Here is a 57,487-nt window from a genome sequence, read left to right as displayed (position 1 = left end):
TCGATGCCGTGCACGTCCGCCAGATGCCCCAGCAACGCCGCGCCAATCCCGCCGAAACCGAACATCAGCCCGAAGAACACCCCGGCAATCATCCCGACATTACCCGGAACCAATTCCTGTGCATAAACCACAATGGCCGAGAATGCCGAGGCCAGGATGAAGCCAATCACCACGCTCAGAATGCTGGTCCAGAACAAATCAACATGCGGCAGGATCAGGGTGAACGGCGCAACCCCAAGGATCGAAAACCAGATCACCGCCTTACGCCCGATCTTGTCGCCAATCGGCCCGCCGAAGAACGTCCCCGCCGCCACCGCCCCCAGAAACAGGAACAAATGCAGCTGCGAACTGGCCACCGAGAGGTCGAACTTCTCGATCAGGTAGAAGGTGAAGTAACTGGTCAGACTGGCCATGTAGAAATACTTGGAGAACACCAGCAGCCCCAGCACCACCAGCGCACTGGTGACCCTGCCCTTCGACAAGCCATGAGTGGCCGCCTGACCTTGCTTGAGCTTGAACAGGTTCAAGTGATTGGCGTACCAACGGCTGATCCGGTAGAGCACGAACAGCGCAAACAACGCGAACAAGCCGAACCACGCCACATGGCCCTGGCCGAACGGAATGATGATCGCCGCCGCCAGCAATGGACCGAAGGCCGAACCCGCGTTACCGCCCACCTGGAACGTCGATTGCGCCAGACCGAAGCGCCCGCCCGAAGCCAGTCGAGCCACACGGGAAGCTTCCGGGTGAAAGGTCGAGGAACCAATGCCGATCAGCCCTGCCGCCAGCAGGATCATCGGAAAGCTGCCGACCACCGACATCATCAAAATACCAATCAACGTACACACCGTACCGGCCGGAAGCAGCCAGGGTTTGGGATGACGATCGGTGTGGTAACCAACCCACGGTTGCAACAGCGAGGCCGTCAGTTGAAAGGTCAGGGTGATCAGGCCGACCTGGGTGAAGGTCAGGCCGTAGTTGGCCTTGAGCATCGGGTAGATCGACGGCAGCACCGACTGAATCAGGTCGTTGATCAAATGCGCCAGCGCCACGGCGCCGATGATGCGCATGACCAGAGGGCTGCTTTGTGACGTCGCGGATGCCGGCGTCGCGCCGGTCTGGGCATTGCTGATAGCCATGGGAGTTTCCGTACAACAGATGGGTGCACACGGGCAGGTGCGTCAATGTGCCATTTTTCAGTGCAGCAGCGCCATCCCCTTAGCCAGCTAACGAACTAAAATCCCAAGTAATAGCGCAACGCCATGGTCTGAATCTTGCCTTGTTAATCCCCTTCAACGCGGCGCCCTTACAAAGGGTGCCGAGAATGGGAAGTTTCGCTACAGAGTCAGCCTACAGAGCTGACGAGGGTGAACTTTCGAGGCCTTTAAAAAGGGCACAAGTCGCGGTCGCAACGACCTCGACGCACGCGATTAGTGCGTGGTGTCCAGAGGAGTCATGGGGCATGCAGGCTTTTTTATCTCCGGGGATCGGGTTGCTGGGGCGTTTCGGCTTCGCCCGTAAATTTCAGTTGTTGTTTCTGCTGTTTATCCTGCCACTGGCGGGTAGCCTGCTGATGATCGGCCAGGACTATCGCGCCAAACTGAACCTGATTTCCGGCGAGCGTGCCGGGGTCCGGCAGTTGCTCGCACTGGATGCGCTGGATAACCTGCTCGCCGCCCAGCGTGACCGCGCCGCGCGCTGGCGTGCCACCGAGACCAATCGCCAACCGACACCGGCCACCCTCGCCGCGATGGCGGCGTTCGATGCCGTTCAGCCGGCGGTCGCGCAAGCCACCACGGACCTTGGCAACGCGTTGCAAACCGAAGGCGCCGAGGGCGAAACCCTCACTCGCTACCAAGCGCTGCAAACCGCGCTCAACGGCCTCGATTCGAAAAGCCTGAGCAGCGTCGGCTGGTGGCCGGACGGTTACGACCGTTTCACCAACGCCTTGAGTGCTCTGCAGGCCCTGCGCGAGCAGATCGCCATGGACAATCGCCTGACCCTCGCGCCGTGGCTGGAAACCTACCTGCTGACGCAGATCTCGACGCAACACGCGCCGGACCTGATCGAGCGCGTCGGCCGTCTGGCCAGCGTCGGCCAGGCGTCGGTGGTGTCCGGGCAATTCACCCTGCAAAGCCGCCTGCAATTGCGCGACCTGCGCAGCCGCATCGGCGACGCCCGTGAGCAGCTTGTCAAAACCGCAGGCCTGCTGGAAGCGCGCCTGCCCAGTGCCTTGCAGACGTGGGCCGGGCAGTACCATGACAACCTCAAACACCTCGACGCCGAGCTGAAAGTCCTCGATGACGGCGTGTTTGGCGGCAGCATCAAACTCAAACCCGAGGAGTTCGAACGCAGCCTGGACAGTCTGCTCACCGACCTCGCTTCGCTGCGTCAGCAGTCGTTGGTCTCGCTGGATCAGCGTCTGGATTACTACCATGGCTCGGCGATCCGCCAGTTCATTCTGGTGGCCGTGATCTTTGGCTGCCTGCTGCTGGCCGCGCTGTACCTGTTCATCTGCTTGCAGGCCTCGATTCGCCGCAGCGCCAGCGGCATCACGCTGCTGGCCGAAGCCCTGCGCGACGGCAATCTGAGCCTGCAAGTACCGGTTGAAGGCCGCGACGAACTGGCAGCGATCAGCACCGCGCTCAACGTTGCGGTGGTGCAACTGCGCAACAGTCTGTTGGGGGTCGATCACGAAACCTTGCAGCTGAGTAACGCGGTGCGCACGCTCAATCACCATTCCAGTGGCGCCTTGGGCGAGGTAGAGGCGCAGCAATTGCAGATCAGCCAGATCGCGGCAGCGGCAACGCAATTGGCCGCCACCTCCCAAGGGGTTGCCCAGAGTTGCGAACAGGCCTCTGGCAGCGCTCAGCATACCCAGCGCATCGCCGCCGACAGCAGCCGTGACAGCCAGCGCACAACGGCGAGCATCCAGCAGCTCAACCAGCGTTTGAACGACACGGCGGCTGCACTCGGACGGGTCAGCGAACAAGGGCAGCAGATTCAGTTGGTTGTGGACACCATTCGCGGCGTCGCCGAGCAGACCAACCTGTTGGCGCTCAACGCAGCGATCGAAGCCGCTCGCGCCGGTGAACAGGGCCGTGGTTTTGCGGTGGTGGCCGATGAAGTGCGCAGCCTGTCGCAACGCACCCAATCGTCGACCGCGCAGATTGCCGGCACCGTCGACAGTTTGCGTAACACAGTGAATGAAGCCGTGAGCCTGATGGAAGCCGCCTGTGGCCAGGCACAATCCGATGCACAAGCGGTCACTGGCCTCGGCGAAAGACTGGGGGAAATCGCCAGCGCCGTGCAGAGTGTCACCGATACATTGGCGCAAATTGCCACGGCGGTCGACGAGCAAGCGACCACCGCCGACGAAGTCAGCGGCAACATCCAGCAGGTCGATCAGGCGGCTGTCCGCTTGCTCGAAGGTGCGCGGGCAGTGAACCTGGCGGCGGACACCTTGAGCCAGGGCAGCAAGGCCCTGAGTGCCAATACCGGGAGATTCCAGCTCGGTTGACGCCCTCCTCCGGTCCGTTTTTTCGGCTCAGGTGGATAAGCGGTTGAAAGCGTAGAGAAATATTTTAGATTTACGCTTGACGCATCTGCATTACCGGTGAATAATGCGCGCCACTTGGCTACATAGCTCAGTTGGTTAGAGCATAGCATTCATAATGCTGGGGTCCGGGGTTCAAGTCCCTGTGTAGCCACCAAGTACTAAAAACGGCTTACCGAAAGGTAGGCCGTTTTTTTATGCCCGGAGAAAAGTGCACGAATTCTTTGGCCGACACATACACGGGCATGTGTCGTACGCAAACTCTTCGATCAACGCAAAACCTGTAGGAGCCGGCTTGCTGGCGATGGCGGCCTGACAGGCACCACAAAACCTCAGCCGGACCACAACGCCTGTCAGGAACGCATTGCCGCCAACGCCGACAACGCCCGCTCCCATATCTGCCACGTACGCAACCAGACCATCGCCTGCCAGTCGCTGTCGGCAGGATAGAACTGTTCCAGCAGATTCAGTTTGATCTCGCGCCCCACGGCATCGCCAGGATTGCCGTGCAGATGCAACCAATGATCGTCACGCAGATGACGATGAACCTCTGCCCCCGGATACGTCCCGCACTCAATCACGAAGGGCATCAGGCGCACCTGCGGCAACGCATCGATCAGCGCCTGCGAGGTGTAGCCGGTTGCCGTCGCGGCCACACCGGTTTCGCTCAGCGTATCGGCACCGGTCAGCAGCGTGTAGAGCCATGGCCCGTAGATCGCCTGCGCATCCTGCAACGCTGGATAAGCGGACTCGGTGATGGTCAGCAACATCGGATGGCCGTACTCCCCGGCGCCGGTGTGCAAGTCAAAGCACATGGCGACCTCGGCGTGGGCGACATGCTTTTGCAGGATCTGGTGCAACGTGCGGTTCGACCAACTCGGCGCCCGCCCGCCATAAAACAGACCATCGGGATGACTGTGCTGGCCGCCCTCGACAATCGACATCACCGCCGGCCAGCCGTGATCGTGGATCTGCTGGTTAAGCAGCGCATCGGCGCGATCACGCTCGGGGCCTGTCAACTCAGTGCAGGCATAGATTTCATGCAGCGCGGCGTAGGCCCGGTTGTCCGGCAGTGGATGTTCAAAGTTCAGGTGATTGCGGTTCAGGTCGATGTTGTCTTCGTTGACCCGGCGCAACCACGCCGCCCCCCAGGGATTGATCAGATGAACGAACACCACGGCGACATCGGCCGGCAGAGAACGCTTGCCCAACTCCTGCATCCATTTGATCTGACAGCCCGAGCCATAGAAACCTTCGACCCCGTGAGTGCCACTCAACGCGATCAGCAAGCGTTTGGCGCCCGGATCACCGAGCACCGCCACATCGGTGCTCAACGGCTCACCGAACGGCCCTTTGAGCGGGTGCGGGTACTCAGTCAGCGTCGCGCCGGCCATGGTCGCTGCTGCCAGAAATTGTTCACGCTGGGTGCGATAGCCGGGCTGGGTGGGAAAGTCGGTCTGCATGTCTGCCTCTTGTTTGTTTTCTGGCCTGCCTGTTGCCCTCGACCCTACAGAAAATCCGTCACTGGATGAAGGACAAAACGCCCTGTGGTTTGCGTCGCTTCCTGTCGGCCGATAAAGTCCCCTGAACTTTTCCCACGGACGGAGTGCCCCGCGTGTTCTCAACCCTTCATTTGAGCCGCTATCGCCTGTCAGCCCTTTCGCTGATTGCCAGTGCATTAATCCTCGCGGCGTGCAGTGCCCCGCCCTCCTCGACCTTACCGGTCGCACCGGAAACCGCCTCGGGCTATCGCACCGACCTGCAAACCCGCCACGCCTCGAAACACATGGCAGCAGCAGCCAACCCACTCGCCGCCGAAGCCGGACGGGCGATGCTGCGCCAGGGCGGTTCGGCGATTGATGCCGCCATCGCCATGCAAGCAGTGCTGACGCTGGTCGAGCCGCAATCGTCGGGGATCGGTGGTGGCGCGTTGATTGTGTTGTGGGATGGCAAAGCCGTGCGCACGTACGACGGTCGTGAAACCGCGCCGGCCGGCGCCACCGAGAAGCTGTTCTTGCAGGCCGATGGCAAACCGATGCCGTTCACTCAGGCGCAGATTGGCGGTCGCTCGGTCGGCACGCCGGGCGTGTTACGGGCGCTGGAACTGGCTCATCAGAAACACGGGCGCCTGCCCTGGGCGCAGCTGTTCGAGCCAGCGATCAAACTCGCGGAACAAGGCTTCGCCATCTCGCCGCGCCTGTATCAGCTGATTGCTTCGGATTCGTCCATGCAGCGCTCGCCGGACATGATGGCGTACTTCCTGAACGCGGATGGCAGCCCGAAAGCCGTCGGCACCTCACTGAAAAATCCGGCACTGGCCGCCGTGTTCAAACGCATCGCCAAGGAAGGTCCCGATGCGCTGTACAAAGGCCCCATCGCGCAGGAAATCGTCGCCAAGGTTCAGGGCCACGCCAACCCCGGCACCCTGTCACTGAACGACCTCAACGGTTACACCGCCAAGGAACGCGCGCCGTTGTGTACCGATTACAAACGCTGGCAGGTCTGCGGCATGCCGCCACCGTCGTCGGGCGGGATCGCCGTGGCGCAGATTCTCGGCACCTTGCAGGCGCTGGAAGCCCGCGACCCGCGTTATGCCCTGGCGCCACTGAAGCCAGTCAAAAGCGCCCAACCCGCTGGCATCGAACCGCCCCCTGAAGCCGTGCACCTGATCTCCGAAGCCGAGCGCCTCGCCTACGCCGACCGTGCACAGTACGTCGCCGACAGCGACTTCGTGCCCGTCCCGGTCAAAGGTCTGGTGGACCCGACCTATCTGGCCAGCCGCGCCGCTCTGATCGGTGATCGCAGCATGGGCACGGCCAAACCCGGCACGCCGCCAGGCATTCAGGTCGCCTACGCGCCGGACCGCTCGCCACTGCGCATTTCCACCTCTCAGGTGGTGGCGGTCGATGACCAGAGTGGTGCAGTGTCGATGACCACCACGGTCGAATCCGCGTTCGGCTCGCACCTGATGGTCCAGGGCTTTCTGCTCAACAATCAGATGACCGACTTCTCGTTCATCCCCGAAGAAAACGGGCAAAAGGTCGCCAACCGCGTAGAACCCGGCAAACGCCCGCGCTCCTCCATGGCGCCGACCCTGATCTTCGACCGCCAGAGCGGCGAATTCCTCGCCACCATCGGCTCTCCCGGCGGCTCGCAAATCATCGAGTACGTGGCCAAATCCACCCTCGGCCTGCTCGACTGGAACCTCGACCCGCAAACCGCCATCAACCTGCCCAACTTCGGCAGCCGCAACGGCCCGACCGAACTGGAACGCGGGCAGTTCAGCGCCGAGCTGATTCAGGCGCTGAAGGACAAAGGGCACAACGTGAGCGAGATCGACATGACCAGCGGGACGCAGGCGATTGTCCGGGTCAGGGATGCGCTGGGGAAAGCGTCGCTGGCGGGTGGAGCGGATCCAAGGCGTGAGGGGGAAGCGTTGGGGGATTGAGTCCTACATGGCAGGGAAAAGGCTTACCGGGAGGTAAGCCTTTTTAATGGAGAACCCATCCTGATCGTCCAGCTTGCGCAGCCTTTTCCTACCCGCAGATGAATGCTTCCAAGATAGAGTTTGAAGACCGATTTTCCCGTAGCCGACCAGGCCTGTCCCATCGACGCCAACACTGTCGAGATGGAGTAACCCATGAATATTCGTCCGATTCACACCGACGAGGACTACCGTGCAGCCCTCAAGAGCGTGTCAGCAATGTTCGACAATGAACCAGAGCCTGGCACCCCTGAGGGTGACTACTTCGACATCATGATCACGCTTATTGAAGCGTATGAATCGAAGCAGTTTCCTGTCGATTTGCCCAATCCGATCGATGCAATCAAATTTCGCATGGAGCAATCTGGTCTGTCCGCCGCAGACCTTGCGCCCGCCATAGGCCGGACAAACCGAGTCTACGAAGTGCTCAACGGCAAGCGTGCATTAACGCTTCCTATGATCTGGAAACTTCATGATCTATTCGGCATACCTGCCGAGAGCTTGATCAAGCCTGTGAAGCAGGCTTGACCTTCATCCTGTCTGCAGTTGAAACCTCAAATCACGCCGGCACACCCAAAATAATATGCGACGCCTTGATCACCGCCGTCGCACTCACACCCGGCGCCAGGCCCAGTTCTGCAACAGCCTGGCGTGTCACGATCGAGTAAACCTCGTCACCGCCATCGAGCTGGATCACTACTTCGGCGTTCACCGCGCCGTCGATGACGCTGGTGACTCTGCCTTCGAGGCAGTTGCGCGCCGACAGGCGAATGTCACTGGATTCGGTCATCAACATGACCCACGGCGCTTTGACCAGCGCGATGGCGTCCTTGCCGACCGCCAGGCCGAGGCTTTTCACGCTTTCCATGGTAACCACCGCCACCAACTGATTGCCGCCCGCCAGTTTCAGCGATACCTCGGCATTGACCGCGCCTGGTTGCAATTGACTGATGGTGCCTTTGAATACATTACGTGCGCTGACTTTCACGATGTTGTCTCCACAAATAGTTAGTTTTACTTAGCGAGAGATTTTCAAAGCCTGCCGTGCCTTGTGCTTTTCAAGCGCCAGCTCGATCAGACGACTGACCAGCTCGCTGTACGTCATGCCCGTGGCCTGCCACAACTTGGGGTACATGCTGATGCGGGTGAAACCGGGCAGCGAGTTGATCTCGTTGATCAACACTTCACCGCTGTCCGTCAGGAACACATCGACCCGCGCCAGCCCGGAGCAGCCGAGCACCTGAAACGCCTCGACGGCCAGGGCCCGAATGCGTTCGCTGGCTTCGGTGCTGATGTCAGCCGGAACCACCACTTGCGCGGCCTGTGCGTCGATGTACTTGCTGTCGTAGGAATAAAACCCACTGCGCACGACGATTTCGCCACAGCCACTGGCGATAGCGTCTTCGTTGCCGAGCACCGCGCATTCGATCTCGCGGCCGCTGACGGCGGATTCGACCAGCACTTTTTCATCGAAACCGAGGGCCAGTTCGACCGCTGCTGTGTACTCGGCTTCATCGTTGACCTTGCTCACGCCCACCGAAGAGCCCTGATTCGCCGGTTTGACGAACAGCGGCAGCCCGAGTTTGCCCCGGACCTCGGCGAACCCGGTGCGCTTGGCGGTTGCGCGGGTCAGGGTCACGAACGGCGTCACCGCCAACCCGGCATCGCGCAGCAGGCGCTTGCTGATGTCCTTGTCCATGCACACCGCCGAGCCCAGTACATCGGAGCCGACAAACGGCAGATCGGCCATGCGCAGCAACCCTTGCAGGCAACCGTCTTCACCCAGCGTGCCGTGGACGATCGGGAAAATCACATCAACGTGGCCCAACAGCTCCTGACTGGAAGTCTCCACCAGTTGCTGACGGGTTTTGCCCGGCACCACGGCCAGTTCACGGTTGGACTGGTTGAGGGCGATCAGCGCCGGGTTTTCCTGGTTCAACAGGAAGTTCGACGGATCGTTCAAGTGCCAATGACCCTGCTTGTCGATACCGATCAACACCGGATCGAAGCGCGAACGATCCAGCGCGTCGACGATGTTTTTCGCCGATTGCAGCGACACTTCGTGCTCCGCCGAACGGCCACCAAAAATAATGCCTACCCGCAGTTTGCTCATTCAGAACTCCTCAGCGACTGGCCACCAGATGCGCACCGAACAACAGGTAGCAACTGCCGGCAAAGCGATCCAGCCATTGGCGCGAACGGTCGTACACCCGCGCCATCCGACGGCTGGAGAAAACCAGTGCCACGCTGCAATACCAACTGAACGACAACGTCGCCATGGTCAATACGGCCAGCGCCAGCAATGTCGGGGGCACCGTCGCGGGCATGGCGGTCGCGAAGATCGTCGCCACGAACAGTGCGGATTTTGGGTTGGTCATGTTGCCCAGAAAACCCTGGCCATACACCGACCACAATGTGCGCCCCGCGCCGTCAAGCAAGCGGCTGTCGCCCGCAGCAACCGGCGGTTTGCGCTTGAACTGCTTCAAGCCGAGATAGATCAGGTAACAACCACCGGCAATCTTGAAACTCAGGTAAAGCGTCGGCGCCGCGCTGAACAGCGACTTGATGCCCAACCCACCCGCCAGCCCCCAGAGCACCGTGCCGGTGGCCACGCCCAGCGCAGCCACCACGCCGTGACGTTTGGATTGACTGGCTGCCAACTGCGCGATGTTGAAGAAGTTCGGCCCCGGCGTCACCACCGCAACCGTCCACAACAGCGCCAGCGACAACAACGGAGCGGCGTAGCTCAGGTGGGATATTTCCATTATGTGGGTCGCCTTCTTGGCTGCAGAGGATGCGCAACACATTGCAACATTTGCACTCGGTTTTCTACTCGTGCGAGACCTTCCATCCGCCAGCAGACAGACGACCGGTCACTGGGCTAACGTGTTCTGCATAAAACTCAAGGCAACGATCACCATGGCCCCTCACCCGCCTCGCAATGACTGGTTCCACCGCGCGCCCGACGTTTCTGGCCTGCAGCGTTTCGAAGCTTTTTTTGCCGGTCATGGCTACGACTTGCACCGCCACGACACCTACGCCATCGGTCACACCCTGGCCGGCGTGCAGAGTTATCAGTACCGCGGCGCCTGGCGCCACAGCCTGCCCGGCGGAACGATGGTGCTGCACCCGGACGAAATCCATGATGGTGAGGCCGGGACCGAGACCGGGTTCCACTACCGGATGATGTACATCGAACCGGCGCTGATCCAGCAGATGCTCGGCGGTCAACCGCTGCCGTTCATCAAGAACGGGCTGTCGACCGACCCACGCCTGTTCGCCGCCACCGAAGTGCTGCTGCGCAGTCTCGATTGCCCGCTCGAACCGCTGGAAGAACAGGACGCGCTGTTCGATCTGGCTCAAGCCTTGAACAGCGTAGGCGGAGTGACCGACACGCGCCCAAGCTTCGACTATGTGGCAGCGGAACGCGCGCGGGAGTACATGCACAGCGCCCTGGATCGCACCGTGACCCTGGAAGAGCTGGCGCACCACAGCGGGCGAGATCGCTGGAGCCTGTCACGGGATTTTCGCCTGTTGTTCGGCACCAGCCCTTATCGATACCTGACCATGCGTCGCCTGGACCTGGTCCGCTCGCTGCTGATTCAGGGCCAGTCGCTGGTCAGTGCCGCGTTGATCGCCGGCTTCACCGACCAGAGCCACATGACCCGCCAGTTCAGCAAAACCTACGGCTTGTCACCGGCGCGCTGGATGAAAATGCACCGGCGCTGAGCCACGCACAATCGTACAAGAAGTGCGCCGTTGCGCTGGTTACCGTGGTTCTACGATCAACCACGAGAGCTTCTTCATGAAAGCTTACGAAAGCCTGAACTTCGCCGAAAAAATCGCCCGGATCGACTCGCACTGGACACCGCGCGTCATTGCCGAAATGAACGACTACCAGTTCAAGGTCGTGAAGCTGCTGGGGGATTTCATCTGGCACGACCACCTCGATACCGACGAAGCCTTCATCGTGCTCGAAGGCCAGTTGCGCATCGATTTTCGTGATGGCCACGTGCTGGTGAACGCCGGCGAAATGTTCGTGGTGTCCAAGGGCGTCGAGCACAAGCCGTTCGCCGAGCAGGAGGTGAAACTCCTGCTGATCGAACCCCGGGGCGTGTTGAACACCGGCGACAAGGGTGGCGAGCGCACGGCGGAGAATGACCTCTGGGTCTGAAGTCTTACGGCTGCAAGGCTTTGCCGTCCACCGGATCACCGATGGTCAGGAAATGCCCGCCCGCCACGTGGTGCAAGGTGCGCAACGCATCGTGCCCCTCGAAATGCCAACGTCCGTCGCTGAACACGCGCTCGTCCGCCTGGGCCGCAATCACTTCGGCCAGGAACAGATCGTATTGTTGGTGGTTGTTCGGTTCCGGCAGCAACCGGCATTCGAGCCAGGCCACGCAGCCTTCGAGCATCGGCGCGTCGATCAACTCGCCGTTGAAGGTCTGCAAGCCATAGGTCTGGAACTTGTCCCGGCCCTGGCCTTGAGTCAGCTCCAGGCCCGAGGTCGAGCCGACGGTTTGCGCGATATCGGCCTGGGCAGCGCAGGGTACGTTCAGCACGAACGTGCCCGACGCTTCCAGCAGTTGCCGGGTCCAGGTGGACTTGTCGAGCACCACGGCAATTTTCGGTGGTTCAAAATCCAGCGGCATGGCCCAGGCCGCCGCCATGATGTTGCGCTGCCCGTCATGGGCCGCGCTGACCAGCACGGTCGGCCCATGGTTGAGCAGGCGATAAGCCTTGGACAAGGGAACCGGACGGCGGTGGGAAGCGCTCATGGGATCTGCTCCTGGGGAAAAGAGCCGATTGTAGCGATATCCGCCCGGTTCGCAGGCATCAAGTCGTTAGCTGGTTGGCAAACTGCCCGACCGCGTTCACCACTTTCTGCGCGCCGTCCTGAATCTCGACAATCACCGTGCCCGCCTCTGCCGCCAGCGCCAGCCCTTGCTCCGCTTGAGTTTTGCCGTCGGTCATCAGAGACACCGCGTTACGCGCCATTTCCTGGTTCTGACGCACCACCACGACAATTTCATCGGTGGCCTGACTGGTGCGCGAAGCCAATTGCCGGACCTCGTCCGCGACCACGGCAAAACCACGACCTTGTTCACCGGCACGGGCCGCTTCGATCGCCGCGTTGAGTGCCAGCAGGTTGGTCTGCTCGGCGATGCCGCTGATGGTTTTGACGATGGTGCCGATCACCAGCGACTGCTCGTTCAAGGCCTCGATGCCCTCGCCGGCCGTTTGCATATGCTTGGCCAGGTCGCGCATCACGTTCACCGCTTGTGTCACTACCGCCGTGCCGCGCTGGGCGCTTTGATCGGTTTGCTGCGAGGTGCCGTAGGCAATGTTCGCCGCTTCAGCGACAGCCTGTTCCTGATTGACCTGATCGGTAATCACCGTGGCGAACTTCACCACTTTGTAGAGTTTGTTATTGGCGTCGACCACCGGGTTGTAGGACGCCTCCAGCCAGACCGTACGCCCGTGGTTATCCACGCGCTTGAAGCGGCCGGCGACAAACTCGCCGGCATTCAGGCGACGCCAGAAGTCCTGATACTCGGCGCTGTTGTACTCCTGCGCATCACAGAAGGTACGGTGATGTTTGCCCTTGATCTGCGCCAGGCTGTAACCCATGCCGTTGAGGAAGCGGTCGTTGGCCGACAACACGTTGCCAGCGAGGTCGAACTCGATCACCGCCGTCGAGCGTACCAGCGCGCCGATCAGGTTCTCGTGTTCACGGGATGCCTCGATGGTGCGGGTCAGGTCACTGGAGTAAATCGAAATATGCTTGATCCGTCCGTCCGAGGATCGCACCGGCTGCACGATCGAGCGCAACCAGGCTTCCTGGCCATCGCCACGCAGTAGGCGCACCGCACCGGCGAAGTGCTCGCCACGGGTCAGCGCAGCCTTGAAACGGTGATGGAATTCATCGGACTTCACGTGGGGCGGCACGATGTCTTCGATCGGACGATCGATCAGGTCGTGGCTCTTATAGAGCATCTCGCTGAGGAAGTTCTGGTTGGCCGATTGAATCCGGCCATCGGGGTGGAGCGTCAGGGCCAGCATTTCGCTTTCCAGACTTTCCTTCACTTGCTGAAGGCAGGAGAGTTCTTCGCGAAGAGCCGACAACTCTTGCTTCAAGCGTTTGTTGAACATGGGAAAGCACCGATGGCAGGGAGAAAAAAGCGGCATGCAGCCTAGCCATCGGCCTTGGGGATATTTTCTGAAGAGTGTTTCAGGGTTGTCCTACAAAAATAGTTGTCATGGGCGCAGCGCCACCTTCAATCAGATGGCGCCAGCCGCCGGGCAATTACCTGTGTTCGGCGTACGAGCGCCGAAATACAGCGCGCTGCTCACGCCCACCGCGCCCATCACCGCGCAGAAAATCACGCAGATCCATGGGCTCCACGGCATCAGACCGATCAGCAACAGCGGTGTGACACTCGCCCACGCGGCGTAGGCAATGTTGTACGTGAAGGAAATCCCCGAGACGCGAATCCGCGCCGGGAACAGGCTGACCATCACCGACGGCACCGCGCCGACCACGCCACAACTCAGGCCGGCAATCGCATACGCCAGACCGATCCAGTTGCCACCGATGATCAGGCAGGTATAAAGCACGCCGATGCCCAGCGGCAGCAGCAGGCTGTACAGCATCACGGTGCGCCAGGCGCCGATACGGTCGACGAGCAAACCGGCGAGTACGCAGCCGATGTTCAGGAACACGATGCCCAATGCGCTCAGGCCGAAGGTGTGGCTGGCGGTCATGCCGAAGGTTTTCTGCATCATGGTCGGGGTGATGACCACAAACACCACCACGGCTGAAGTCAGCACGCAGGTGAGGATCATCGCCGGCAAAATGGCCAGGCGATGTTCACGCAGGACCGTGCGCAGTGGCAGTTCGACGGCGGCATCACGCTTCGCCTGCATCGCCATGAACACCGGAGTTTCATTGAGCCAGCGGCGCAGCCAGACGCCTATCACGCCAAATACGCCGCCCAGCAGAAACGGGTAACGCCATGCGAAATCGAGGATCTCCGCCGGGGTGAACGCCTGCGCCAGAAAGGTCGCTGTCAGCGCTCCGATCAAGTAGCCAAAGGTCAGCCCGGCTTGAAGGAAACCCAGTGCATAACCGCGATGCCCGGCCGGCGCGTGCTCGGCGACGAACACCCAGGCGCTCGGCACTTCACCGCCGACCGCCGCGCCTTGCAGCACCCGCAGGACCAACAACAGCAAGGGTGCGAAGTAACCGATCTGGGCGTAGGTCGGCATGATGCCGATCAGCAGGCACGGCAGCGCCATCATCAGAATGCTCAGGCTGAAGACTTTCTTGCGCCCCAGCCGGTCGGCGAAATGCGCCATCAGAATCCCGCCCAACGGCCGCGCCAGGTAACCGGTGACAAAAATCCCGAAACTTTGCAGCAGGCGCAGCCATTCGGGCATTTCCGGCGGGAAGAACAGCTGACTGAGGGTCAGGGCGAAAAACACGAAAATGATGAAATCGTAGATTTCCAGCGCGCCGCCGAGGGCCGCTAGGCCGAGGGTCTTGTAGTCCGAGCGGCTGAACGGTGCCGGGCGCGAATCGTTAAGGGCAGTCATCAAAAGAACTCTGGCATGGGCAAAAAACCAAGGCGCACATGGTCTACGCAAACGCGCCAGCGGACAACCCGTTAGACCATAGTCCCGTATGGGTAAAACTTCGTCACAAATCGTGACCGATTGATTTACTGTTGGCACCTGTCCAGACGGGCCTTTGCAGCCCTGAAGACCATAACAAACATAAAAATTCGAGGTACTCCCGTGGCTGCTGATATCGAAGATACCCGCTCCGCCCGTTTTGCCCTGCGCTGTTCAAGTTTTGCCGAACGCTGGTTTCCTGATTCCTGGGTGTTTGCTGCGCTGGCGGTGATCATCGTCGCCGTGGCCACCCTGTTCATGGGCGCGAAACCCACCGATGCCGCGATGGCCTTCGGTGACGGGTTCTGGAGCCTGATTCCGTTCACCATGCAGATGGCGTTCGTGGTGATCGGCGGTTATGTAGTCGCCAGCTCGCCGCCCGCCGTCAAGCTGATCGACCGTCTGGCGCGCATCCCCAAGAACGGCCGCTCCGCCGTGGCGTGGGTGGCGCTGATTTCCATGGTCGCATCGCTGTTGAACTGGGGGTTGTCGCTGGTGTTCGGCGGCTTGCTGGTGCGCGCCCTCGCCCGCCGCACCGATCTGAAAATGGATTATCGCGCCGCCGGTGCTGCCGCATACCTGGGCCTTGGCGCGGTGTGGGCCCTGGGCCTGTCGTCGTCGGCTGCGCAGTTGCAGGCCAACCCGGCCAGTTTGCCGCCGTCGATCCTGTCGATCACCGGGGTGATTCCGTTCACGCAAACCATCTTTCTCTGGCAGTCCGGCGTCATGTTGCTGGCGCTGATCGTGATCTCGCTGATCATTGCCTACGCCACCGCCCCAGGCCCCAACTCGGCCCGCGATGCCAAAGCCTGCGGCATCGACCCGAGCTTCAACCTGCCACCGCTGCAACCGCGTACTCGCCCCGGCGAATGGCTGGAACACAGCCCGCTGCTGACGATTCTGCTGGTGCTGCTGGCGGCCGGGTGGCTGTTCCACGAGTTCTCGACCAAACCGGCAATCAGTGCGATTTCCGGGCTGAACACCTACAACTTCCTGTTCATCATGCTCGGTGCCCTGCTGCACTGGCGCCCGCGCAGTTTCCTCGATGCGGTGTCCCGCGCGGTGCCGACCACCACCGGCGTGCTGATCCAGTTCCCGTTGTACGGCTCGATCGCCGCACTGATGACCACGGTCAAAGGCACTGACGCGCAGACTCTGGCGCACCACATCTCGACCTTTTTCGTACAAATCGCGTCCCACGACACCTACGCGCTGCTGATGGGCGTGTACTCGGCGATCCTCGGCTTCTTCATCCCGTCGGGCGGCGGCAAGTGGATCATCGAAGCGCCGTATGTGATGCAAGTGGCCACCGACCTGAACTACCACCTGGGCTGGGCCGTGCAGATCTACAACGCCGCCGAAGCCTTGCCGAACCTGATCAACCCGTTCTACATGCTGCCGCTGCTGGGCGTGCTGGGTTTGAAGGCTAGGGACTTGATCGGGTTTTCGTTCGTACAACTGCTGGTGCATACGCCGCTGGTGCTGTTTCTGCTGTGGGCGTTGGGGACGACGCTGACGTATACGGCGCCGGTGATGCCGTAATGCAAAAAGGGGCCGATATTTCTATCGGCCCCTACTTCTCGTTCGGTCTCTTCTGTTTCAGTATGTCTTCGCCCGTTCTCGAGGGCCCACACGCTGAAAAGGATCTGAGCATGTTCAAACTCGCAGCACTCACCCTCGCCGCCCTCACCCTGAGCACCGCCGCCCAGGCGGATGCCGATCTGAAACTGGGCAGCACCGAGCGCGTCACCCGGCTGTTCGCTTACCCCAACAACTGCAACGTGATCTGCTTTCGCAACTGGACGCTGGAGCAAACCGTCGAGCATTACCTGACGCAAAGCGTGCAGCGTGATGGTTACAGCGATGCGAAGGTGCAGGTCAAAACCGATAACGATCAGCTCTATGCCGCAATCACCGGTGTGCCCAGGGGCTATGAAAAGCCGTTGGCAGCGCTGCTCGATGCCGGCGATCTGGCTTATACCGGCGCCAGCAAGCTGAATGCCGACGGCAAGTGGGCTTATAGCTGGTACTTGTTCCTGCCGCTGGGCATGGCCCTGGAGAACCGCAGAAGTGTCGAGTTGCTGCACTTCCCGCCGGATTACTCGCTGACACAGGCCCAGGACTATCTGGAGTCCAAGACCACCGATCGTTGGGCCACGCTGCTGACGATCAATGGCATCCCTGCCGATCATACGCCGGCTTTCCAGACCATCATCGACATCGCCCCGATCGCCGCGCCCTCCAACGCAGGCAAGGATCTCGAAGGCGTCTACGACTACTTCAAGGACTACCAGACCACCATGGTCAAGGAAGTCAGCCAGAACGCCAGCGGTGCTGCGTTGCCGATGGTCGCGTTCGGTGCGCCGGTGCGTAACTGGATCAAGCAGCAATACGGGCCGACCGTGAACGTACTGGGCCTGGCAACCATCAGTCCGAAGGAAGGGGTGAAAGTGCCAGTACTGGGTTCCAACCACCCGAGCTACATCTGGTACGCCGCCGACCCGGCCAGCTACACCGGTAAAGATGCCCAGGCCCAGGCCGACGCGGCGGGCCTTAAAGTCATGGGCCAGGACTTGAGTGCCGCATGCTGGCAGGCCACAATGGGCCGCGACCTCGACAGCAATCCAGACATCGAACTAAGAAGCTGCACCCAGACCTGGCAGGTGGCTCAGGCAGATAAAACCTGCGAACTGTTCTACACCTCGATCCGCAACCTGACGCCTGGGCAAGCCACGGCCAAATGCGCGACGACGCCGATCAAGGCTCAACTCAAACAGCTCAAGGTCCCCACGCCTGCGACCGCAGTGCCTGCTACGCATCTGTAAAAAACTGAACGGCGTTCCTGCGTGAGCCTTGGCTGACGTGGGAGCGCGCGCTTTTCCTCTGTCAGTTATGACAGTAGACCGGTGGTTTTTTTTGCGAGAGTCTTGAGGCGTACCCATGTGCTGCAGGGCTGACAGGATGTCAGCTGACGGAGGTCGCAGCGCCCCGCCGACAAGGATTGTGATGAAACCCCACGCTGAGCAAGGAATCACCTCACCGCCATTCAATGGCATCTATCCGTTTATGGAATTGCCCCCTCGACTGGGATTCCCTACCACGGAAGACTTTCAAATCATCAACAATGCTCAGGGAGAGCCAATCGCTGTCGCCGCTTTGCGCGAATTCCCGCGGCTGAGCCGAATCTGCCGTATTTCCGGGCATTTGCTGCCCTATCGCTGCCGACGCACTCGGCAAATGGCGCCGGGCATTCATGTCTATGACCCGCGCTTCTGCGGATTGCTTAACCACGCCTGCGACCCCAACGCCTTTCTCGACATGAGTGAACTGTGGTTATGGGCGCTCAAAGACATCAAAAAAGGCGATCGACTGACGATGGATTTCGCCACGACGGAAGACAGGCTGCAGCGGCAGTTTGCCTGCCGCTGTGGTTGTCCTTGCTGCCGTGGCTGGATCACCGGCTACGACGAATCGCCGAATGCCGCTGGCCAGTTGTTCTTCCAGAATTGGCGCCGATGACGCCGGGGGCTTTTACAGCGGCTCGAATGGACGCAGGCGGTACTGCGGCGGCAACTGCTCGAAACCACTGATGGTGGCATTCAGGCTCTTCCACCGACCGTCCTTGATGCCGTAGATGCAGCCGTGAATCGACAGTTTCTGTCCGCGGTGCCAGGCGTTTTGCACAATGCTGGTATGCCCGACGTTGGCCACTTGCTGGATCACGTTGAGTTCGCAAAGGCGATCAACCTGCTCCTCTTCGGTAGGCAGTTTGGAGAGTTCTTCGCGCTTTTCGTAGTAAAGGTCACGAATCGACCGCAGCCAGCCATCGATCAAGCCGAACTGGCGATCCTGCATCGAAGCACGCACACCGCCGCAGCCATAGTGGCCGGTAACGAGGATGTGTTTGACCTTGAGCACGTCCACCGCGTACTGAATCACCGACAGGCAGTTGAGGTCTGTGTGCAGCACCACGTTAGCCACGTTGCGGTGGACGAACAGGTCGCCAGGCAGCATGCCGACAATCTCGTTCGCCGGTACACGGGCGTCGGAGCAGCCGATCCAGAGGAATTCCGGCGTTTGCTGACGCGCCAGTTTGGCGAAGAAATCAGGATCTTCTTTGGTGATCGCGTCAGCCCAGCGCTCGTTGTTATCAATCAGATCTTGTAAGTCGTTCATGCAATGAAGCCTCGAGAATGATGCGCTGCTTTGACAGACAACCGCCCGTCGGGGTCACGCGCAAGATGCAGATTGCCGATGAGGCATATTACCGGTGTTCCCTGCCGGCGGAATTCCCGGCCGCCCAGTGGGTCTACCGTAGTAAGGCTCACAGTATGAGGAATTACCATGAATGATTCACGACGTCCGTACGATGCGGTGCAACCCGAGCCCATCGACGACAACGAAGACCGCATGGGTTCGCTGCAGGAGCTGGATTTCGACGAGGAAGAACCCAGCGCGAAAATCGGCGACGAACTGACGCAAACGGAACGCGAGCGACTGATGCCGCGAAACCGCGTGCGTGAAGCCGGCATGACCGGCGCCTCTACCGCTGACCATGAGTCCACCGATGATGACATGAGCCCGGAAACGTTGATCCGTGAAGACGGTGTGCGGGACGCCCACGAGGCGGGTGAAGATCGCCGGGCCGATTGGGATTTGAGCATCGTCGATGAAGATGACATCGGCGGGGGCAATGGGCTGGATGAAGAAGAACTGGCGCGGCTGGATCCGCTGGATGGGAATCGGTGATCGTGGGAGTCAATGAGGACGCCTTCGCGGGCAAGTCGGATCGCCGCCCGCTCGCTCCTACGGGGAATTGCATTGCAGACGTAGGAGCGAGGCTTGCCCGCGAAGCTTTTAAGGCTCAATCCACCAGGGTGCAGGCCATGACCACGGCATCTTCGCGCCCACCCACCGCCGGATAATAATCCCGACGCCGGCCAATCTCGTTGAACCCGTACCGCTCATACAACCGAAACGCCGAGCGATTGCTGTCGCGCACTTCCAGAAAACATTCCCGCGCCTCAGCTTTGTAGGCAATCGACATCAGGTGTTCCAGCAGCGTCAAACCCAGGCCACGGCCCTGATTTTCCGGTTTGACGGTGATGTTCAGCAGGTGCGCTTCATCCAGAATGATCTGCACCACGCCGTGCCCGACCTGCTGTGAACCTTCGAACATCAGCCAGATCTGGTACTTGCCCAGCCCATCGAGAAAAATCCCGCGGGTCCAGGGATGGCTGTACGCCGCGAATTCAATTTTCAGGACAGCGTCCAGGTCCGCCTCGGTCATCGGGCGAAACGATACAGCGTCACTCATTCGATTCTTTCCAGCGCGCCATCAGCCGACGCATGGCTTGCCAGACATCAGCCTTACGCTGTGGCTCTTCCATTAATAATTCCAGGCCCGGCAGGGCCCAGACCGCGCCCAGGCCTTCGACCTGAAGTTCACGATTGAAGGATTCGGCGTTGGCCTCGCCGGCAAAACGCACCGCCGGCAGGCCGATCAGCCACACGCAGACGCACGGTGCGTCTTCCAGCCGGGCCGAGAGAAAACCTTGTACGAAATCACGAGCCGCTTCCGGGCCTTGATCCATGGTGCCGCGAACCAACAATGGCCAGCGCACCGGTTCGCCGACAATTTGCGGGCTGTCCGGCAGACCGGCGGCGCGCAGCATGTCTTTGAGCAGCAGATAGGCGGGATCGCGGGTCTGGAAGGTTTCGCCTGTGGGTAACTCCACCAGCAGCAGGCAACGACCGGCACGCAGCAATTGCAGGGCGAAACGCGGTGGCGGCACGATCGGCGCCTTGACCGCGACCGGTGCCTCCTCTTCTTCGACCTTGGCGTTGGTGCGCGTGCTGGCCAACGATGGCCGCGGCACCTCGATTTTTACCCGTTCGGCCGGTTTGACCACAGGTTCCGCAGGCGCATCGGCCACTGGCACCGGCACCACCGGGGCGACGACCAACGGCTCGGGCATCTCCAGCAGCTCGGGCCGTGAAGGCGCGGCGAAGGGCAATTCGGTGCGCGGCAGCCAGTTGACCACCTGCATGGCGGTCAAATAAGCGCGGCGACGGGACTCGATTAGCAAAGGTCGGCCACTTGTGGATAACTAAAGTGCGCTGATTCTACCGCCCTTCGCTCAAGATCGCCCGCGCTTGATCGATACTCTTTCCCTTAGAAACAGCTACAGCCCGTCCCGAGAGTGAATCGCATCGGTCCCGATGCAGTACAATCGCGGCTTTTAATCGCCAACCAGCCGGCCATTCCGATGATCGAACCCAAGCGCGTCTTGCGCGCCCTCGCTGAACACTGGGCACTTCTGGAGCCACTGTGCGAGCACTTCGACCAAGGCACACTGAGCCTCAACGAACTGCGCACGCAACTGGCCGCCCAGCAACTCGACAGTACGCCGCAGGACATCACCAGCCTGCTGGACGTGTGGATCCGCCTCGACATTCTGGTTCCCGTGGCGAAAAGCCCGAACCGTTTCGAGCTCAACGCGCAGATCCACGACTTCCTCGCTTACCTGCGCCGTGAGCACCGCCTGGGCCTGTGCCTGGAAATCGAAGCCTATCTGCGCCACCTCGAACGTCTGGCCGGTTACATCCAGGACGCCTTCGACATCCGCGACGGCCACGACCTGGCGCGCCAATTGCGCCTGCTCGACATGCGTGTGCGCGATGTACTGAAGAAACTCGCCAACGACGAACAGGCGCTGGTGGCCGTCGCCGAACGTGCCAAGACCAGCGACCGGCAGATCCCGCTGCGTCAGCGTTACGCCGAAGTACTGGCGACCTGGGACGAATACGTCGAGCCAATGATTCAGTTGGTGAACGCCGACGGCGCCTTCGAACAAGGCGTACGCAAGGTCGAAAACGTCCTGTTGAAGATGCTCACCGAGCAGCAACGCCTCGGCCACCTGGTCGACGACGACATGCTGCTGCGCACCCACGCACGCATCCTCGAAATGCAGACCAGCGCTCAATTGACGCTGCGTCATGCCCGCGAACTGCTGCTGCCGCTGCGTGAAGAAGCCCGCCGGCACAACGCCGTGACCCGTGGCGCAGCGCTGGCCTTGTCGGCCATCCGTCGCAAAGGTATCGACGCGGTGCCACAAGCAGCGATGCCGATGTTCACCCGGCCGCAAAGCACCTTTCTCGGCAGCGCCAGTCAGGTCGAAGCCTACGTCTACGCGCTGGCCCGTTTCGAGCCGAAACCGGCGCGTTTCCCCAAGGCCCACAAGACCCAGAAAGGCGAAGCGCCGCGCGCACCACGCACCGTTCGCGAAATGCTTGAACGCTGCGAAGACGCGCTGCCGATGCCAGACCTGATGACCTGGCTGCTGGAGCAGGAACCGGACGGCGCCACCGACGAATTGTTGTACTGGTTCTCGCGCCTGTCGCGGGAAAAACGCTTCAAACGCGAGCGTCTGGAACGCCGCGATTACCACACTCACGAGCACCAGGTCAGCCTGCGCTCCTTCGCCCTGCTCTCGGCCCGCGACACCGCCGCCGAGGATTCTGCGAGCACTCCACATGCATCTTGATCTATCCGAACTGTCCCAGCTGGCGCCGATCTTTCGCGAGCTGTTCAAGGGCTACCACGTCAGCCGCCGCGACCCGGAGCTGTACGCGCAACTGTCGAACTTCCAGGACCAGTACCGCACGCTGTTCAAGGCGCTGGGTTTTGAACTGGTCTGCGACACCCGCGGTTTCTACTACTTTGTGCCGGACCTCGCCGCCGCTGCCGTGAACAAGACCGCGCAGCGTCTGGCGCTGTTCACCTTCATCCTCGTCGAGCATCTGGCCGATCAGGGCCGTGACCCGATTGCCGTGCTCGACGGCGGCAGCCTCGGTCGCGATGAACTGCCGTCGCTGCTGGAAAAGTACCGCGACCTGTTCATCCAGGCCGAAGTGCAGACCGTCGAAGAACTCGAAGAAAAAATCATGCGCCGCATGACGCAGCTTGGGTTCGCCGGTGAAGAAAACGGCGTCTACCGCTTCCTGCCGCCGATGCACCGTTTCCTCGACGTGTGCCTGTCGGTTCAGCAAGACCGCGACCTGGCTGCCAGCCTGCACAGCGTGCTGCCGCTGCCGGTTCCGGTACTGATCGACGACGACAGCGACGAGAAACTGCTGCAAACCGATGACCCGCTGGACTTGAGCGACTTCGAAGAAGAAAGCGAAGAAGACGCCCTGGCCCGCGCCATTGCTGAAGAACAGGAGACCGATGCATGAGCAAGGAACGCTACGGCATCCGCCGCTTTGCCCTTTTGAACACCGCCGGTTACAGCCTCGGCCTGTTTCCGCTGGAAGAACCGTTGTCGGTCTACGGCGCGAACAACCTCGGTAAATCCGCGTCGATCAACGCCTTGCAGTTCCCGATTCTGGCGCGCATGTCGGACATGAGTTTCGGCAAGTACAGCCTGGAACAATCCCGGCGTTTCTACTTCGCTTCGGACACCAGTTACATCCTGGTTGAAGTCTCGCTGCCCCACGGCCCGCACGTGATCGGCGTGGTCGGTCGCGGCCCGGGAGGTGGTTTCGGCCACCAGTTCTTTGCCTACGCCGGCAAACTCGACCTGGCCCACTACCAGAAAAACGACACCTGCCTGCGTCAGAAAGAACTGTTCACCAATCTTGAGCGCGAAGGCCTGAAAGCCTACGAACTCAAGCCGGATGAACTGCGTCGTTTGCTGGTCGGTGGTCACACCTCAATTCCGCTGGACCTGACCCTGATTCCGCTGCGCTCCACCAGCGAGCAGAGCCTGAAGACCTTCCGCGCGCTGTTCATCAACCTGCTGCACATGCGCGAAATCACCGCGGCCAAGCTCAAGCAGTTGTTCCTCGATGCTTTCGAACACAGCCTGCGTTCCGGCAGTGTCGATTACATCGCTGCGTGCGAAGAAGCCTTCCGCGATGTACGACGCATGGAGCAGGACTACAACTCGCTGGTCACCGCCGGCCCGCTGGTTGAAGCGCTGGCCTCAGGCGTTGCCCAGCGCAATATCCTGCGCGGCAAACTGCACCGGATCTCGCCGCTGCTCGATTCATTGCTCGGCACCTGGTCGGACTACGCCAGTGCGCGCAAGGAAGAACTGACGATTCAGGCCGAACATTACCGCAACGAGCAGGACGCGCTGCAGAATGATCAGCGTGGCGGCACGCAGGAGCTGATGCGTCTGGAGCGGGAAATCACTGGTATCCAGCGCTGGCTCGGCGAGTTGTCGGTGCTCAAGCATCGCTTCGCGTTGGTGACTGACGTCAAGGTCCTTGAGCAGCAATTGCTCGCGGCCAAGGACGCGCACGATGAACTGGCCGGTGCGCTGGCACAGTCGCGGCAGTTCTCTGCCGAAGACCTGGAAGAGCGTCTGCGCGATCTGGAAAAACGTTTGAAGTCGGTGAAACAGCAACTCGATCACGCCGACAACAACAGCTACGCCCGTCTGCGTGAAGAGTTCTCGCAACAGGACGTCGAGCGTCTGATGCGCTTGTTCAACAGCGCGTTGTTCAGCCTGCCGTTGGGCGAGCATGGCATCACGCTGGACGAGGACGGTCAGTGGGTCAAATCCATGGAGCTGATCCTCGACGGCTTCAAAGGCGAGCGCTTCGAAGTACCGGGCTTGTCCATCGACATCTCGCACATTGAGCCTCCGGCATTGCAGGCCCTGGCGGACCGTGCCGCGTTGCGCGATCAGAAAGACCGTCTGGAAAAAGAACTCAAGCAACTGAAAACTCAGGCTGCCGTGGTCGCCGACCGCGCAGCGAGCAAGACCCAGACCGAAGCGCTGTACCAGCAAGTGCTGGACGCGCAGAAAGCCCTGGAAGATTTCCGTCGCGCGCAAACCCTGAGCGCCGAGGAAGACGACAAACTTGAGCAACTGGCGCAGATGGAAGCGGCGCAGGAAGAACTGAAACGTTCCAGCGACGCCTTCACCGAACGTGTCCAACAACTGTCGGCCAAGCTGCAACTGGTCGGCCGGCAGATCGGCGACATGGAAGCCAAGCAACGCACCCTCGACGACGCCCTGCGCCGCCGTCAGCTGTTGCCGGCAGACCTGCCGTTCGGCACGCCGTTCATGGACCCGATCGACGATTCCATGGACAACCTGTTGCCGCTGCTCAACGACTATCAGGACAGCTGGCAGGGCTTGCTGCGCAGCGATGGCCAGATCGACGCGTTGTACGCTCAGGTACGCCTCAAGGGCGTGGCCAAGTTCGACAGCGAAGACGATATGGAGCGTCGCCTGCAACTGCTGATCAACGCGTATGCGCACCGCACCGACGAAGCCCTGACCCTCGGCAAGGCACGCCGTGCCGCGGTTACCGACATCGCCCGGACCCTGCGCAACATCCGCAGCGACTACGACAGCCTCGAGCACCAACTGGCGCTGTTCAACCGCGAGATCAACAAGCGCCAGGTCTCCAACCTGCAGAGCTTCCGCATCGTGCTTGCGCCGAACAAGGAAGCGCTCAAGCACATCGACCAGATCATCCACAGCGCCGGTCAGTACGAAGAAGGCGAAACCCTCTCCGTGTTCGACCTGAGCCAAAGCGCCGATCAGGACAACAAGAACGAAGAAGCCAAGGAATACCTGGCGCGCCTGGTAGCGGCGAACCACAACCAGCTTGGTCTCAAGGACTTGTTCGAACTGGCATTCGAGATCACCAAGGTCAACGGTCAACCGGTGATCCACACCGACATCGACGGCGCCGCGTCCAACGGCACGACGATGACCATCAAGGCGTTGACCAACATGTACTTGTTGCTGCACTTGATGGACCGCGACCAGGCCGGTCGCGTGCGCCTGCCGTACTACCTCGACGAGGCGGCGGACATCGATGAGAAGAACCAGGCAGCGTTGCTGGAAACCAGTCTGCAACTGGGCTTCGTGCCGATTCTGGCGAGTGTGAAGCCGCAGGTCTGCGCCAGTGTGGCGATTGACCTGGAAGGGGGTAGCGGGCCGAACGGGATCTATATCGATGAGGCGGACTGGAAGTACATCCGTCGTCACGATGAGGTGAAGGCGGTGGTTAATGTTGAAGCGGATGAACCGGAGCTGGATGCGGTTTGATCTGAGTTAAATCCGAAGCAATAAAAAAGGCCGCGATCCAAATGGATCGCGGCCTTTTTTGTGCACATGTCTTTTAGGTTTTTCAGTGCATTTGAGTGCCTCTTCGCGGGCAAGCCTCGCTCCTACAGATCAACACCGAACCTGTAGGAGCGAGCGGGCGGCGATCCGACTTGCCCGCGAATGCGTCGTCCCAGACACCAATGAATTACTTGCCGAGCGATATCTTCGGCGCCCAAGTCAGCCATTCATCTTCAAACTTGTCGAACAACGGGAACGTCTGCTCCGCTCGCGCCGGGTTACCCATGCGATCCCCATCCGGCGTGGCGAAAGCGATGCCGCCCTGAATCAGCGTCTCCAGCGATTCGGTACGAACCGTCGCGCCTTTGAACAAACCGTAATCGAAACCGAAACCGCTGGTGTTCCAGAATCGTGTGCCGCTGCGCACCAACGGCGCGTACTTCGGCTCGATCAGGATGTGTATCAACACACGGTCAGCCGTCTGGCCCAGTTCATACCCCGTCACCTTGCCCACGGTGACTTCGCGATACGTCACTGGCACGCCGGTTTTCAACGAACCGCGGCGAGCGGCGCTGAGAACCAGACTTAACCCGGCTTCCTGTTTGGCGGTTTCAGGAGGATTGGCCAGCGCTACGAAGTTATTCTGCGGCCCGAGGTTTTTCGCGGCCGGCTGCACTTCGATGTATTGGCCGGTCACCAGGGTTTCCAGGTTCGACGTTTTGAGCAGACCCAGCTCGGGTTTGACCACCCAGAACTGACTGCCGACCCGAGCGATACGCTCCGGCACTTCGGTGATCCGCGCGGTGAGCATCACCGATTGCAGGTCATCGGTGAGGTCGACGTCTTCAATCTTGCCAACGTCCAGACCTTTGAATCTCACCGGGGTGCCGCTGCGCAAGCCATCGGCGCGATCGACCTTGATCGTGATCACGGCGCCTTTCTGGTTGGCTTCGTCATGGCTGGCGAACAGACGGAAACGCGGAATTTTCTTTTGCAGCGGGGCTTTGGCCAGTGGGGTTTCGAAGGCGATACCGCCAGCCATCAGGCTTTGCAACGATTCACTTTTGACCTGGATTCCGCCAGTCAATCCGCCCGTGAGCGTAATGCCACTGGCATTCCAGAATCGGGTCGAGGCGTTAACCAACCCTTCGTATTCCTTTTCGATGTGTACACCGATCACCAACTGTTTTTTCTTGTGCGAGAACTGATAGCTCTGGACCGAACCGACCTTGACCTGCTTGTAGAGAATCGGACTACCAACTTCCAGCGAACCAAGATTTTCGGTGAACAACACCAGGTGCAGGCCCGGCGAACGCAAATCCAGCGGCGGCGCCTTGGCCCGTGCCACGAACTCACGTTGTGGCGCTGCGCCTTTATCGCCGGGACGCACAGCGATGTAGTTACCTTTGACCAGCGCTTCAAGCCCGGTGATACCGGCCAGGGAGATCGACGGTTTGACCACCCAGAATTGAGTGCCTTCGACCAGGTAATCTTCAGCCAGTGGATCAAGGGTCAGTTCAGCGGTAGCACCGGACAGATCGGGATCGATCTTCAACGCTTTCAGATTGCCGACCTGAATGCCTTTGTACATTACCGGCGTACGACCGGCCTGCAGGCCTTCGAAATCGGTGAGTTTGACCTTGACCCGTATACCGGCCGCCGCCGCATCGAAGTCCTCATAGAGACGGAACGGCAGGCTCGGATCGGTGGGCGGGCTGTCCCTGCGGTTTTCCGGCGTGGCAAACGCAATACCGCCGGCGACGATGCTGGCCAGGGACTCACTGCGCACTTTCACACCGGACAGGTTAGCGTCGATGCTGATGCCGCTGGCATTCCAGAAACGTGTGTGTTTGCGTACGAGCTTGGCGTAGGTGGGCTCGATGAACACTTTGAGCTCAACTGTGCTTTGGTCTTCGGACAGCAAGTAACTTTTGATCTGACCTACTTTGATCTGCTTGTAGAACACCGGGCTGCCACGGTTCAGCGAACCGAGGCGGTCAGCCTTGATGGTCAGGTGCAGACCGGGCTGGGCATCCGACAGCGGCGGTTCTTCAGCCAGGGCCTTGAACCTGCGTGTGGGCTCGCCTTCCCCCGGACTGATCGCGACGTAGTTACCGGAGACCAGGGTTTCCAGGCCCGTGATACCCGCCAGGGTCACGCTCGGCTTGACGAGCCAGAAGCGCGTGCTGGTCCGCAGGTATTGCTCCACTTCCTTGTTCATCTCAACGGTGGCGATCACCCCTTTGGAGGCGCCTTCGTCATCAAGCGTGAGGGTTTTCACCTTGCCGACTGACATGCCTTTGTAGACCACTTCGGTCTTGTTGGCCTGAATGCCTTCACCGCTTTCGAAACGCACCTGAATCTCGATGCCAGTCTCGTTGTAGGCGCGCCAGCCGAGCCAGCCGCCGATGATCAAGGCGATCAGGGGCAACACCCAAATGGCTGACCAGTTCGAGGCCGGTCGGGTTTTCGCTGTGGGCAAATCAGTCATGGTCGTCGTCCGACTCCGTGTTATCCCAAATCAGTCGGGGATCGAAAGTTACTGCGGCAAGCATCGTCAGAATCACCACACTGGCGAAAGCGATGGCGCCAAGATTGGCTTCGACACTGGCAAGCCGTCCAAAATTCACGACCGCCACCAGGATGGCAATCACAAAGATATCGAGCATTGACCAGCGACCGATGAATTCGATAAAGCGGTACATCCAGATCCGTTGACGAGCCGAAAGCGGCTGGTGGCGCTGCACCGAAAACAGCAGCAACGCGATGCCCACCAATTTGAACGTAGGCACCAGGATACTGGCGATAAAAACCACGGCGGCGATGGGAATCATGCCGTGCTGAACCAGTTGGATTACACCGGACATGATGGTGCTGGGATCGCCCTGACCGAGGGAACTGACCGTCATGATCGGCAGTACGTTGGCCGGAATGTAGAGAATCGCCGCCGTGATCAACAACGCCCAGGTACGTACGAGGCTGTTGGGGCGGCGGGCGTGAACCAACGCACCGCAGCGGGTGCAAACCTGCTCGTCGGTGTCAGCTTCCTGCTTGTTCAATTCATGGCATTCGGCGCAAATCAGAATGCCTGCATCAATCGCCCGCATGGGCATCCTCTCCTGATAAAGCCTGCCAGATCTGATGGGGCGACATCACGACCTCCAACCAGACCTGGACCAACAACAAACCGATAAAGCACGCCAGGCCGAGACCGACGGTGATTGCTGCCATATCTGCCAGTTTGACGATCGCCACCAGCACGCCCATGAGGTAGACCTCGAGCATCCCCCAATCGCGTAGATGGTGATAAATCCGATAGAGCAACAAACCGTAACTACGGCCGATATCAAAACGAATGCTCAGCAGCACGACCAGTTGGCAAAGCAGTTTGAGCAACGGGATCCCCATGCTGCACAGGAACACAATCACTGAGACGCCTTGCATACCGGTATCAAACAGGCCGACAACGCCGCTCCAGACAGTATCTTGCGACGACTGCCCGAGTAGATTGAGCTGCATGATGGGTAAAAAGTTCGCCGGGATGTACAACAACAGCGCGGCGATGACCAAGGCGAGACTGCGTTGCACAACGTTGTGCCGATGAGCGTAGAGCTCGTAGCCGCAGCGTGGACACAGGGCTTTCTCGCCATTGGCGAGCTTGGGCTTGCGCATCAGCAAGTCGCACTCATGGCACGCCACCAAGTCGTCCAGCGGTAATTCTGACAGCCCGGGGGCGTCAACCGGATCTGGCATAAAGGCACTGACTCCGAAAAAGTTGGACCTATTCTAGTGTCCTGAGTCGAAAATAACTGTGCAAATTTGTGCTTGTCCGGGGTGTGCTTTTTTGCGGGCAAAACAAAACCCCAACTGCTTTCGCAATTGGGGTTTCGGAATTTAATCTTGACGATGACCTACTCTCACATGGGGAAACCCCACACTACCATCGGCGATGCATCGTTTCACTGCTGAGTTCGGGATGGGATCAGGTGGTTCCAATGCTCTATGGTCGTCAAGAAATTCTTGAGCTGACGCGTCTTGCGACGTTCCAGCGAATTGGGTATGCGATAGTTTGTGTGTTGCTCTCGAACTTTCGGTTCATTGCGTCTTCACACACCGCAATCTGATGCTCTTTCGAGTAGTCAAATTGCTTGGGTGTTATATGGTCAAGCCTCACGGGCAATTAGTATTGGTTAGCTCAACGCCTCACAGCGCTTACACACCCAACCTATCAACGTCGTAGTCTTCGACGGCCCTTCAGGGGACTCAAGGTCCCAGTGAGATCTCATCTTGAGGCTAGTTTCCCGCTTAGATGCTTTCAGCGGTTATCTATTCCGAACATAGCTACCCGGCAATGCCACTGGCGTGACAACCGGAACACCAGAGGTTCGTCCACTCCGGTCCTCTCGTACTAGGAGCAGCCCCTCTCAAATCTCAAACGTCCACGGCAGATAGGGACCGAACTGTCTCACGACGTTCTAAACCCAGCTCGCGTACCACTTTAAATGGCGAACAGCCATACCCTTGGGACCGGCTTCAGCCCCAGGATGTGATGAGCCGACATCGAGGTGCCAAACACCGCCGTCGATATGAACTCTTGGGCGGTATCAGCCTGTTATCCCCGGAGTACCTTTTATCCGTTGAGCGATGGCCCTTCCATACAGAACCACCGGATCACTAAGACCTACTTTCGTACCTGCTCGACGTGTCTGTCTCGCAGTCAAGCGCGCTTTTGCCTTTATACTCTACGACCGATTTCCGACCGGTCTGAGCGCACCTTCGTACTCCTCCGTTACTCTTTAGGAGGAGACCGCCCCAGTCAAACTACCCACCATACACTGTCCTCGATCCGGATAACGGACCTGAGTTAGAACCTCAAAGTTGCCAGGGTGGTATTTCAAGGTTGGCTCCACGCGAACTGGCGTCCACGCTTCAAAGCCTCCCACCTATCCTACACAAGCAAATTCAAAGTCCAGTGCAAAGCTATAGTAAAGGTTCACGGGGTCTTTCCGTCTAGCCGCGGATACACTGCATCTTCACAGCGATTTCAATTTCACTGAGTCTCGGGTGGAGACAGCGCCGCCATCGTTACGCCATTCGTGCAGGTCGGAACTTACCCGACAAGGAATTTCGCTACCTTAGGACCGTTATAGTTACGGCCGCCGTTTACCGGGGCTTCGATCAAGAGCTTCGCGTTAGCTAACCCCATCAATTAACCTTCCGGCACCGGGCAGGCGTCACACCCTATACGTCCACTTTCGTGTTTGCAGAGTGCTGTGTTTTTAATAAACAGTCGCAGCGGCCTGGTATCTTCGACCGGCATGAGCTTACGGAGCAAGTCCTTCACCCTCACCGGCGCACCTTCTCCCGAAGTTACGGTGCCATTTTGCCTAGTTCCTTCACCCGAGTTCTCTCAAGCGCCTTGGTATTCTCTACCCAACCACCTGTGTCGGTTTGGGGTACGGTTCCTGGTTACCTGAAGCTTAGAAGCTTTTCTTGGAAGCATGGCATCAACCACTTCGTGTTCTAAAAGAACACTCGTCATCAGCTCTCGGCCTTAGAATCCCGGATTTACCTAAGATTCCAGCCTACCACCTTAAACTTGGACAACCAACGCCAAGCTGGCCTAGCCTTCTCCGTCCCTCCATCGCAATAACCAGAAGTACAGGAATATTAACCTGTTTTCCATCGACTACGCTTTTCAGCCTCGCCTTAGGGACCGACTAACCCTGCGTCGATTAACGTTGCGCAGGAAACCTTGGTCTTTCGGCGTGGGTGTTTTTCACACCCATTGTCGTTACTCATGTCAGCATTCGCACTTCTGATACCTCCAGCAAGCTTCTCAACTCACCTTCACAGGCTTACAGAACGCTCCTCTACCGCATCACCTAAGTGATACCCGTAGCTTCGGTGTATGGTTTGAGCCCCGTTACATCTTCCGCGCAGGCCGACTCGACTAGTGAGCTATTACGCTTTCTTTAAAGGGTGGCTGCTTCTAAGCCAACCTCCTAGCTGTCTAAGCCTTCCCACATCGTTTCCCACTTAACCATAACTTTGGGACCTTAGCTGACGGTCTGGGTTGTTTCCCTTTTCACGACGGACGTTAGCACCCGCCGTGTGTCTCCCATGCTCGGCACTTGTAGGTATTCGGAGTTTGCATCGGTTTGGTAAGTCGGGATGACCCCCTAGCCGAAACAGTGCTCTACCCCCTACAGTGATACATGAGGCGCTACCTAAATAGCTTTCGAGGAGAACCAGCTATCTCCGAGCTTGATTAGCCTTTCACTCCGATCCACAGGTCATCCGCTAACTTTTCAACGGTAGTCGGTTCGGTCCTCCAGTTAGTGTTACCCAACCTTCAACCTGCCCATGGATAGATCGCCCGGTTTCGGGTCTATTCCCAGCGACTAGACGCCCTATTAAGACTCGCTTTCGCTACGCCTCCCCTATTCGGTTAAGCTCGCCACTGAAAATAAGTCGCTGACCCATTATACAAAAGGTACGCAGTCACCCAACAAAGTGGGCTCCCACTGCTTGTACGCATACGGTTTCAGGATCTATTTCACTCCCCTCTCCGGGGTTCTTTTCGCCTTTCCCTCACGGTACTAGTTCACTATCGGTCAGTCAGTAGTATTTAGCCTTGGAGGATGGTCCCCCCATATTCAGACAAAGTTTCTCGTGCTCCGTCCTACTCGATTTCATGACTAAGAGATTTTCGCGTACAGGGCTATCACCCACTATGGCCGCACTTTCCAGAGCGTTCCGCTAATCTCAAAGCCACTTAAGGGCTAGTCCCCGTTCGCTCGCCACTACTAAGGGAATCTCGGTTGATTTCTTTTCCTCAGGGTACTTAGATGTTTCAGTTCCCCTGGTTCGCTTCTTAAGCCTATGTATTCAGCTTAAGATACCTAACTTATGTTAGGTGGGTTCCCCCATTCAGACATCTCCGGATCAAAGTCTGTTTGCCGACTCCCCGAAGCTTTTCGCAGGCTACCACGTCTTTCATCGCCTCTGACTGCCAAGGCATCCACCGTATGCGCTTCTTCACTTGACCATATAACCCCAAGCAATCTGGTTATACTGTGAAGACGACATTCGCCGAAAATTCGCGATTAAACTCACAAATTTTACCTTAGCCTGAATAAACACCAGTGAAAGTGCTATCCAGTCTATCTTTCTATCACATACCCAAATTTTTAAAGAACGATCTAGCCAAAGACTAGAAATCAACATTCACCACCATCACGATGGAATGCTCATTTCTAAGCTTTATACAATCAGAAGCAGTAGTGGTGGAGCCAAACGGGATCGAACCGTTGACCTCCTGCGTGCAAGGCAGGCGCTCTCCCAGCTGAGCTATGGCCCCGTATTGCTACAGGATCCCACACAAAAATTGGTGGGTCTGGGCAGATTCGAACTGCCGACCTCACCCTTATCAGGGGTGCGCTCTAACCAACTGAGCTACAGACCCAATTTCGGGCTGCTTCTTATCGTCTTCTTCAATGAATCAAGCAATTCGTGTGGGAACTTATGGAGCAGCTGATGTCGTCGATTAAGGAGGTGATCCAGCCGCAGGTTCCCCTACGGCTACCTTGTTACGACTTCACCCCAGTCATGAATCACACCGTGGTAACCGTCCTCCCGAAGGTTAGACTAGCTACTTCTGGTGCAACCCACTCCCATGGTGTGACGGGCGGTGTGTACAAGGCCCGGGAACGTATTCACCGCGACATTCTGATTCGCGATTACTAGCGATTCCGACTTCACGCAGTCGAGTTGCAGACTGCGATCCGGACTACGATCGGTTTTATGGGATTAGCTCCACCTCGCGGCTTGGCAACCCTCTGTACCGACCATTGTAGCACGTGTGTAGCCCAGGCCGTAAGGGCCATGATGACTTGACGTCATCCCCACCTTCCTCCGGTTTGTCACCGGCAGTCTCCTTAGAGTGCCCACCATTACGTGCTGGTAACTAAGGACAAGGGTTGCGCTCGTTACGGGACTTAACCCAACATCTCACGACACGAGCTGACGACAGCCATGCAGCACCTGTCTCAATGTTCCCGAAGGCACCAATCCATCTCTGGAAAGTTCATTGGATGTCAAGGCCTGGTAAGGTTCTTCGCGTTGCTTCGAATTAAACCACATGCTCCACCGCTTGTGCGGGCCCCCGTCAATTCATTTGAGTTTTAACCTTGCGGCCGTACTCCCCAGGCGGTCAACTTAATGCGTTAGCTGCGCCACTAAGAGCTCAAGGCTCCCAACGGCTAGTTGACATCGTTTACGGCGTGGACTACCAGGGTATCTAATCCTGTTTGCTCCCCACGCTTTCGCACCTCAGTGTCAGTATCAGTCCAGGTGGTCGCCTTCGCCACTGGTGTTCCTTCCTATATCTACGCATTTCACCGCTACACAGGAAATTCCACCACCCTCTACCATACTCTAGCTTGTCAGTTTTGAATGCAGTTCCCAGGTTGAGCCCGGGGATTTCACATCCAACTTAACAAACCACCTACGCGCGCTTTACGCCCAGTAATTCCGATTAACGCTTGCACCCTCTGTATTACCGCGGCTGCTGGCACAGAGTTAGCCGGTGCTTATTCTGTCGGTAACGTCAAAACAGCAAAGTATTAATTTACTGCCCTTCCTCCCAACTTAAAGTGCTTTACAATCCGAAGACCTTCTTCACACACGCGGCATGGCTGGATCAGGCTTTCGCCCATTGTCCAATATTCCCCACTGCTGCCTCCCGTAGGAGTCTGGACCGTGTCTCAGTTCCAGTGTGACTGATCATCCTCTCAGACCAGTTACGGATCGTCGCCTTGGTGAGCCATTACCTCACCAACTAGCTAATCCGACCTAGGCTCATCTGATAGCGCAAGGCCCGAAGGTCCCCTGCTTTCTCCCGTAGGACGTATGCGGTATTAGCGTCCGTTTCCGAGCGTTATCCCCCACTACCAGGCAGATTCCTAGGCATTACTCACCCGTCCGCCGCTCTCAAGAGAAGCAAGCTTCTCTCTACCGCTCGACTTGCATGTGTTAGGCCTGCCGCCAGCGTTCAATCTGAGCCATGATCAAACTCTTCAGTTCAAACATCTTTGGGTTTTTAAGAAACCCTAAACTTGGCTCAGCAATCGTTGGTTACATCTTTGATTTCTCGCGGAGTAACTTGTGATGCTGATAATCTTGTTGACTATCAGTCTGACCCCACAAGCACCCACACGAATTGCTTGATTCAGTTGTTAAAGAGCGGTTGGTTAAGATCTTTCGTCTCAACCGAGGCGCGCATTCTACAGCGTCCTCTGTATCTGTCAAGCGGTTATTTTCAGAAGTTTTCAAAGTTTCCTTTGCAACTTCAACCACTTGCGCTTCCGATCTCTCGTTAGCGGGAGGCGAATTCTACAGCGTTACTCGCTGCTGTCAACACCTCTTTTTCTCCGCTTTCGACCGAGAAGATCGAACCGTCAATCAAGCCACACAACACCGCTTGACCAACTCCTTCTGGGCTTCGATGACCTGAAGCAACTCGCTGCCGAAAACTGCGTAACTCTTTGTTTACCAAGGAGTTTTCCGTTTCGACTGCGCCGGAAGTGGGGCGAATTATAGACTTCCAGAATCTGCCGTCAACCCCTAATTATGCTTTTCTTGCAGAAGGTGTCTTTTTAGCTATTAAACGCGGAATTCGACGAGCGACAGGCGGTAACCGCAACACCAATAGCAGTGCGCCTATAGAGGCATAGACCGCCCACTCCTTCAGATCAGCACGCACGATCCACAACATATGCAGCAAGCCAAGACCGAGAACACCATAAGCCAGTCGATGCAGCTTCTTCCAGCCAGCCCCCAACCGACGCTGACTGTAGCGGTTGGAGGTTATCGCCAACGCCAGCAAACAAAGGAACCCCAGCACACCGACAATAATGTACGGCCGCTTGCGCAACTCGACACCCAGCTGCGACCAATCAAAGCCAAGAATGAACGCTATATAGCCACTCAGATGAAGTACTACGTAAGCGAAGCACCACAAACCCAGCTGCCGTCGGACAGCAATCCACCCCGCCCAACCGGTGAGCTTCAGCAACGGCGTGAAGCTCAAAGTAATAAGCAGCAGTACAAGCGTCCCCAACCCCAACCGATCAACCAGCACCTTGCCTGGATCCGGCCCCAGCACATCCGCCCAAGCCTGATACAGCCAAAGCAGCGGCCACACCGCAGCAGCGATGAAGACACTCACTCGCCAGAACGGATATCGCATCAGTAGTTCTTCCGCAGATCGAGCCCTGTATATAGAGAAGCAACTTCGTCCGAGTAGCCGTTGAACATCTGCGTGTCACGCACATTGGGCTTGAACAGACCGCTTGGCAAACGACGCTCCCGAGCCTGCGTCCAGCGCGGATGATCGACTGTAGGATTCACGTTGGCATAGAAACCGTACTCATCCGCAGCAATGCTTTGCCAAGTGGTTTTCGGTTGCTCGCTGACCAGACTGATCCGCACGATGGATTTGATGCTCTTGAAGCCGTACTTCCACGGCACCACCAGGCGCAGAGGTGCGCCGTTCTGGTTAGGCAGCTCACGCCCGTACATGCCCAATGCAAGAATCGCCAACGGATTCATCGCCTCGTCCAGACGCAGCCCTTCGACATAAGGCCAGTCGATCAAGGCAAAACCAGAACGCTGCCCTGGCATGGTCTTAGGATCCTGCAGTGTTTCGAAGCGAATGAATTTTGCCTTGGAGGTTGGCTCAACAACATTGAGCAACGCAGAGATGGGAAATCCGATCCATGGAATGACCATCGACCAGGCCTCTACACAGCGAAGGCGATAGATACGCTCCTCCAGCTGATAAGGCTTCATGAAGTCCTCCAGCGCATATCGCCCCGGCTTCGTCACCTCCCCGTCCACCACCACGCTCCACGGTTCGGTTTTCAGAGAACCGGCGTTGGCGGCCGGATCACCCTTGTCGGTACCGAACTCATAGAAGTTGTTGTAGTGGGTCGCGTCCTTAAACGGCGTGATCGCTTCATCCTTGACGGTGACCACCCCCCACTTGGTAGAAGGGAGTTTTTCGGCAAACCAGGATGGCGCGTTGCCCGCCTCGACATCCGCGTATCGCGCGGCATCTTCAGCACCGGCCCAACGCGGCAAGCTGCTCACAGCCAAGCCGGCAACGGCGGCGCCCAAGACATTACGACGAGATAGATAGAGGGATTCAGGCGTGACATCCGACTCATGGCAGTCGGATGACTTGGGGACTTTGATCAGCATGGCAACTCCGCAGCATTGGAGGACAGATGCACCAATAGACTGCGGAGTATGAGGGAAATTACACGCTTTTGTGCCGACGAAGACGTAACAGGTATTGAACCGGGCCAGACGCTGCATAGGCGAGGAAAACCAGCAGCAGGATGCGCGGCGGATCACTGAACACGACGGCAAACACCAACACCACAGCCAGGATCGCCACGAAAGGTACACGCCCTTTCAGGTCCAGCTCCTTGAAGCTGTTGTACTTGATGTTGCTGACCATCAGCATGCCGGCAGCTGCAACCATCAGCGCCACCAGGAAAGACATCTTGGAACCCTGAATCCCGTAATCGCTGAACGCCCAGACAATACCCGCAACCACACCCGCCGCAGCCGGACTGGCCAGGCCGATGAAGTAGCGTTTGTCGGCGGTGCCCACCTGGGTGTTGAAGCGTGCCAGGCGCAACGCAGCGCCAGCGACATAAATGAAGGCGACCATCCAGCCGACCTTGCCCATATCACCCAAGGCCCAGCCAAATGCCAGCAGCGCCGGCGCGACACCAAAGGCGACCATATCGGACAGCGAGTCGTACTCGGCACCGAAGGCACTCTGGGTGTTGGTCATACGGGCAACGCGGCCGTCGAGACCGTCGAGCACCATGGCGACAAAAATGGCGATCGCGGCAAACGCAAAATACTTGCTCGCGCCAATCGCATCACCTGCACTCAAGGCACTCTGGGCACTCATTGAATTGATGATGGAGTAGAACCCTGCGAACAGGTTCGCAGTGGTGAACAGATTCGGCAGAAGATAGATACCACGATGCCGGACTTTACGGCCTTCAGCGTCATGCCCTTCTTCGACGTGTTCATCGATGGGCAGCAGGCTTTCGGCGTCAGAAGCCTGGTTTGGCTCTTCGGGACGTTCGCTCATGGACATTACCTTGCAACGGGGTGGAAAGTTTCGACAGGTGTCTGGGACGACGGTTCGACCACAAACGATGCAGCTTTATACCAGAACCGGCCCCCTAAACGAAAAAACGCGGCCTAGGCCGCGTTTTCCGTACAAGTGCGCGACTTAGTTTTTGGCTTTGTCGACGATCTTGTTGGCACCGATCCACGGCATCATGGAGCGCAGTTGCTCGCCGATGATTTCGATACCGTGAGCGGCGTTGTTACGACGCTTGGCGGTCATCGAAGGATAGCCGGTTGCGCCTTCGCTGATGAACATCTTGGCGTATTCGCCGTCCTGAATACGTTTCAGGGCGTTGCGCATGGCCTGACGGGATTCGGCGTTGATCACTTCCGGACCAGTCACGTACTCGCCGTATTCAGCGTTGTTGGAGATCGAGTAGTTCATGTTGGCGATACCGCCTTCGTACATGAGGTCAACGATCAGTTTCAGTTCGTGCAGGCATTCGAAGTAGGCCATTTCTGGCGCGTAGCCAGCTTCAACCAGGGTTTCGAAACCGGCTTTGACCAGTTCAACGGTACCACCACACAGAACGGCTTGTTCGCCGAACAGGTCGGTTTCGGTCTCGTCCTTGAAAGTGGTTTCGATGATACCGGTACGACCGCCACCAACGCCGGCAGCGTAGGACAGTGCAACGTTTTTGGCGTTGCCGGAAGCATCCTGATAGATAGCGATCAGGTCAGGGATACCGCCGCCTTTGACGAACTCGGAGCGCACGGTGTGGCCCGGTGCTTTCGGCGCGATCATGATCACGTCGAGGTCAGCGCGCGGAACAACCTGGTTGTAGTGGATCGCGAAGCCGTGGGAGAAGGCCAGGGTGGCGCCTTTCTTGATGTTCGGCTCGATTTCGTTTTTGTACAGGGCAGACTGGAACTCGTCCGGGGTCAGGATCATGACCAGGTCGGCAGCCGCAACAGCGGAAGCAACGTCGGTCACTTTCAGGCCGTGAGCTTCGGCCTTGGCAACAGTCGCCGAACCTTTACGCAGGCCAACAGTGACGTCAACGCCGGAGTCTTTCAGGTTGCACGCTTGAGCGTGGCCTTGGGAACCGTAACCGATGATGGCAACTTTCTTGCCCTGGATGATCGACAGGTCGCAGTCTTTTTCGTAATAAACTTTCATGAAATTCCCCTATATATCCAGGCCGTTCAGGCCATTCGCTAATTTGGTTTAGATGCTGAGTACTTTGTCGCCGCGAGCAATACCGGTTACGCCGCTGCGGACGGTTTCCAGGATCGACGCGGTGCCGATGGACTGAATGAAGCTGTCGAGCTTGTCGCTGGTACCGGTCAATTGAACGGTATACACGCTAGCGCTGACATCGACGATCTGCCCACGGTAAATATCGGTGGTGCGCTTGATCTCGGCGCGCTGGGCGCCGGTGGCCTTGACCTTGACCAGCATCAGTTCGCGCTCGATGTGAGCACTTTCCGACAGGTCGACCAGTTTGACCACTTCGATCAGCTTGTTCAGGTTCTTGGTGATCTGCTCGATGATCTCATCGTGACCAACGGTGGTCAGCGTCAGACGCGACAAAGTCGGGTCTTCGGTTGGTGCCACGGTCAGGCTTTCGATGTTGTAGTTGCGCTGCGAGAACAGGCCGACTACACGCGACAGAGCACCGGGTTCGTTTTCCAGAAGCAAGGAAATAATGTGCCGCATGATTAAGTACGCTCCGTCTTGCTCAGCCACATATCGCGCATGGAGCCGTCTTTGATCTGCATCGGGTAGACGTGCTCGCTGGTGTCGACCGCAATATCGATGACCACCAGGCGATCCTTCATGGCGAATGCTTCTTCCATCTTCGACTTCAAATCTTTCGAGTCGGTGATGCGCACGCCGACATGGCCATACGCCTCTGCCAGCTTGACGAAGTCAGGCAACGATTCCATGTAGGAGTGCGAGTGACGGCTACCGTAGCTCATGTCCTGCCACTGACGAACCATACCCAGAACGCCGTTGTTCAGGATGACGATTTTGACCGGCAAACCATATTGCAGACAGGTGGACAGTTCCTGAATGTTCATCTGGATACTGCCCTCGCCCGTTACGCAGGCGACGTCGGCATCCGGAAAGCTCAACTTGATACCCATGGCCGCCGGGAAACCGAAGCCCATGGTGCCGAGGCCACCGGAGTTGATCCAGCGGTTCGGCTTGTTGAACTTGTAGTACTGCGCCGCGAACATTTGGTGCTGACCCACGTCGGAGGCAACAAAGGCATCGCCCTTGGTCACTTCGCACAGGGTTTCGATCACGGTCTGCGGCTTGATGACACTGCCGTCGCCCTTGTCGTAAGGGAACAGGCCGCGATCACCGCGCCACTCATCAACTTGCTTCCACCAACTGGCAACGGACTCCTTGTTCGGGGTCTCGCCGATTTCCTTGAGGATCGCGACCATTTCGGTCAGGACGCTCTCGACCGGACCAACGATCGGCACGTCGGCCTTGATGGTCTTGGAGATCGAAGCCGGGTCGATGTCGATGTGAATGATCTTGGCATTCGGGCAGAACTTCGACGCGCCGTTGATGACACGATCGTCGAAGCGTGCGCCGACTGCGAGGATCACGTCAGCATGGTGCATCGCCAGGTTGGCGGTGTAGCTGCCGTGCATGCCCAGCATGCCGATGAACTGACGGTCGGTGCCAGGGTAGGCACCCAGACCCATCAGGGTATTGGTCACTGGCAGGTTGAGCATCTTCGCCAACTCGGTCAGCGGCGCGGAGCCACCACCGAGAATCACACCGCCGCCTGCGTACATCACAGGGCGCTTGGCCGCCAGGAGCATTTCGGCTGCCTTGCGGATTTGTCCGGAGTGACCGCGAACGGCCGGGCTGTAGGAACGCAGCTTGGCTTTTTTCGGGAAGATGTATTCGAACTTCTCGGCCGGGTTGGTCATGTCTTTCGGGATATCGACAACGACCGGACCAGGACGACCGGATTGCGCCAGGTAGAACGCTTTCTTCATGACTTCCGGGATTTCCGACGCGTGCTTGATCATGAAGCTGTGCTTCACGATCGGCCGGGAGATACCGATCATGTCGGTTTCCTGGAACGCATCGGTGCCAACCATGTTGCTAGGCACCTGGCCGGAAATGACCACCATCGGAATGGAGTCCATGTAGGCCGTGGCAATACCGGTAATGGCGTTGGTTGCGCCCGGGCCGGAGGTCACCAGTACCACACCGGCTTTACCGGTGGCACGGGCATAGCCGTCAGCCATATGGGTCGCAGCCTGCTCGTGACGAACCAGGATGTGGGTCACTTCCGGTTCTTTGAACAGGGCATCGTAGACATGAAGAAGAGCACCACCCGGGTACCCGTAGATGTACTTGACGCCTTCGTCACGCAAAAAGCGGACGAGCATCTCACCGCCAGATAAAAGCTCCACGTTGTTCACCTCTAAAACGCCAGAATACCGCCCACATACAAGAGGACGGGTCTTAATAGGTTTACTTCTCGGCAGAGCATGAGCGACGGTGGTCGCCGACTACGTCAGCACTGACTGAGCAAGTATTGGGATCGTCCCAAGTGTTGCGGGGCTTTCCCACCCAGCGCGAGGTAACGCGTTGCGGGTGTAACAGGTCGGCGCGGATGTGCGCCTCATGATCTGCCGAGTGGGTCTGCTTCTGGCAGTCCCTCTACAGCGGACTTTGGATTCTTCTGTTTCGTCCCCTGCAAGTCAAGTCGTCAATGTGCTTTATTGAAGTAAGCACATGAGAAAGCAAGAAAAAACCGCTAAACAGCAACTGTGTTAGCTTCAATTGCGCAACCCAATACAAGGAAATGGCATGCGAACGTTTTTCCTGACCGCCAGCCTGCTGATCAGCATCAGCCCTTTGTGCATGGCCGCTCAGATTTACACGTGGGTCGATGAACAAGGCGTTACCCACTTCGACGCGCAACCACCCCAGGGCCGGCAAGCCACGACCGTGGTCACGCCCTCCTCTGCGAGCAAGCCGGCTACGCTGCCTCGCAGTAACGCCATTGGCGATCAACAGGCCATCGATAAGACCGTTAAAAAACAGGTCGCCGAGCAGCAAGCCCAGCTAAAGGTATTCTGCGAGCAGGCGCGGACGAACCTGGCTCAACTGCAGAACAATCCGCGGATACGGGAGGATGTCGAGGGTGAGATGCGGCGCCTGACCGACGAGCAACGTCAGGAGCGCATCACCGAAGCGCAGCGACAGATCACAGAGAACTGCCAGTAGATACTTGTAGTAACAGAGCTTACTCCGGGCGGCGTTGCGACGAAGGCGGCGTTACATTCAAAAGATATGTTGAATGTAACGCCGCCTTCGCGAGCAAGCTCTGCTCCTACAGGGGATCGAGGTCAGCGGGAAGCGGTGATCAGTTGGTCGAACTCTTTGAGCAGAACCTGCAACTGCCGATCCTTGCCCTGGACATTGCGGCTGGCGAAGACCATTTCCGCCATCTCCTGAATGCCCGAGGCATTGGGCAGCGGTAAATCCTGCTCGAGGATCACTTTCATGCGCGGCAGGAAGATCCATTGCAGCCACTGCTCGAAATCCAGCGTATCGACCGAGAACGGCTCGACACTGGACAGCGCTTCAACCGATGGCGAGACCTCGTCCCACCACCCCTGAACCCGCAACTCGCGCTCGATCAACAGCAGCTGCTCGGCAATTTTCGGAAAGCGTGCGTCCATCACAGCGAAACCTTGGCCTTCTGACGGGCCAGTGTAGCGCCAGCGGAATCACCCTGTTTCTCACGTGCCTGACCGATCAATTCCCACAGACTGGCCTGAAGTGCCGGACGCCCATTGGCGAAGGTCAGACCACGACGAGCGAACTGCTCGGCCTGTGCTGCATCACCTTGAGCCATGCGAACCTGCGCCAGACGATAAAGCACTTGTGGTTCACGCGGCGCAACACGCTGGGCGCGCTCCAGACTGGAAGAAGCACCGTTGAGGTCACCGCTAGCCTGTTGCTGCTGAGCAGTGGTCAGCAGCGCCAATACCGGACCGTCCAGTTGTTCATCGGCTGACAGGCCACCGGCGCTCGACGAAGGAATTCCGCTCGGTGTCGATGGCATGCTGTAGCTGCCTTGATTGATCGGGGCCGACTGGACTGGCGAAGTGTCGATCGGACCCGAAGTGATCGGGCCTGGCGTAATCGGCGAAGTGCTGATCGGTGCCGATGCAACTGCACCGCCACCCGGCACCATCACCACGACGCCGGTGTCACCTTGCGGGATCGCCTGGGTCTGGGATTGCACAGGACGTTTAACCGTCGTTTGACGAAAACCGCCATTGGCCGAAACACGTTCACTGTTGGAAACGGCACTGCCGGAATCCACAACCGGAATCGAACCACGTTGTACGCTGGAGCAACCGCTGAGCAAAGCCACGGCGGCAACCGCTGGAATCAACCACTTATTCACTTGAAACCCTCTTTGCTTAATTCATCCAGCCCTTGACCCAATCCATCACCGTTTCACCGTTAACAGGGCTTTCGCCACCGCAAGCAGCGCCGGGAGGCGGTTCGCTGCCGCGAATATACGGCATCTGCACAGCGCCTGGGCAGTTGGCATCAGAGCCTTGTCCGGTACGTGAATCGACCCAGGCCTGAACCACATTATCAGGCTGCGGCATGTCCAGCGGCAACGGATCAGCCTTGCGCATGAAACTGGTCCAGACCTGCAACGCACCAGTGGCACCGGTAAACGGTGTCTTGCCGTTGTCATCGCGACCCAGCCACACCACCGCCAGCAAGTCCTGACTGAAACCGGCGAACCAGCTGTCTCGCGAATCGTTACTGGTACCGGTCTTGCCCGCCAGCGTCAGGGTTTTCGGCAACACGTTGTAAACCGAACTGCCGGTGCCCTCGCGCATGACCCGCTGCATGGCACTCTGAATCAGGTAAATAGACGCCGGATCGAAACGCTGCTGAATCTGGAACGGATAGCGCTTGAGCGGTTCGCCTTCCGCTGTCAGCACGCTACGAATCCCGCGCATCGGCGTATTGAAGCCACCGTTGGCGAGAGTCTGGTACATGGTCGCCACTTCGATCGGGGTCATGCCGCCGGCACCCAGCAGCATCGACGGGAATGCCGGAAACTCGCGACTCACCCCCAGGCGAGCCAGCGTCTTCAAGACATTCGGCACGCCCACCGCCAACCCGAGACGCGCGGTCGACAGGTTGTAGGAGTGCGCCAGGCCCTGATAAAGGAAAACAGTTCCATGGGAGCGGCGATCATAGTTTTGCGGTTTCCAGACCTGCCCGTCCGCGCCTTTTACCGAGAAGGATTCGTCTGACAGCCAACTGGTCAACGTGTACTGGCTTGGCTTCTCAAGGGCTGTCAGATAAACCGCCGGCTTGATCAACGAACCGATCGGTCGCACAGCATCCAGCGCCCGGTTGAAACCGGCGAAGCTCGCCTGGCGACTGCCGATCATCGCCTGCACCTCACCGGTTTCCGGGTTGGTCACGACCATCGCCGCTTCAACATCATCGGAGCCTTTGCGGCCGGACAAGCGCTTGAACGTATCGTTGACCGACGCTTCAGCTTTCATCTGCAAAATAGGATCGAAACTGGTGAAGATCCGCAGGCCTTCTTCGGTCAAGTCTTCGTCGCGATAGTCTTCGCGCAGTTGACGTTTAACCAGATCGAGAAACCCTGGGAACGAACTGTCGGCCAGTTTGCCGCGCGTCGTCACGCCCAAAGGCATTTTCTTCGCCGCAGCGACCTGCTCGGCGGAGGCGACGCCTTGTTGCTCAAGCACATCGAGCACCAGATTGCGCCGCTCGAGCGCCCGTTCCGGATTGCGACGCGGGTTGTAATAGGACGGCCCCTTGACCATGCCCACCAGCATCGCGACTTGATGCAGTTTCAGCTCGGACAATGGCTGCCCGAAGAAGAACTGGCTGGCGAGGCCGAAACCGTGCACCGCGCGCTGGCCATCCTGACCGACAAACACTTCATTGAGGTAAGCCTCAAGAATCTCCCGTTTGTCGTAATGCAGCTCAAGCAGCATCGCCATCATGGCTTCGGTGAGTTTGCGGGTCAGACTGCGCTCGCTGGTCAGGTAGAAGTTCTTGACCAACTGTTGCGTTAGCGTACTACCGCCCTGGGTCATCTTGCCGCCAGAGGTGTTGACCCAGATGGCGCGGGCAATCGACTTCGGCGACACGCCCCAGTGGCTATAGAAGTCCCGGTCTTCTACAGCGACCAGGGTTTCCAGCAGATACGGCGGCACCTGATCGATGTTGATCAGAATGCGGTCTTCGAGATTCTTCGGATAAATCCCGCCGATCAGCAGCGGTTCCAGCCGCACCACAGAAAGCTTCGAACCGTTGGTCGCCGAAAGTTCGGCCACGTAGTCGCCGGAGAAGCGCACGCGCACGGGCTGGGCGTTCTCCATGCCTTCATAGAACTGGAAACCACGGGTATTCAAGTCAACGGTGTTGCCGTTGACCGCTGCTGCGCCGGGGCCGTTGCTCACGCTTTCGCGGCGATAGCCCAGGGCGTCGAGTTCGGTGAGGAAGTCTTCCTTGCTCAGCTTCTGGCCGGTGAACAGCTCGAGCGGCCGCGCATACACCTTGGCCGGGATAGTCCAGCGCTTGCCGGAGAACTTCTCCTGGACAATAGCGTCGAGGTAAACCGCGAACCCGGCGAGCACCACAAGGCCGACCAGACTGAGTTTAAGGGCCCAGCCCAGCCAAGGGCGCAGGCCCCTGGAAGGTGGTTTTTTGGGGGTACGGGGGGATCGAGTACGAGTCATGGCGCCGGATTATACGCACTTTATTCATACTCAACAGGAGCCCGCCGAGGTTTGCGTCGGGCGGACTTGCGGCCATAATGGCGGCCGTGAATTTCCCCAGACTCTGAAGGAACGCCTGTGAGCCAGTCCCTGATCGCCGCCCTGCAAAACCCGGCCCTCTACCCGCACCCGGTAGACGGGTTTCAGCTCATCGAAACCCACATCTCCTGGGTCATTCTCACAGGCGCTTTCGCTTATAAAGTGAAGAAGCCAGTCAATTTCGGCTTCCTCGACTTCACCAGCCTCGATGCCCGCGAGCATTTCTGTGGTGAAGAACTGCGCCTGAACCAGCGCCTGACCAATGATTTGTATCTCGAAGTATTGCCGATTACCGGCAGCGCCGAAGCGCCACAACTGGGCGGCGACGGCCCGGTCATCGAATATGCGCTGAAAATGCGTCAGTTCCCACAAAGCCAACTGCTCAGCACGCTGCAAGCCAACGGCGAATTGACCACCGCGCACATCGACGAGATGGCCGCACAGATTGCGCAATTCCACCTCACCGCACCAAAAGTGCCTGCGGAACACGAAGCCGGCACACCGGACAGCGTCATAGCGCCGGTGCGGCAGAACTTCGAGCAGATCCGCCCGTTCCTGAGCGACAAGGCGGACCTGCTGCAACTCGATGCCTTGCAAGCCTGGGCCGAAAGCAGCTTCGAACGCCTCAAGCCACTGTTTGCCCAGCGTAAGACCGAGGGGTTCATCCGCGAGTGCCACGGTGATATCCACCTGGGCAACGCCACCGTGATCGATGGCAAGGTCGTGATCTTCGACTGCATCGAATTCAACGAGCCGTTCCGCTTCACCGACGTCTATGCCGACACCGGCTTCCTGGCGATGGACCTTGAAGACCGTGGCCTGAAGAGCCTGGCCCGTCGTTTTATCAGCCAGTACCTGGAGTTGACCGGCGATTACCAGGGCCTGGAACTGCTGAACTTCTATAAAGCCTACCGTGCGCTGGTTCGCGCCAAGGTCAGCCTGTTCAGCATGCCGGCCGAGGCCGACCCGGTGCAGCGCGCCACTACCCTGCGCCAGTACCGCAACTATGCGAACCTGGCGGAAAGCTACAGCACCATTCCTTCGCGCTTCATGGCCATCACCCACGGCGTTTCTGCTGTTGGCAAAAGCCACGTGGCCATGCGTCTGGTGGAAGCGCTGGGCGCAATTCGCCTGCGTTCCGATGTCGAGCGCAAACGCCTGTTCGGCGAACAAACCGTCGCCAACGATCCGCAGGCCGGCATTTATAGCGCCGACGCCAGCGCCGCAACCTACACTCGCCTGCATGAAATCGCCGCGGTAATCCTGCGTGCCGGTTTCCCGGTGGTGGTCGATGCCACTTACCTCAAGCGCGACCAGCGCGACGGCGCGGCGAAAATTGCCGAAGCCACCGGCGCGCCGTTCCTGATCCTTGATTGCAACGCGCCACAAGCGGTGATCGAAAGCTGGCTGGCCCTGCGTCAGGCAGACAAAAAGGATCCGTCCGACGCCAACCTGGCCGTTATCGAAGCGCAGCAAGCCAATCGTGAACCCCTGACGCCAGAAGAAATTCTGTGCAGCAAACGCGTGCAGACCAATGAAAGCGGGACCCTCGACACTGTCGTTGCGCAAATTCGCCAACGCCTGCCGGGCCTGTAAGAAAGTATTTCAGCCGTGAAGCCTTCGCCGGCTTCACGGCTGTCAAACAGTGGCACTATACTGGCGTCATAAAACCAACAGGTGATGTGACATGAGCCAGCCGAAACTTCTCGACACCCCGCTTTATGCCTTACTGCACAAAGACGACATCACAGGTTTCAACAATGAACGTCCAAAAGACGGACCTATCGACATGGTCGGTGGTGACTTCCGAGGCCTGGACCTGCGTGAACTGAATGCCGACGGCATTGACTTTACCGATGCTTACTTCCGCTCCGCCGACTTGCGCGGCATCGATTTCAGCAACTCAAACCTGGAAGGCGCAAGCCTGGCCCACGCGCAGATCTCCGGCGTCTACTTTCCGCGAGAGCTGAGTGCCGACGAAATTCTGATGTCGATGAATTTCGGTACACGCCTGCGTTATCGAACCCGTTAAAAACGACCGATATCGGACATGTCCAGCGCCCCCCCGCCTTGCGCTGGACTGTAGGTATTTTCAGCTCAAGAACCTGACGCCCTTCCACCTTTTCCTACCGCGTTCGCGTACTTTTACGCCGCTCATCGGAGTTTCTTCTTAGAAGCATTTGCTCCGAAACCGACCAAACAATCACGCTTTTCCTACTGATGGCTACACTCCTCAGAAGCTTGCCCACGCACCGTTCGGCCGTCGCAAGGAGGCTTGATGAATGATGAACTGCAGCACCTGAAGAATCTTGGCAAGACATCGGCGCAGTGGCTGCATGCCGTGGGCATCCACAGCGCCTCGGACTTGCGTCGCCTCGGGGCGGTGGATGCTTATCGGGCCGTGCGCACGCGCGGGTTCCGGGCATCCAAGGTGTTGTTATATGCGATCGAAGGCGCGCTGATGGATGTGCATTGGAACGACATCCCAGCCGAGCGCAAGGAAGCCCTGAATAAACAGTTGGAGGCGATCTCGTCACGCCACAAGAATTGAACGGGAGCGAAGGAGAGTTTCTCAGCCTCACTCAAAGCAATCCGAAGATCGCCTACAGCCTGATCGAGAGCGTGAACCGACGCATTGACCTGCTGAACAAACAGATCACGCAGTTGAGTTCATCAGGAACATAGTCTGAAGCCCAATGATTACGGGGCTTTTCGCCAAGCAACTGACAATTTCAAGGAAATGAAAAATCAGCGGTTGACTTGGTAATGAGAATCGCTATGATTATCACAACTGGTCGCGAGACTGGTCGATATTTGAACAGCCCTTGGTTCGGACTCTCAGATATCTCCTCATCAGGCTAATCACGGTTATTTGACCCGGCTCTTGCCGGGTCTTTTTTTGCCTGCGGAAAAGTCCCCGGCATCACATCAATCCCTTGTAGGAGCCGGCTTGCCGGCGATAGCGGTGGGTCAGTCATTAAATGCGTTAACTGATACATCGCTATCGCCGGCAAGCCAGCTCCTACAGGGGTTCTGTTGCCGTTGCTTAGGGTTTTGATTTTGGCTGGCCCTTGCGCATCTCTGCACAGTAATCCGGCGCTGGCGTGGCAGGCGTGTACCAGACGTAATCGGCCATCGCCGCTGTGACTTCGCCGCCCTGCTGCGCCAGCATTAAAACCACAGGTGCTTCGGGCGCTCCCAGATCAAGCGCGTGGATCGGCACGCCAACATCCTTTCGCGCGTGGTAAGCGCCGGCGAACAGCAATGAAGGAGTGGGTGCAGCCAACAGCCGCTCGGCCATGCGCCGGTCACGTTGCTGCTGGACTGCGAGCATCGCCGGCATTTGCGATTCGGGCAGCAGGCCGCAATGGGAACCGCTGATCTGTGCCAGCAACTCATCCTTGACCGACGTGGCATTGGAGCGAGCGCCGCTTAATGTCGGCGGCCGGGCGTAAAAAGCACGCACCTCGACAGTGTCCAGATTGGCGGCCAGCAGCGGATACGGTTGGGCCAGGGCGAAACGAACGATCGGCCCATACAGATTCCAGTCCCAGCCTGGTTGCCAGGCTAATGCACCAGGCAAGTCCGAGGGCAACGTCGAGGCGTGGCGAACGTCATCGACGCGCAGCTGTTGATCCGGCGTGAGCATTTCCAGCAGCAGACTGCCTTGCGGACGCCGCTGTCCCAGCGCCTGCAATAACCAGCGTTGCAGCTCATGGTGATCGCGATTGTCATGCTGCTCCCCCACGATCAATCGCGATGGCTTGGCCAGACGCGCCAGCAGCTCCTGCGCCGTCAGCGCCTGACCACTGCGCAAATCGCGAATCTCGCCGGTGACCGGCGGCGTCGAAACATGCTGACAAGCACTCAGCATCAGCACCACCAGAATCAACATCACACGCATGCCCACACCCTCTATCAATGACTCAGCGGGCGATGATCAGCGGATGCCCACGCTCCGGGTGCTGTTGCACCAAGACGTCCAGCCCGAATACCGCCTTGAGCGGTTCCGGTCGCAACACTTGCTCCGGGGTATCGAGCGCGACCGGGCGCCCGCCTTCGAGCAGTAACAGGCGATCACAATAGCGCGCCGCCAGGTTCAGATCATGCAGGATCACCAACACGGACGCGCCACGATCGGCGAACTCGCGCACCGCTTGCAAGGTGGTGTGTTGATGTAGCGGATCAAGCATCGAAGTCGGCTCGTCGAGCAACAGCGTTTGCCCCGCCTCGCCCGGCCAGAGTTGCGCCAGCACCCGCGCCAGATGAACGCGCTGACGTTCGCCGCCGGACAACGCCAGATAGCTTCGACCACTCAAATGCCCGGCATCGGCGGCCTGCAACGCGGCGGCGACGATTTCGTCATCGCGGACCCGGCCGGTCTGGTGCGGCAAGCGTCCCATGCCGACGACTTCCTCGACGCGAAAGGCGAAGTTCAAGGTCGAGACTTGTGGCAATACCGCCAGGCGTTGCGCTCGTTGCGCGCCGGTCCAGTCACGCAACTCGCGCTCATCGAGCCACACGCTGGCGTGATCAGCCTGCAACTCGCCGCACAAGGCGCCCAGCAACGTGCTTTTGCCCGCACCGTTAGGCCCCAGCACGCCGAGGACCTCTCCCGGTTTGAGTTCAAGCGTAATATCCATCAGGACAATCTTGCGGCCTCGGCGGATGTGCAGATTTTGCGTTCGCAACATCAGGCACGCCCTCGCAGCAATAGATAAAGAAAGACCGGCGCACCGATCATCGCGGTGACTATTCCGATCGGCAACTCCGCCGGCGCCAAGGCCAGTCGCGCCACCAGATCCGCGAACAACAGGAGACTGGCGCCCGCCAGCACCGAGGCCGGCAGCAGCACCCGATGATCGGGACCGGCCAGCAAACGCACCAGATGCGGCACCACCAGCCCGACAAAGCCGATCATCCCCGCCGCTGCCACCGCCGCGCCGACGCCCAACGCCGTGCAAAACACCAATTCACGCTTGAGCTTTTCGACGTCGATGCCCAGGTGCCCGGCCTCCGACTCTCCCAGCAACAACGCATTCAACGCCTTGGCGCGACACGGCAGCCACAGCGCCACGCCGGCACTGATCAACAGTAACGGCCAGAGTCGCGAATAACTGGCACCGTTCAGACTGCCCAGATTCCAGAAGGTCAGCGTTCGCAAAGTCGTGTCGTCTGCCAGGTAGGTAAACAGCCCCACGATCGAGCCGGCCAGCGCCGTCAAAGCGAGACCCGCCAACAGCATGGTTGCGACATCGGTTTGCCCGTTACGCCGACCCAGTCGATACACCATCGCTGTCACGCCGAGACCGCCGAGAAACGCGCACAGCGATAAAAGGTACGGCCCGAGGGATTCCGGCAATCCACCAAACGCCGAGCCGCCGACAATTGCAATGGCCGCGCCCAATGCCGCGCCACCGGAAACGCCCACCAACCCCGGATCGGCCAATGGGTTGCGAAACAAGCCCTGCATCGCCACGCCCGACAACGCCAGCACACCCCCCACCGCCAATCCCAACAAGGTACGCGGCAGGCGAATCTGCCCAAGGATCAGCTCGGCCTGCTCCAGTCCGTCAGGTGCAAAGGGCAGGCCGATCATGCGTAATGCCGCGCGCAAGGTATCGAGCAACGGCAGGCTCACCGGCCCGAGCGCCAACGACAACCAGATCGCCAGCAAACACAGCAGGCTCAGGCCGATGAACAACGCCCGGGGTTTTACCAGGACGGTCATTGAGCTGCAGTGCCGGGATAAAAGCCGTCACTGATCTTTTTCAACGCCTCGGGCAACCGCGGGCCAAGCCCACCCACCAGCAGCGTTGGATCGAGCTCCATGACGCGCCCATCCTTGGCGGCGCGAGTGGAAGACAGAATAGGGTTTTCCTTGAACAGCGCCGCGCGCGCCGCTTCACCGGTCAGTGCGCGGTCGGCAAACACCAGCACCTCGGGGTCCAGGCTGATCAAGGATTCGTTGGAAAAAGGTTTGTAACCGGTATGCGTCGCCAGGTTGTGCCCACCGGCCTTCTGGATCAGCCAATCAGCGGCGGTGTCCTTGCCAGCGATAAGAGGCTTGCCGCCCGCATGACCGAGCAGCACCAGCACACCCGGCGAGGGTTGCGTCAGCTGCGCATGGGTGACCCGAACCTTTTGCTGATCGAGCTGCTGTTGATAGCCCTGGAACAGTTGGGCAGCCTTGTCCTCGGCACCGAGCAATTTGCCCAAATGCTGCAAGTTAGCGTGCAACGTCGGCAGATCCGGCTGAGCCGAGAACAGTTCGACTTGCACCCCCGCCGTGCGAATCTGCGAAATCACCGGCGGTGGCCCCATTTCTTCGGTGCCGACCAGGATCTGCGGGCGTAAGCTCAAGATGCCCTCCGCCGACAGCTGCCGCTGATAACCGATGCTCGGCAACGCCTTGAGCGATTCCGGATGCTGGCTGGTGGTGTCGACACCGACCAGTTTCGATTCGCCGCCCAGCGCGCTGACCCACTCCGACAAGGCCCCACCGGCGCTGACCCAGCGTTGTGGCAACTCGGCCGCTGCGGCGTGGTGGCTGACGAGAAGTCCGGCACAGAGCGCAGCAACGCGGGTACTCAGGCGCATAAACAGCTTCCTTTAAAGGTTTTCCCAGGCATTGAAGTGACAGGCCAAGTATCCTCGGCATCCGGCACCTGCACCCGACGGGCGAAGCGGCCATTTGATAATTGTTTGCATTTGAACGTCAAGCTCGGACATATCCAGTCACGAGCCGCCGCACTTGAGGATAGACATGAAGTTTCTTTGCGCAGGCGCTGAGCTGGCCGAATCCAGCAGCCGCGGTTTCGAGATCGACGGCGAGAAGCTATTCGCCGTACGCCGCAACGGTCAGGTCTACGTCTATATCAACCGTTGCCCGCACCGTGGCGTCGGGCTGGAATGGACACCCGACCGCTTTCTCGACCCCAGCAACAGCCTGATCCAGTGCGCCACCCACGGCGCACTGTTCCTGATCGAAGATGGCGAGTGCGTCGCCGGCCCATGCGCCGGGCAATCCCTGACCACCATTGAAAGTCGCGAAGACGCTCAAGGAATCTGGGTCAGCCTTTAACCGTTGAGCAACACCTCCAGACGCCGCTCGACCCGCATTTCCTCGTGGGTCAACCGCACGCCGTAAGCCAGGACTTCAACACCGCACGCCACCGCCTCTCGCAAAGCGGCCGCGTAGGCCGAATCGATTTCCTCAGCAGGACGCACGGCATCAATGCCGTTGAGGTTCACGCAATACAACTGCATCGCACGAATCCCGTCCCGCGCCAGATGCGCCAGTTCCCGTAAATGCTTGGCACCACGCGGGGTGACCGCATCGGGAAACGCCGCCACCGATGACCCATCGAAGCCCAACGTGACACTTTTGACTTCCACATACGCCGGGCCACTCGGGTAATCGAGGCGAAAGTCGATACGGCTGTTCTCCTGCCCGTAAGGCACTTCGCGTTTCAGTTCGCTGAAGCCGTTGAGCTCAGTAATGACGCCAGCCCGCAGAGCCTCTTCGATCAAACCATTGGCCCGCCCGGTGTTCACGCAGAACAAGCGACCTTGAGGGGTTTCGCCGATTTCCCAGGTGCCGGGTAATTTGCGCTTGGGATCATTGGAGCGACTGAACCAGACCTGCCCGCCTTCCACCTGACAATTGAGCATCGAGCCGGTGTTCGGGCAGTGAATGGTCAGCAACTCGCCGTGAACGGTTTCGATATCGGCGAGAAAACGCTTGTAACGTCGAATCAAGCGACCTTCTTCGAGAGGAGGATTGAACCGCATCAGCCTTGCCAGCTCTTCAAGCCGCGAGCGATGCGCTCGACCGCTTCCTGCAAGCGCGGAAGACTTTGGGTGTAGGCAAACCGCACGTGATGGCCGGCCTGATAACGTCCGAAGTCGAGGCCCGGTGTAATCGCCACGTGTTCGGTTTCAAGGAAATGCCGACAGAACGCGAAGGCATCGCCGCCGAACTTGCTGATATCGGCATACAAATAGAACGCGCCTTCGGGTTCAACGGCGATGCCGAAACCCAACTCACGCAGTGCAGGCAGCAGGAAATCCCGGCGCCGACCAAACTCGGCGCGACGCTCTTCAAGAATGGCGATGGTCGCAGGCTCGAAACAGGCCAGTGCGGCATGTTGGGCCATGCTCGGGGCGCTGATGTAGAGGTTCTGTGCGAGTTTTTCCAGTTCGCCGACCGCCGCTTCCGGCGCCACCAGCCATCCGAGTCGCCAGCCGGTCATGCCGAAATACTTTGAAAAACTATTCAGTACGAAGGCGCTGTCATCGACTTCCAGCACGCTGGCGGCATCGGTGCCGTAGGTCAGACCGTGATAAATCTCGTCCACCACCAGATGGCCATGCCGCGCCTTGATTGCGGTAGACAGGCCCGCCAATTCGTCGCGGGTCAGAATCGTCCCGGTCGGGTTGGCCGGCGACGCCACCAGCGCGCCGACGCTGTCGTGATCCCAATGACGGTCGATCAAGTCCGGTGTCAGCTGGTAACGCACCTCCGGACCGACAGGAACAAGCTGCGCCGCACCTTCCACCAACCGCAGGAAATGCCGGTTGCACGGATAACCCGGGTCCGCCAACAACCAGTGTTTGCCCGGATCCACCAGCAAGGCACTGGCCAGCAGCAACGCGCCGGAACCACCTGGGGTGATGAGGATTCGCTGCGGATCGATGTTCAAACCGTAACGCTGCTGATAGAAGCTGGAAATGGCCTCACGCAGTTCGGGAATGCCACGGGCGGCGGTGTAACGGGTTTTCCCCGCCGTCAGTGCGGCCTGACCGGCCTGAATGATCGGCTCGGCGGTGGTGAAGTCCGGTTCGCCGATTTCCAGGTGGATCACGTCGTGGCCGGCAGCTTGCAGTTCATTGGCCCGCGCCAGCAGCGCCATGACATGGAACGGTTCGATCGCGCGACTGCGGGCACTGTAGGACTGAGCCATTAGCCTTCCTTCTACGAGGGGAAAAAACCGATTCTACCCAAGCGCAGGAACGAGCGAGAACCTAAAGCGGTCAGACGCGTTAAGACCCTGGCCACAAACGACCCATGCGAGTGCGCAAGGTTTGACTAAAATCATTAATTGATCAGGTCTCCAGCACCACCAGCCAAGGCTTTGCAATCATTTGCAAGCCCTTCGGGCCACTACCTCGACATCCGGGAGTAGCGCGGCCCGATTTGATCTGGTAAGTTCGCCCGCTTGCAGCCGCAGGGCCGGCAGGTGTCGGTGATGGAGCAATCCTGCGCAGATGGATTACAAGAGTAGAGGCGGTCCATTTCATGCCCACCCAAGCAAAGCAGCAAAATCAGTCGATCAGCGGCTTCGAACCCTACAAAGAAGTAAAGGGCGAGGAGTACATGGGCAAACCCATGCGCGCTCACTTCACCAAGATCCTGAACAAGTGGAAACAGGACTTGATGCAGGAAGTCGACCGCACGGTTGATCACATGAAAGACGAGGCGGCCAACTTCCCTGACCCGGCAGACCGTGCCAGCCAGGAAGAAGAATTCAGCCTTGAATTGCGCGCCCGTGACCGCGAGCGCAAGTTGATCAAGAAGATCGACAAGACGCTGCAATTGATCGAAGACGAAGAATATGGCTGGTGCGAGTCCTGCGGCGTCGAGATCGGCGTCAAGCGACTGGAAGCACGCCCTACCGCCGACATGTGCGTTGACTGCAAGACCCTGGCGGAAATCAAGGAAAAGCAAGTCGGCAAGTAATTGCGACTTGAACGAAGAACGGAGCGTGCGAACGCTCCGTTTTTGTTTCTGATATTTGCTGATGTTTATTGCGTCTTCGGAATCGCCTTCGCGAGCAAGCTTCGCTCCTACAGGAGATTGCGCCGGCCTTTGTAGGAGCGAAGCTTGCTCGCGAAGACGGCTTCAAGCCACGCTCAATACGATTGGACAGCCTGAAATCGTCTTATGACCGCCATCGCCCCCGCCTACATCGGACGCTTCGCCCCCACGCCAAGCGGCCATCTGCATTTCGGTTCGCTGGTCGCAGCGCTGGCCTCGTACCTCGACGCGCGCTCGGTGGGCGGGCGCTGGTTGATGCGCATGGAAGACCTCGATCCGCCACGGGAAGAACCCGGCGCCCAAGCGGCCATTCTCAAGGCGCTGGAAAGCTACGGTTTCGAGTGGGACGGCGAAATGGTCCGGCAGAGCGACCGGCACGACGCCTACGCCGAAGTGCTCAATCGCCTGTTTAATCACGGCCTGGCCTACGCTTGCACGTGCTCGCGCAAACAACTGGAGCCGTATCACGGCATTTATCCGGGTTTGTGTCGCAATGCGGGCCATGGCACTGAAGATGCCGCCATTCGCCTGCGCGTGCCTGAGCTGGAATACCACTTCATCGACCGCGTGCAGGGCGAGTACCGCCAACACCTGGGGCGGGACGTCGGTGATTTCGTGATCCGCCGCCGCGACGGGCTCTATGCCTATCAACTGGCGGTGGTGCTCGATGATGCCTGGCAAGGCATTACCGACATCGTCCGTGGCGCCGACCTGCTGGACTCCACGCCACGTCAGCTCTATCTGCAAGAACTGCTGGGTTTTTCGCAACCGCGCTATCTGCACATCCCGCTGATTACCCAGCCTGACGGCAACAAGCTCGGCAAGTCCTACCGTTCGCCACCGCTGACCGAAGACCAGGCAACACCGTTGTTGCTGCGCGCATTGCGCGCACTCGGGCAAAATCCCGGCACAGAGCTGGCGTACGCCACACCACGGGAAGTGCTGAACTGGGGCATTGCCCACTGGGACGCGCTGAAGATCCCGCGCACACTCAACCTGCCCGAAGCGCAACTACAGTGATCAGACTTGCAGTGGCGCGCCCATCCGTTACCATCGCCGCACGTTTTCGGGCACGCGCATAAAAAAGAGAGGCCGGGATGTACATCTATCGCTTGGTCCTGCTCCTGGTAGTGGGGATTTACCTGTTTTCCCCGGCCATCATGGATTGGTGGATCGACGCCACTGGCGCCTGGTATCGCCCGTATCTGCTCTGGCTGATTCTGATCGTCGTGACCTTCATCCTGCAGAGCCAAAAAGATGCCGATGAGCTTTAGCCTGACCCAGATGATCCTGATCAGCGCCGCGTACCTGGCGGTGCTGTTCGGCGTTGCCTGGATCAGCGAACGGGGCATGATCCCCCGGGCGATCATTCGCCACCCCCTGACTTACACCCTGTCGCTGGGCGTTTACGCCAGTGCCTGGGCGTTTTACGGCACGGTGGGCCTTGCCTATCAGTACGGCTACGGTTTTCTCTCCAGCTACCTCGGGGTTTCCGGGGCATTTCTGCTGGCGCCGGTGTTGTTGTATCCGATCCTGAAAATCACTCGCACGTATCAACTGTCGTCGCTGGCCGACCTGTTTGCGTTCCGCTTCCGCAGCACCTGGGCCGGCGCACTGACCACGATCTTCATGCTGATCGGCGTGCTGCCGTTGCTGGCCTTGCAGATTCAGGCCGTGGCGGACTCCATCGGCATCCTCACCCGCGAACCGGTGCAGCATCGCGTGGCCCTGAGCTTCTGCGCACTGATTACGCTGTTCACGATTTTCTTCGGTTCGCGCCACATCGCCACCCGCGAGAAACACGAAGGCCTGGTGTTCGCCAT

Annotated in this window: 49 protein-coding genes, 3 tRNA genes, 3 rRNA genes and 3 pseudogenes (2 of these 58 running past the window's edge); 23 read left to right on the top strand and 35 right to left on the bottom strand. The window is 58.9% G+C overall.

Going from position 1 to position 57,487, the window contains the following annotated elements; genetic code table 11:
• Positions 1-1,139 carry the 5' portion of an MFS transporter gene (locus tag ACYZUC_RS25050; protein WP_008037203.1) on the bottom strand. It extends 79 nt beyond the left edge of the window, so 1,139 of the gene's 1,218 nt are visible here — the first part of the coding sequence; it begins with the start codon at positions 1,137-1,139; the stop codon falls past the left edge of the window.
• A 185-nt stretch (positions 1,140-1,324) separates the two neighbouring features.
• On the opposite strand from ACYZUC_RS25050, the gene ACYZUC_RS25045 reads away from it, so the two are divergent.
• Positions 1,325-3,520 (top strand): methyl-accepting chemotaxis protein, encoded by a 2,196-nt coding sequence (locus ACYZUC_RS25045; protein WP_461991055.1) that lies wholly within the window; start codon positions 1,325-1,327, stop codon positions 3,518-3,520.
• A 116-nt stretch (positions 3,521-3,636) separates the two neighbouring features.
• Positions 3,637-3,713: transfer RNA gene (locus tag ACYZUC_RS25040), tRNA-Met, on the top strand.
• Positions 3,714-3,909: 196 nt separating this feature from the next.
• On the opposite strand, the gene ACYZUC_RS25035 is transcribed toward ACYZUC_RS25040, so the two are convergent.
• A complete protein-coding gene (locus tag ACYZUC_RS25035) occupies positions 3,910-5,019 on the bottom strand; it encodes a DUF2817 domain-containing protein (protein WP_461991053.1) in 1,110 nt (369 codons plus the stop codon).
• A gap of 152 nt (positions 5,020-5,171) precedes the next feature.
• Between ACYZUC_RS25035 and ggt the strand changes: the two genes are divergently transcribed.
• A complete protein-coding gene (ggt, locus tag ACYZUC_RS25030; protein ID WP_461991051.1) occupies positions 5,172-7,004 on the top strand; it encodes a gamma-glutamyltransferase in 1,833 nt (610 codons plus the stop codon).
• Positions 7,005-7,196: 192 nt separating this feature from the next.
• Positions 7,197-7,568 (top strand): helix-turn-helix domain-containing protein, encoded by a 372-nt coding sequence (locus ACYZUC_RS25025; RefSeq protein ID WP_008025840.1) that lies wholly within the window; start codon positions 7,197-7,199, stop codon positions 7,566-7,568.
• Between the two features lie 31 nt (positions 7,569-7,599).
• On the opposite strand, the gene ACYZUC_RS25020 is transcribed toward ACYZUC_RS25025, so the two are convergent.
• Genes ACYZUC_RS25020 through ACYZUC_RS25010 form a run of 3 tightly spaced genes read right to left on the bottom strand, consistent with a single transcriptional unit; the run spans position 7,600 to position 9,805 of the window.
• Positions 7,600-8,028: a TOBE domain-containing protein gene (locus tag ACYZUC_RS25020; protein WP_461991049.1), complete on the bottom strand. Its 429-nt coding sequence runs from the start codon at positions 8,026-8,028 to the stop codon at positions 7,600-7,602.
• 30 nt (positions 8,029-8,058) lie between these two features.
• Positions 8,059-9,153, bottom strand: a complete 1,095-nt coding sequence (ddlA, locus tag ACYZUC_RS25015; RefSeq protein ID WP_461991047.1) for a D-alanine--D-alanine ligase — start codon at positions 9,151-9,153, stop codon at positions 8,059-8,061.
• Positions 9,154-9,163: 10 nt separating this feature from the next.
• Entirely contained in the window at positions 9,164-9,805 is a 642-nt protein-coding gene (locus ACYZUC_RS25010) for a LysE family translocator (RefSeq protein WP_461991045.1), read from the bottom strand.
• Between the two features lie 154 nt (positions 9,806-9,959).
• Between ACYZUC_RS25010 and ACYZUC_RS25005 the strand changes: the two genes are divergently transcribed.
• Together ACYZUC_RS25005 and ACYZUC_RS25000 are read left to right on the top strand one after the other, a co-directional pair.
• Positions 9,960-10,769 carry an AraC family transcriptional regulator gene (locus ACYZUC_RS25005; RefSeq protein WP_461991043.1) on the top strand — a complete coding sequence of 270 codons (810 nt, stop codon included), beginning with the start codon at positions 9,960-9,962 and terminating at the stop codon, positions 10,767-10,769.
• A 76-nt stretch (positions 10,770-10,845) separates the two neighbouring features.
• Positions 10,846-11,214: a cupin domain-containing protein gene (locus ACYZUC_RS25000; protein WP_461991041.1), complete on the top strand. Its 369-nt coding sequence runs from the start codon at positions 10,846-10,848 to the stop codon at positions 11,212-11,214.
• 4 nt (positions 11,215-11,218) lie between these two features.
• Here ACYZUC_RS25000 and ACYZUC_RS24995 read toward each other — a convergent pair whose 3' ends face one another.
• From ACYZUC_RS24995 to ACYZUC_RS24980, 4 genes and pseudogenes are all read right to left on the bottom strand, one after another.
• Positions 11,219-11,818, bottom strand: a complete 600-nt coding sequence (locus ACYZUC_RS24995) for a flavin reductase family protein (protein ID WP_461991039.1) — start codon at positions 11,816-11,818, stop codon at positions 11,219-11,221.
• Positions 11,819-11,876: 58 nt separating this feature from the next.
• Positions 11,877-12,311 (bottom strand): annotated as a pseudogene (locus ACYZUC_RS24990) (methyl-accepting chemotaxis protein); the annotation flags it as partial.
• 153 nt (positions 12,312-12,464) lie between these two features.
• Positions 12,465-13,103, bottom strand: a pseudogene (locus ACYZUC_RS24985) (PAS domain-containing protein); the annotation flags it as partial.
• Positions 13,104-13,322: 219 nt separating this feature from the next.
• The gene (locus tag ACYZUC_RS24980; protein ID WP_461991037.1) at positions 13,323-14,636 is read right to left on the bottom strand and encodes an MFS transporter; all 1,314 of its coding nucleotides are present in this window, start codon (positions 14,634-14,636) and stop codon (positions 13,323-13,325) included.
• 201 nt (positions 14,637-14,837) lie between these two features.
• Here ACYZUC_RS24980 and ACYZUC_RS24975 point away from each other — a divergent pair, with 201 nt between their 5' ends.
• The 3 genes from ACYZUC_RS24975 to ACYZUC_RS24965 all read left to right on the top strand — a co-directional run bounded on the left by ACYZUC_RS24975 (position 14,838) and on the right by ACYZUC_RS24965 (position 18,233).
• On the top strand, positions 14,838-16,256 hold the full coding sequence (locus ACYZUC_RS24975; RefSeq protein WP_033061219.1) for a short-chain fatty acid transporter: 1,419 nt from the start codon (positions 14,838-14,840) through the stop codon (positions 16,254-16,256).
• A gap of 110 nt (positions 16,257-16,366) precedes the next feature.
• The gene (locus ACYZUC_RS24970) at positions 16,367-17,539 is read left to right on the top strand and encodes a hypothetical protein (RefSeq protein ID WP_461991035.1); all 1,173 of its coding nucleotides are present in this window, start codon (positions 16,367-16,369) and stop codon (positions 17,537-17,539) included.
• 181 nt (positions 17,540-17,720) lie between these two features.
• Positions 17,721-18,233: an SET domain-containing protein-lysine N-methyltransferase gene (locus ACYZUC_RS24965; RefSeq protein ID WP_461991033.1), complete on the top strand. Its 513-nt coding sequence runs from the start codon at positions 17,721-17,723 to the stop codon at positions 18,231-18,233.
• 12 nt (positions 18,234-18,245) lie between these two features.
• On the opposite strand, the gene can is transcribed toward ACYZUC_RS24965, so the two are convergent.
• Positions 18,246-18,890, bottom strand: a complete 645-nt coding sequence (can, locus tag ACYZUC_RS24960; protein WP_461991031.1) for a carbonate dehydratase — start codon at positions 18,888-18,890, stop codon at positions 18,246-18,248.
• Positions 18,891-19,058: 168 nt separating this feature from the next.
• Here can and ACYZUC_RS24955 point away from each other — a divergent pair, with 168 nt between their 5' ends.
• Positions 19,059-19,463: a serine kinase/phosphatase gene (locus ACYZUC_RS24955; RefSeq protein WP_461991029.1), complete on the top strand. Its 405-nt coding sequence runs from the start codon at positions 19,059-19,061 to the stop codon at positions 19,461-19,463.
• Positions 19,464-19,578: 115 nt separating this feature from the next.
• On the opposite strand, the gene rimI is transcribed toward ACYZUC_RS24955, so the two are convergent.
• Positions 19,579-20,031, bottom strand: coding sequence for a ribosomal protein S18-alanine N-acetyltransferase (gene rimI / locus ACYZUC_RS24950; RefSeq protein WP_008025817.1), 453 nt, complete (start codon positions 20,029-20,031; stop codon positions 19,579-19,581).
• Complete coding sequence (locus tag ACYZUC_RS24945; protein ID WP_461996758.1) at positions 20,024-20,764, bottom strand: energy transducer TonB; 741 nt, start codon at positions 20,762-20,764, stop codon at positions 20,024-20,026. Before ACYZUC_RS24945 ends, rimI begins: the two co-directional genes overlap by 8 nt.
• A 219-nt stretch (positions 20,765-20,983) precedes the next feature.
• Between ACYZUC_RS24945 and mksB the strand changes: the two genes are divergently transcribed.
• The 3 genes from mksB to mksF are packed head-to-tail and all read left to right on the top strand — an operon-like array spanning position 20,984 to position 25,789.
• Complete coding sequence (gene mksB, locus ACYZUC_RS24940) at positions 20,984-22,261, top strand: Mks condensin complex protein MksB (protein WP_214378716.1); 1,278 nt, start codon at positions 20,984-20,986, stop codon at positions 22,259-22,261.
• Positions 22,251-22,952: an Mks condensin complex protein MksE gene (gene mksE / locus ACYZUC_RS24935; protein WP_461991026.1), complete on the top strand. Its 702-nt coding sequence runs from the start codon at positions 22,251-22,253 to the stop codon at positions 22,950-22,952. Before mksB ends, mksE begins: the two co-directional genes overlap by 11 nt.
• Entirely contained in the window at positions 22,949-25,789 is a 2,841-nt protein-coding gene (gene mksF / locus ACYZUC_RS24930; RefSeq protein WP_461991024.1) for an Mks condensin complex protein MksF, read from the top strand. The genes mksE and mksF overlap by 4 nt, the downstream gene beginning before the upstream one ends.
• Before the next feature lie 205 nt (positions 25,790-25,994).
• Here mksF and ACYZUC_RS24925 read toward each other — a convergent pair whose 3' ends face one another.
• The 14 genes from ACYZUC_RS24925 to ACYZUC_RS24860 form a co-directional block, all read right to left on the bottom strand.
• Positions 25,995-28,298 (bottom strand): PqiB family protein, encoded by a 2,304-nt coding sequence (locus ACYZUC_RS24925; protein WP_461991022.1) that lies wholly within the window; start codon positions 28,296-28,298, stop codon positions 25,995-25,997.
• Positions 28,291-28,914 (bottom strand): paraquat-inducible protein A, encoded by a 624-nt coding sequence (locus ACYZUC_RS24920; RefSeq protein WP_461991020.1) that lies wholly within the window; start codon positions 28,912-28,914, stop codon positions 28,291-28,293. The genes ACYZUC_RS24925 and ACYZUC_RS24920 overlap by 8 nt, the downstream gene beginning before the upstream one ends.
• Positions 28,901-29,560: a paraquat-inducible protein A gene (locus tag ACYZUC_RS24915; RefSeq protein ID WP_461991018.1), complete on the bottom strand. Its 660-nt coding sequence runs from the start codon at positions 29,558-29,560 to the stop codon at positions 28,901-28,903. Before ACYZUC_RS24915 ends, ACYZUC_RS24920 begins: the two co-directional genes overlap by 14 nt.
• Positions 29,561-29,705: 145 nt before the next feature.
• Positions 29,706-29,821, bottom strand: a 5S ribosomal RNA gene (gene rrf, locus ACYZUC_RS24910).
• A 145-nt stretch (positions 29,822-29,966) separates the two neighbouring features.
• A 23S ribosomal RNA gene (locus ACYZUC_RS24905) occupies positions 29,967-32,858 on the bottom strand.
• Positions 32,859-33,094: 236 nt separating this feature from the next.
• Positions 33,095-33,170: transfer RNA gene (locus ACYZUC_RS24900), tRNA-Ala, on the bottom strand.
• Between the two features lie 28 nt (positions 33,171-33,198).
• Positions 33,199-33,275 (bottom strand) — tRNA-Ile (locus ACYZUC_RS24895).
• Positions 33,276-33,357: 82 nt separating this feature from the next.
• A 16S ribosomal RNA gene (locus ACYZUC_RS24890) occupies positions 33,358-34,894 on the bottom strand.
• Together the 16S, 23S and 5S rRNA genes with 2 tRNA genes alongside form the textbook arrangement of a ribosomal RNA operon.
• A 544-nt stretch (positions 34,895-35,438) precedes the next feature.
• The gene (gene msrQ, locus ACYZUC_RS24885) at positions 35,439-36,059 is read right to left on the bottom strand and encodes a protein-methionine-sulfoxide reductase heme-binding subunit MsrQ (protein WP_461991016.1); all 621 of its coding nucleotides are present in this window, start codon (positions 36,057-36,059) and stop codon (positions 35,439-35,441) included.
• A complete protein-coding gene (msrP, locus tag ACYZUC_RS24880) occupies positions 36,059-37,072 on the bottom strand; it encodes a protein-methionine-sulfoxide reductase catalytic subunit MsrP (RefSeq protein WP_461991014.1) in 1,014 nt (337 codons plus the stop codon). The genes msrQ and msrP overlap by 1 nt, the downstream gene beginning before the upstream one ends.
• Positions 37,073-37,130: 58 nt before the next feature.
• Positions 37,131-37,985: a CDP-diacylglycerol--serine O-phosphatidyltransferase gene (gene pssA / locus ACYZUC_RS24875; RefSeq protein WP_008033154.1), complete on the bottom strand. Its 855-nt coding sequence runs from the start codon at positions 37,983-37,985 to the stop codon at positions 37,131-37,133.
• Positions 37,986-38,129: 144 nt separating this feature from the next.
• Complete coding sequence (gene ilvC / locus ACYZUC_RS24870; protein WP_007948647.1) at positions 38,130-39,146, bottom strand: ketol-acid reductoisomerase; 1,017 nt, start codon at positions 39,144-39,146, stop codon at positions 38,130-38,132.
• Between the two features lie 48 nt (positions 39,147-39,194).
• A complete protein-coding gene (ilvN, locus tag ACYZUC_RS24865; protein WP_003205610.1) occupies positions 39,195-39,686 on the bottom strand; it encodes an acetolactate synthase small subunit in 492 nt (163 codons plus the stop codon).
• Between the two features lie 2 nt (positions 39,687-39,688).
• Positions 39,689-41,413 carry an acetolactate synthase 3 large subunit gene (locus ACYZUC_RS24860; RefSeq protein ID WP_008033158.1) on the bottom strand — a complete coding sequence of 575 codons (1,725 nt, stop codon included), beginning with the start codon at positions 41,411-41,413 and terminating at the stop codon, positions 39,689-39,691.
• Positions 41,414-41,813: 400 nt separating this feature from the next.
• On the opposite strand from ACYZUC_RS24860, the gene ACYZUC_RS24855 reads away from it, so the two are divergent.
• The gene (locus ACYZUC_RS24855; protein ID WP_461991010.1) at positions 41,814-42,233 is read left to right on the top strand and encodes a DUF4124 domain-containing protein; all 420 of its coding nucleotides are present in this window, start codon (positions 41,814-41,816) and stop codon (positions 42,231-42,233) included.
• A 122-nt stretch (positions 42,234-42,355) separates the two neighbouring features.
• Here the strand turns inward: ACYZUC_RS24855 and ACYZUC_RS24850 are convergent, their stop codons facing one another.
• Genes ACYZUC_RS24850 through mrcB form a run of 3 tightly spaced genes read right to left on the bottom strand, consistent with a single transcriptional unit; the run spans position 42,356 to position 45,766 of the window.
• Positions 42,356-42,691, bottom strand: a complete 336-nt coding sequence (locus ACYZUC_RS24850; protein WP_461991009.1) for a YqcC family protein — start codon at positions 42,689-42,691, stop codon at positions 42,356-42,358.
• Positions 42,691-43,425, bottom strand: a complete 735-nt coding sequence (locus tag ACYZUC_RS24845) for a tetratricopeptide repeat protein (protein WP_461991007.1) — start codon at positions 43,423-43,425, stop codon at positions 42,691-42,693. Before ACYZUC_RS24845 ends, ACYZUC_RS24850 begins: the two co-directional genes overlap by 1 nt.
• A gap of 16 nt (positions 43,426-43,441) precedes the next feature.
• Positions 43,442-45,766, bottom strand: coding sequence for a penicillin-binding protein 1B (gene mrcB, locus ACYZUC_RS24840; protein WP_461991005.1), 2,325 nt, complete (start codon positions 45,764-45,766; stop codon positions 43,442-43,444).
• Between the two features lie 117 nt (positions 45,767-45,883).
• On the opposite strand from mrcB, the gene ACYZUC_RS24835 reads away from it, so the two are divergent.
• The 4 genes and pseudogenes from ACYZUC_RS24835 to ACYZUC_RS24820 all read left to right on the top strand — a co-directional run.
• The gene (locus tag ACYZUC_RS24835; protein WP_461991003.1) at positions 45,884-47,440 is read left to right on the top strand and encodes a bifunctional aminoglycoside phosphotransferase/ATP-binding protein; all 1,557 of its coding nucleotides are present in this window, start codon (positions 45,884-45,886) and stop codon (positions 47,438-47,440) included.
• A 91-nt stretch (positions 47,441-47,531) separates the two neighbouring features.
• Positions 47,532-47,876, top strand: coding sequence for a pentapeptide repeat-containing protein (locus ACYZUC_RS24830; RefSeq protein WP_461991001.1), 345 nt, complete (start codon positions 47,532-47,534; stop codon positions 47,874-47,876).
• Positions 47,877-48,122: 246 nt separating this feature from the next.
• Positions 48,123-48,395: a TfoX/Sxy family protein gene (locus tag ACYZUC_RS24825; protein WP_007971093.1), complete on the top strand. Its 273-nt coding sequence runs from the start codon at positions 48,123-48,125 to the stop codon at positions 48,393-48,395.
• A 14-nt stretch (positions 48,396-48,409) separates the two neighbouring features.
• Positions 48,410-48,529: pseudogene (locus ACYZUC_RS24820) on the top strand (cAMP-binding protein); the annotation flags it as partial.
• Between the two features lie 361 nt (positions 48,530-48,890).
• Here ACYZUC_RS24820 and ACYZUC_RS24815 read toward each other — a convergent pair.
• Genes ACYZUC_RS24815 through ACYZUC_RS24800 form a run of 4 tightly spaced genes read right to left on the bottom strand, consistent with a single transcriptional unit; the run spans position 48,891 to position 52,444 of the window.
• Entirely contained in the window at positions 48,891-49,748 is an 858-nt protein-coding gene (locus ACYZUC_RS24815) for a ChaN family lipoprotein (RefSeq protein ID WP_461990999.1), read from the bottom strand.
• Between the two features lie 22 nt (positions 49,749-49,770).
• The gene (locus ACYZUC_RS24810) at positions 49,771-50,538 is read right to left on the bottom strand and encodes a heme ABC transporter ATP-binding protein (protein ID WP_008036387.1); all 768 of its coding nucleotides are present in this window, start codon (positions 50,536-50,538) and stop codon (positions 49,771-49,773) included.
• Positions 50,538-51,521: a FecCD family ABC transporter permease gene (locus tag ACYZUC_RS24805; protein ID WP_461996757.1), complete on the bottom strand. Its 984-nt coding sequence runs from the start codon at positions 51,519-51,521 to the stop codon at positions 50,538-50,540. The genes ACYZUC_RS24810 and ACYZUC_RS24805 overlap by 1 nt, the downstream gene beginning before the upstream one ends.
• A 50-nt stretch (positions 51,522-51,571) precedes the next feature.
• Complete coding sequence (locus tag ACYZUC_RS24800) at positions 51,572-52,444, bottom strand: heme/hemin ABC transporter substrate-binding protein (protein ID WP_461990997.1); 873 nt, start codon at positions 52,442-52,444, stop codon at positions 51,572-51,574.
• A 166-nt stretch (positions 52,445-52,610) separates the two neighbouring features.
• Between ACYZUC_RS24800 and ACYZUC_RS24795 the strand changes: the two genes are divergently transcribed.
• The gene (locus ACYZUC_RS24795; protein WP_461990995.1) at positions 52,611-52,928 is read left to right on the top strand and encodes a Rieske (2Fe-2S) protein; all 318 of its coding nucleotides are present in this window, start codon (positions 52,611-52,613) and stop codon (positions 52,926-52,928) included.
• On the opposite strand, the gene sfsA is transcribed toward ACYZUC_RS24795, so the two are convergent.
• The gene (gene sfsA / locus ACYZUC_RS24790) at positions 52,925-53,638 is read right to left on the bottom strand and encodes a DNA/RNA nuclease SfsA (protein WP_461990993.1); all 714 of its coding nucleotides are present in this window, start codon (positions 53,636-53,638) and stop codon (positions 52,925-52,927) included. The genes ACYZUC_RS24795 and sfsA overlap by 4 nt on opposite strands.
• Positions 53,638-54,810 (bottom strand): pyridoxal phosphate-dependent aminotransferase, encoded by a 1,173-nt coding sequence (locus tag ACYZUC_RS24785; protein WP_461990991.1) that lies wholly within the window; start codon positions 54,808-54,810, stop codon positions 53,638-53,640. Before ACYZUC_RS24785 ends, sfsA begins: the two co-directional genes overlap by 1 nt.
• 335 nt (positions 54,811-55,145) lie before the next feature.
• On the opposite strand from ACYZUC_RS24785, the gene dksA reads away from it, so the two are divergent.
• From dksA to ACYZUC_RS24765, 4 genes are all read left to right on the top strand, one after another.
• The gene (dksA, locus tag ACYZUC_RS24780; RefSeq protein ID WP_007902025.1) at positions 55,146-55,586 is read left to right on the top strand and encodes an RNA polymerase-binding protein DksA; all 441 of its coding nucleotides are present in this window, start codon (positions 55,146-55,148) and stop codon (positions 55,584-55,586) included.
• Positions 55,587-55,790: 204 nt separating this feature from the next.
• Positions 55,791-56,684, top strand: coding sequence for a tRNA glutamyl-Q(34) synthetase GluQRS (gene gluQRS / locus ACYZUC_RS24775; protein ID WP_008036380.1), 894 nt, complete (start codon positions 55,791-55,793; stop codon positions 56,682-56,684).
• Positions 56,685-56,761: 77 nt separating this feature from the next.
• A complete protein-coding gene (locus ACYZUC_RS24770) occupies positions 56,762-56,938 on the top strand; it encodes a hypothetical protein (protein ID WP_003176118.1) in 177 nt (58 codons plus the stop codon).
• Positions 56,922-57,487, top strand: partial view of a sensor histidine kinase gene (locus ACYZUC_RS24765; protein WP_461990988.1) — the beginning only. It continues 2,389 nt past the right edge of the window; the window shows 566 of its 2,955 coding nt (coding positions 1-566); it begins with the start codon at positions 56,922-56,924; the stop codon falls past the right edge of the window. Before ACYZUC_RS24770 ends, ACYZUC_RS24765 begins: the two co-directional genes overlap by 17 nt.

Source organism: Pseudomonas sp. GT1P32 (assembly GCF_054897805.1).
Note: the sequence above shows the minus strand (reverse complement) of the source record. Positions and strands in the feature narration are given on the sequence as shown.

Coding starts and splice junctions, on each gene's coding strand:
- ACYZUC_RS25045 (WP_461991055.1), top strand. CDS start 1,325: ATGGGAAGTTTCGCTACAGAGTCAGCCTACAGAGCTGACGAGGGTGAA.
- ACYZUC_RS25035 (WP_461991053.1), bottom strand. CDS start 5,019: ATGCAGACCGACTTTCCCACCCAGCCCGGCTATCGCACCCAGCGTGAA.
- ACYZUC_RS25025 (WP_008025840.1), top strand. CDS start 7,197: ATGAATATTCGTCCGATTCACACCGACGAGGACTACCGTGCAGCCCTC.
- ddlA (WP_461991047.1), bottom strand. CDS start 9,153: ATGAGCAAACTGCGGGTAGGCATTATTTTTGGTGGCCGTTCGGCGGAG.
- ACYZUC_RS25010 (WP_461991045.1), bottom strand. CDS start 9,805: ATGGAAATATCCCACCTGAGCTACGCCGCTCCGTTGTTGTCGCTGGCG.
- ACYZUC_RS25005 (WP_461991043.1), top strand. CDS start 9,960: ATGGCCCCTCACCCGCCTCGCAATGACTGGTTCCACCGCGCGCCCGAC.
- ACYZUC_RS25000 (WP_461991041.1), top strand. CDS start 10,846: ATGAAAGCTTACGAAAGCCTGAACTTCGCCGAAAAAATCGCCCGGATC.
- ACYZUC_RS24995 (WP_461991039.1), bottom strand. CDS start 11,818: ATGAGCGCTTCCCACCGCCGTCCGGTTCCCTTGTCCAAGGCTTATCGC.
- ACYZUC_RS24980 (WP_461991037.1), bottom strand. CDS start 14,636: ATGACTGCCCTTAACGATTCGCGCCCGGCACCGTTCAGCCGCTCGGAC.
- ACYZUC_RS24970 (WP_461991035.1), top strand. CDS start 16,367: ATGTTCAAACTCGCAGCACTCACCCTCGCCGCCCTCACCCTGAGCACC.
- ACYZUC_RS24965 (WP_461991033.1), top strand. CDS start 17,721: ATGAAACCCCACGCTGAGCAAGGAATCACCTCACCGCCATTCAATGGC.
- can (WP_461991031.1), bottom strand. CDS start 18,890: ATGAACGACTTACAAGATCTGATTGATAACAACGAGCGCTGGGCTGAC.
- ACYZUC_RS24955 (WP_461991029.1), top strand. CDS start 19,059: ATGAATGATTCACGACGTCCGTACGATGCGGTGCAACCCGAGCCCATC.
- rimI (WP_008025817.1), bottom strand. CDS start 20,031: ATGAGTGACGCTGTATCGTTTCGCCCGATGACCGAGGCGGACCTGGAC.
- ACYZUC_RS24945 (WP_461996758.1), bottom strand. CDS start 20,764: ATGCAGGTGGTCAACTGGCTGCCGCGCACCGAATTGCCCTTCGCCGCG.
- mksB (WP_214378716.1), top strand. CDS start 20,984: ATGATCGAACCCAAGCGCGTCTTGCGCGCCCTCGCTGAACACTGGGCA.
- mksE (WP_461991026.1), top strand. CDS start 22,251: ATGCATCTTGATCTATCCGAACTGTCCCAGCTGGCGCCGATCTTTCGC.
- mksF (WP_461991024.1), top strand. CDS start 22,949: ATGAGCAAGGAACGCTACGGCATCCGCCGCTTTGCCCTTTTGAACACC.
- ACYZUC_RS24925 (WP_461991022.1), bottom strand. CDS start 28,298: ATGACTGATTTGCCCACAGCGAAAACCCGACCGGCCTCGAACTGGTCA.
- ACYZUC_RS24920 (WP_461991020.1), bottom strand. CDS start 28,914: ATGCGGGCGATTGATGCAGGCATTCTGATTTGCGCCGAATGCCATGAA.
- ACYZUC_RS24915 (WP_461991018.1), bottom strand. CDS start 29,560: ATGCCAGATCCGGTTGACGCCCCCGGGCTGTCAGAATTACCGCTGGAC.
- msrQ (WP_461991016.1), bottom strand. CDS start 36,059: ATGCGATATCCGTTCTGGCGAGTGAGTGTCTTCATCGCTGCTGCGGTG.
- msrP (WP_461991014.1), bottom strand. CDS start 37,072: ATGCTGATCAAAGTCCCCAAGTCATCCGACTGCCATGAGTCGGATGTC.
- pssA (WP_008033154.1), bottom strand. CDS start 37,985: ATGAGCGAACGTCCCGAAGAGCCAAACCAGGCTTCTGACGCCGAAAGC.
- ilvC (WP_007948647.1), bottom strand. CDS start 39,146: ATGAAAGTTTATTACGAAAAAGACTGCGACCTGTCGATCATCCAGGGC.
- ilvN (WP_003205610.1), bottom strand. CDS start 39,686: ATGCGGCACATTATTTCCTTGCTTCTGGAAAACGAACCCGGTGCTCTG.
- ACYZUC_RS24855 (WP_461991010.1), top strand. CDS start 41,814: ATGCGAACGTTTTTCCTGACCGCCAGCCTGCTGATCAGCATCAGCCCT.
- ACYZUC_RS24850 (WP_461991009.1), bottom strand. CDS start 42,691: ATGGACGCACGCTTTCCGAAAATTGCCGAGCAGCTGCTGTTGATCGAG.
- mrcB (WP_461991005.1), bottom strand. CDS start 45,766: ATGACTCGTACTCGATCCCCCCGTACCCCCAAAAAACCACCTTCCAGG.
- ACYZUC_RS24830 (WP_461991001.1), top strand. CDS start 47,532: ATGAGCCAGCCGAAACTTCTCGACACCCCGCTTTATGCCTTACTGCAC.
- ACYZUC_RS24825 (WP_007971093.1), top strand. CDS start 48,123: ATGAATGATGAACTGCAGCACCTGAAGAATCTTGGCAAGACATCGGCG.
- ACYZUC_RS24815 (WP_461990999.1), bottom strand. CDS start 49,748: ATGCGTGTGATGTTGATTCTGGTGGTGCTGATGCTGAGTGCTTGTCAG.
- ACYZUC_RS24810 (WP_008036387.1), bottom strand. CDS start 50,538: ATGTTGCGAACGCAAAATCTGCACATCCGCCGAGGCCGCAAGATTGTC.
- ACYZUC_RS24800 (WP_461990997.1), bottom strand. CDS start 52,444: ATGCGCCTGAGTACCCGCGTTGCTGCGCTCTGTGCCGGACTTCTCGTC.
- ACYZUC_RS24795 (WP_461990995.1), top strand. CDS start 52,611: ATGAAGTTTCTTTGCGCAGGCGCTGAGCTGGCCGAATCCAGCAGCCGC.
- sfsA (WP_461990993.1), bottom strand. CDS start 53,638: ATGCGGTTCAATCCTCCTCTCGAAGAAGGTCGCTTGATTCGACGTTAC.
- ACYZUC_RS24785 (WP_461990991.1), bottom strand. CDS start 54,810: ATGGCTCAGTCCTACAGTGCCCGCAGTCGCGCGATCGAACCGTTCCAT.
- dksA (WP_007902025.1), top strand. CDS start 55,146: ATGCCCACCCAAGCAAAGCAGCAAAATCAGTCGATCAGCGGCTTCGAA.
- gluQRS (WP_008036380.1), top strand. CDS start 55,791: ATGACCGCCATCGCCCCCGCCTACATCGGACGCTTCGCCCCCACGCCA.
- ACYZUC_RS24770 (WP_003176118.1), top strand. CDS start 56,762: ATGTACATCTATCGCTTGGTCCTGCTCCTGGTAGTGGGGATTTACCTG.